This window comes from Pseudomonas sp. GZD-222 (genome assembly GCF_049310525.1).
In the GTDB taxonomy this organism is placed as follows: Bacteria; Pseudomonadota; Gammaproteobacteria; order Pseudomonadales; family Pseudomonadaceae; genus Aquipseudomonas.
This window is the reverse complement of the sequence record NZ_JBMOWO010000118.1, coordinates 1-56,995: the sequence shown is the minus strand read 5'-3', so window position 1 is coordinate 56,995 and position 56,995 is coordinate 1. Positions and strand designations below refer to the sequence as shown.

The 56,995-nt window shown below is 54.2% G+C and carries 50 protein-coding genes and 3 pseudogenes (1 of these 53 cut by a window edge); 34 read left to right on the top strand and 19 right to left on the bottom strand.

What is annotated here, in order from left to right:
* A protein-coding gene (locus ACO6VD_RS22865) for a Leu/Phe/Val dehydrogenase (protein WP_400170952.1) crosses the window boundary here: on the top strand, positions 1-715 show its 3' portion. 305 nt of this gene lie to the left of the window's left edge; only the last 715 of its 1,020 coding nucleotides appear in the window; its start codon lies off the left edge, out of view; it ends in the stop codon at positions 713-715.
* A gap of 6 nt (positions 716-721) precedes the next feature.
* On the opposite strand, the gene ACO6VD_RS22860 is transcribed toward ACO6VD_RS22865, so the two are convergent.
* The gene (locus ACO6VD_RS22860) at positions 722-901 is read right to left on the bottom strand and encodes a YebG family protein (RefSeq protein WP_038614623.1); all 180 of its coding nucleotides are present in this window, start codon (positions 899-901) and stop codon (positions 722-724) included.
* Between the two features lie 1,444 nt (positions 902-2,345).
* Between ACO6VD_RS22860 and ACO6VD_RS22855 the strand changes: the two genes are divergently transcribed.
* The 7 genes and pseudogenes from ACO6VD_RS22855 to ACO6VD_RS22825 form a co-directional block, all read left to right on the top strand.
* The gene (locus ACO6VD_RS22855) at positions 2,346-2,975 is read left to right on the top strand and encodes a DUF1120 domain-containing protein (protein ID WP_422422273.1); all 630 of its coding nucleotides are present in this window, start codon (positions 2,346-2,348) and stop codon (positions 2,973-2,975) included.
* A 56-nt stretch (positions 2,976-3,031) separates the two neighbouring features.
* A complete protein-coding gene (locus tag ACO6VD_RS22850; protein ID WP_422422272.1) occupies positions 3,032-3,664 on the top strand; it encodes a DUF1120 domain-containing protein in 633 nt (210 codons plus the stop codon).
* Positions 3,665-4,085: 421 nt separating this feature from the next.
* On the top strand, positions 4,086-4,814 hold the full coding sequence (locus ACO6VD_RS22845; RefSeq protein ID WP_422422271.1) for a fimbria/pilus chaperone family protein: 729 nt from the start codon (positions 4,086-4,088) through the stop codon (positions 4,812-4,814).
* 103 nt (positions 4,815-4,917) lie between these two features.
* The gene (locus tag ACO6VD_RS22840) at positions 4,918-7,350 is read left to right on the top strand and encodes a fimbria/pilus outer membrane usher protein (RefSeq protein ID WP_422422303.1); all 2,433 of its coding nucleotides are present in this window, start codon (positions 4,918-4,920) and stop codon (positions 7,348-7,350) included.
* Positions 7,347-7,892, top strand: coding sequence for a hypothetical protein (locus tag ACO6VD_RS22835; protein ID WP_422422270.1), 546 nt, complete (start codon positions 7,347-7,349; stop codon positions 7,890-7,892). Before ACO6VD_RS22840 ends, ACO6VD_RS22835 begins: the two co-directional genes overlap by 4 nt.
* A 106-nt stretch (positions 7,893-7,998) precedes the next feature.
* Positions 7,999-8,142, top strand: coding sequence for a hypothetical protein (locus ACO6VD_RS22830; RefSeq protein WP_422422269.1), 144 nt, complete (start codon positions 7,999-8,001; stop codon positions 8,140-8,142).
* A 36-nt stretch (positions 8,143-8,178) separates the two neighbouring features.
* A pseudogene (locus tag ACO6VD_RS22825) lies at positions 8,179-8,617 on the top strand (IS30 family transposase); the annotation flags it as partial.
* Positions 8,618-8,715: 98 nt separating this feature from the next.
* Here the strand turns inward: ACO6VD_RS22825 and ACO6VD_RS22820 are convergent.
* Both ACO6VD_RS22820 and ACO6VD_RS22815 read right to left on the bottom strand, forming a co-directional pair.
* On the bottom strand, positions 8,716-8,841 hold the full coding sequence (locus ACO6VD_RS22820) for a hypothetical protein (protein WP_422422268.1): 126 nt from the start codon (positions 8,839-8,841) through the stop codon (positions 8,716-8,718).
* A gap of 737 nt (positions 8,842-9,578) precedes the next feature.
* Positions 9,579-10,205, bottom strand: coding sequence for a DUF1120 domain-containing protein (locus ACO6VD_RS22815; RefSeq protein WP_422422267.1), 627 nt, complete (start codon positions 10,203-10,205; stop codon positions 9,579-9,581).
* Between the two features lie 1,023 nt (positions 10,206-11,228).
* On the opposite strand from ACO6VD_RS22815, the gene ACO6VD_RS22810 reads away from it, so the two are divergent.
* The 7 genes from ACO6VD_RS22810 (at position 11,229) to ACO6VD_RS22780 (ending at position 22,116) form a co-directional block, all read left to right on the top strand.
* Complete coding sequence (locus ACO6VD_RS22810) at positions 11,229-11,804, top strand: response regulator (protein WP_422422266.1); 576 nt, start codon at positions 11,229-11,231, stop codon at positions 11,802-11,804.
* The gene (locus ACO6VD_RS22805; RefSeq protein WP_422422265.1) at positions 11,783-12,958 is read left to right on the top strand and encodes an EAL domain-containing response regulator; all 1,176 of its coding nucleotides are present in this window, start codon (positions 11,783-11,785) and stop codon (positions 12,956-12,958) included. Before ACO6VD_RS22810 ends, ACO6VD_RS22805 begins: the two co-directional genes overlap by 22 nt.
* 8 nt (positions 12,959-12,966) lie before the next feature.
* The gene (locus ACO6VD_RS22800; protein ID WP_422422264.1) at positions 12,967-13,995 is read left to right on the top strand and encodes a glycerophosphodiester phosphodiesterase family protein; all 1,029 of its coding nucleotides are present in this window, start codon (positions 12,967-12,969) and stop codon (positions 13,993-13,995) included.
* Positions 13,996-16,105: 2,110 nt separating this feature from the next.
* The gene (locus ACO6VD_RS22795) at positions 16,106-16,843 is read left to right on the top strand and encodes an Hpt domain-containing response regulator (RefSeq protein ID WP_422422263.1); all 738 of its coding nucleotides are present in this window, start codon (positions 16,106-16,108) and stop codon (positions 16,841-16,843) included.
* A gap of 16 nt (positions 16,844-16,859) precedes the next feature.
* The gene (locus ACO6VD_RS22790; RefSeq protein ID WP_422422262.1) at positions 16,860-17,486 is read left to right on the top strand and encodes a response regulator; all 627 of its coding nucleotides are present in this window, start codon (positions 16,860-16,862) and stop codon (positions 17,484-17,486) included.
* Between the two features lie 582 nt (positions 17,487-18,068).
* Positions 18,069-21,521, top strand: coding sequence for a PAS domain S-box protein (locus tag ACO6VD_RS22785; RefSeq protein ID WP_422422261.1), 3,453 nt, complete (start codon positions 18,069-18,071; stop codon positions 21,519-21,521).
* 199 nt (positions 21,522-21,720) lie between these two features.
* Positions 21,721-22,116: a hypothetical protein gene (locus ACO6VD_RS22780; RefSeq protein ID WP_422422260.1), complete on the top strand. Its 396-nt coding sequence runs from the start codon at positions 21,721-21,723 to the stop codon at positions 22,114-22,116.
* A 250-nt stretch (positions 22,117-22,366) separates the two neighbouring features.
* Here ACO6VD_RS22780 and ACO6VD_RS22775 read toward each other — a convergent pair whose 3' ends face one another.
* The 6 genes and pseudogenes from ACO6VD_RS22775 to ACO6VD_RS22750 all read right to left on the bottom strand — a co-directional run bounded on the left by ACO6VD_RS22775 (position 22,367) and on the right by ACO6VD_RS22750 (position 29,365).
* A complete protein-coding gene (locus tag ACO6VD_RS22775; protein WP_422422259.1) occupies positions 22,367-23,524 on the bottom strand; it encodes a S8 family peptidase in 1,158 nt (385 codons plus the stop codon).
* 74 nt (positions 23,525-23,598) lie between these two features.
* Positions 23,599-25,809: a S8 family peptidase gene (locus tag ACO6VD_RS22770; protein ID WP_422422258.1), complete on the bottom strand. Its 2,211-nt coding sequence runs from the start codon at positions 25,807-25,809 to the stop codon at positions 23,599-23,601.
* Positions 25,806-26,978: an AAA family ATPase gene (locus ACO6VD_RS22765; RefSeq protein WP_422422257.1), complete on the bottom strand. Its 1,173-nt coding sequence runs from the start codon at positions 26,976-26,978 to the stop codon at positions 25,806-25,808. Before ACO6VD_RS22765 ends, ACO6VD_RS22770 begins: the two co-directional genes overlap by 4 nt.
* Before the next feature lie 168 nt (positions 26,979-27,146).
* Positions 27,147-27,324, bottom strand: a pseudogene (locus ACO6VD_RS22760) (IS5/IS1182 family transposase); the annotation flags it as partial.
* 86 nt (positions 27,325-27,410) lie between these two features.
* Positions 27,411-28,796 (bottom strand): DEAD/DEAH box helicase, encoded by a 1,386-nt coding sequence (locus ACO6VD_RS22755; RefSeq protein WP_422422256.1) that lies wholly within the window; start codon positions 28,794-28,796, stop codon positions 27,411-27,413.
* Positions 28,793-29,365, bottom strand: coding sequence for a hypothetical protein (locus tag ACO6VD_RS22750; protein ID WP_422422255.1), 573 nt, complete (start codon positions 29,363-29,365; stop codon positions 28,793-28,795). Before ACO6VD_RS22750 ends, ACO6VD_RS22755 begins: the two co-directional genes overlap by 4 nt.
* Positions 29,366-29,467: 102 nt before the next feature.
* Here ACO6VD_RS22750 and ACO6VD_RS22745 point away from each other — a divergent pair, with 102 nt between their 5' ends.
* The gene (locus ACO6VD_RS22745) at positions 29,468-29,686 is read left to right on the top strand and encodes a helix-turn-helix domain-containing protein (protein WP_422422254.1); all 219 of its coding nucleotides are present in this window, start codon (positions 29,468-29,470) and stop codon (positions 29,684-29,686) included.
* Positions 29,687-30,160: 474 nt separating this feature from the next.
* Here ACO6VD_RS22745 and ACO6VD_RS22740 read toward each other — a convergent pair whose 3' ends face one another.
* From ACO6VD_RS22740 to ACO6VD_RS22715, 6 genes and pseudogenes are all read right to left on the bottom strand, one after another.
* Positions 30,161-30,424, bottom strand: coding sequence for a YebG family protein (locus tag ACO6VD_RS22740; protein ID WP_422422253.1), 264 nt, complete (start codon positions 30,422-30,424; stop codon positions 30,161-30,163).
* A gap of 110 nt (positions 30,425-30,534) precedes the next feature.
* Positions 30,535-31,893, bottom strand: coding sequence for a tyrosine-type recombinase/integrase (locus ACO6VD_RS22735; protein WP_422422252.1), 1,359 nt, complete (start codon positions 31,891-31,893; stop codon positions 30,535-30,537).
* Complete coding sequence (locus ACO6VD_RS22730; RefSeq protein ID WP_422422251.1) at positions 31,890-32,408, bottom strand: hypothetical protein; 519 nt, start codon at positions 32,406-32,408, stop codon at positions 31,890-31,892. Before ACO6VD_RS22730 ends, ACO6VD_RS22735 begins: the two co-directional genes overlap by 4 nt.
* Positions 32,405-34,507, bottom strand: coding sequence for a hypothetical protein (locus tag ACO6VD_RS22725; RefSeq protein WP_422422250.1), 2,103 nt, complete (start codon positions 34,505-34,507; stop codon positions 32,405-32,407). Before ACO6VD_RS22725 ends, ACO6VD_RS22730 begins: the two co-directional genes overlap by 4 nt.
* A 1-nt stretch (position 34,508) precedes the next feature.
* Positions 34,509-36,767 (bottom strand): hypothetical protein, encoded by a 2,259-nt coding sequence (locus tag ACO6VD_RS22720; protein ID WP_422422249.1) that lies wholly within the window; start codon positions 36,765-36,767, stop codon positions 34,509-34,511.
* A gap of 80 nt (positions 36,768-36,847) precedes the next feature.
* Positions 36,848-36,943, bottom strand: a pseudogene (locus ACO6VD_RS22715) (YebG family protein); the annotation flags it as partial.
* A gap of 237 nt (positions 36,944-37,180) precedes the next feature.
* On the opposite strand from ACO6VD_RS22715, the gene ACO6VD_RS22710 reads away from it, so the two are divergent.
* From ACO6VD_RS22710 to ACO6VD_RS22660, 11 genes are all read left to right on the top strand, one after another.
* Positions 37,181-37,687 (top strand): disulfide bond formation protein B, encoded by a 507-nt coding sequence (locus ACO6VD_RS22710; RefSeq protein WP_400170950.1) that lies wholly within the window; start codon positions 37,181-37,183, stop codon positions 37,685-37,687.
* Between the two features lie 564 nt (positions 37,688-38,251).
* Complete coding sequence (cyoA, locus tag ACO6VD_RS22705; RefSeq protein WP_422422248.1) at positions 38,252-39,196, top strand: ubiquinol oxidase subunit II; 945 nt, start codon at positions 38,252-38,254, stop codon at positions 39,194-39,196.
* Between the two features lie 3 nt (positions 39,197-39,199).
* Positions 39,200-41,218, top strand: coding sequence for a cytochrome o ubiquinol oxidase subunit I (gene cyoB, locus ACO6VD_RS22700; RefSeq protein ID WP_422422247.1), 2,019 nt, complete (start codon positions 39,200-39,202; stop codon positions 41,216-41,218).
* Between the two features lie 3 nt (positions 41,219-41,221).
* Positions 41,222-41,851, top strand: a complete 630-nt coding sequence (locus ACO6VD_RS22695) for a cytochrome o ubiquinol oxidase subunit III (protein ID WP_422422246.1) — start codon at positions 41,222-41,224, stop codon at positions 41,849-41,851.
* On the top strand, positions 41,852-42,187 hold the full coding sequence (cyoD, locus tag ACO6VD_RS22690; protein WP_422422245.1) for a cytochrome o ubiquinol oxidase subunit IV: 336 nt from the start codon (positions 41,852-41,854) through the stop codon (positions 42,185-42,187).
* Between the two features lie 11 nt (positions 42,188-42,198).
* Positions 42,199-43,086, top strand: a complete 888-nt coding sequence (cyoE, locus tag ACO6VD_RS22685; protein ID WP_107023660.1) for a heme o synthase — start codon at positions 42,199-42,201, stop codon at positions 43,084-43,086.
* A 156-nt stretch (positions 43,087-43,242) separates the two neighbouring features.
* Entirely contained in the window at positions 43,243-44,376 is a 1,134-nt protein-coding gene (locus tag ACO6VD_RS22680; RefSeq protein WP_422422244.1) for a hypothetical protein, read from the top strand.
* A gap of 145 nt (positions 44,377-44,521) precedes the next feature.
* Positions 44,522-45,736: an alanine transaminase gene (gene alaC, locus ACO6VD_RS22675; protein WP_400170982.1), complete on the top strand. Its 1,215-nt coding sequence runs from the start codon at positions 44,522-44,524 to the stop codon at positions 45,734-45,736.
* A 207-nt stretch (positions 45,737-45,943) separates the two neighbouring features.
* Positions 45,944-46,318, top strand: a complete 375-nt coding sequence (locus tag ACO6VD_RS22670) for a YkgJ family cysteine cluster protein (RefSeq protein ID WP_422422243.1) — start codon at positions 45,944-45,946, stop codon at positions 46,316-46,318.
* A gap of 93 nt (positions 46,319-46,411) precedes the next feature.
* Positions 46,412-46,972, top strand: coding sequence for a GNAT family N-acetyltransferase (locus ACO6VD_RS22665; RefSeq protein WP_422422242.1), 561 nt, complete (start codon positions 46,412-46,414; stop codon positions 46,970-46,972).
* Between the two features lie 2 nt (positions 46,973-46,974).
* Complete coding sequence (locus tag ACO6VD_RS22660; RefSeq protein ID WP_422422302.1) at positions 46,975-47,529, top strand: hypothetical protein; 555 nt, start codon at positions 46,975-46,977, stop codon at positions 47,527-47,529.
* Here the strand turns inward: ACO6VD_RS22660 and ACO6VD_RS22655 are convergent.
* Positions 47,526-48,005 carry a DMT family transporter gene (locus ACO6VD_RS22655; protein WP_422422241.1) on the bottom strand — a complete coding sequence of 160 codons (480 nt, stop codon included), beginning with the start codon at positions 48,003-48,005 and terminating at the stop codon, positions 47,526-47,528. The two genes, ACO6VD_RS22660 and ACO6VD_RS22655, sit on opposite strands and share 4 nt — an antisense overlap.
* Before the next feature lie 89 nt (positions 48,006-48,094).
* Here ACO6VD_RS22655 and ACO6VD_RS22650 point away from each other — a divergent pair, with 89 nt between their 5' ends.
* Positions 48,095-48,997, top strand: a complete 903-nt coding sequence (locus ACO6VD_RS22650; protein ID WP_422422240.1) for a LysR family transcriptional regulator — start codon at positions 48,095-48,097, stop codon at positions 48,995-48,997.
* Positions 48,998-49,162: 165 nt separating this feature from the next.
* Positions 49,163-49,546, top strand: a complete 384-nt coding sequence (locus tag ACO6VD_RS22645) for a lysozyme inhibitor LprI family protein (protein ID WP_422422239.1) — start codon at positions 49,163-49,165, stop codon at positions 49,544-49,546.
* A 6-nt stretch (positions 49,547-49,552) separates the two neighbouring features.
* Here ACO6VD_RS22645 and mnmH read toward each other — a convergent pair whose 3' ends face one another.
* Positions 49,553-50,659, bottom strand: a complete 1,107-nt coding sequence (gene mnmH, locus ACO6VD_RS22640; RefSeq protein WP_422422238.1) for a tRNA 2-selenouridine(34) synthase MnmH — start codon at positions 50,657-50,659, stop codon at positions 49,553-49,555.
* Positions 50,659-51,693, bottom strand: coding sequence for a selenide, water dikinase SelD (selD, locus tag ACO6VD_RS22635; RefSeq protein WP_422422237.1), 1,035 nt, complete (start codon positions 51,691-51,693; stop codon positions 50,659-50,661). The genes mnmH and selD overlap by 1 nt, the downstream gene beginning before the upstream one ends.
* Before the next feature lie 123 nt (positions 51,694-51,816).
* Here selD and ACO6VD_RS22630 point away from each other — a divergent pair, with 123 nt between their 5' ends.
* Genes ACO6VD_RS22630 through phnE form a run of 4 tightly spaced genes read left to right on the top strand, consistent with a single transcriptional unit; the run spans position 51,817 to position 55,047 of the window.
* Positions 51,817-52,671, top strand: coding sequence for a putative selenate ABC transporter substrate-binding protein (locus ACO6VD_RS22630; RefSeq protein ID WP_422422236.1), 855 nt, complete (start codon positions 51,817-51,819; stop codon positions 52,669-52,671).
* Entirely contained in the window at positions 52,668-53,462 is a 795-nt protein-coding gene (locus tag ACO6VD_RS22625; protein WP_422422235.1) for a phosphonate ABC transporter ATP-binding protein, read from the top strand. Before ACO6VD_RS22630 ends, ACO6VD_RS22625 begins: the two co-directional genes overlap by 4 nt.
* Positions 53,456-54,283: a PhnE/PtxC family ABC transporter permease gene (locus ACO6VD_RS22620; protein WP_422422234.1), complete on the top strand. Its 828-nt coding sequence runs from the start codon at positions 53,456-53,458 to the stop codon at positions 54,281-54,283. The genes ACO6VD_RS22625 and ACO6VD_RS22620 overlap by 7 nt, the downstream gene beginning before the upstream one ends.
* A complete protein-coding gene (phnE, locus tag ACO6VD_RS22615) occupies positions 54,280-55,047 on the top strand; it encodes a phosphonate ABC transporter, permease protein PhnE (protein WP_422422233.1) in 768 nt (255 codons plus the stop codon). Before ACO6VD_RS22620 ends, phnE begins: the two co-directional genes overlap by 4 nt.
* Here the strand turns inward: phnE and ACO6VD_RS22610 are convergent.
* A complete protein-coding gene (locus tag ACO6VD_RS22610) occupies positions 55,022-55,519 on the bottom strand; it encodes a GNAT family N-acetyltransferase (protein ID WP_422422232.1) in 498 nt (165 codons plus the stop codon). The two genes, phnE and ACO6VD_RS22610, sit on opposite strands and share 26 nt — an antisense overlap.
* Positions 55,520-55,620: 101 nt before the next feature.
* Between ACO6VD_RS22610 and ACO6VD_RS22605 the strand changes: the two genes are divergently transcribed.
* Entirely contained in the window at positions 55,621-56,826 is a 1,206-nt protein-coding gene (locus ACO6VD_RS22605) for a YeeE/YedE family protein (RefSeq protein WP_422422231.1), read from the top strand.
* The last annotated feature ends 169 nt before the right edge of the window (positions 56,827-56,995 follow it).

Sequence of the window (56,995 nt, the reverse complement as noted above, 5' to 3'; positions counted from 1 at the left end):
TACCCTGCAAGGCCGCTTCATCACCGCGGTAGACAGCGGCACCTCGACGCTCGACATGGACTGCATTGCCCAGACCACCCAGCATGTCACCAGTACCACCGCAGCCGGTGATCCCTCGCCGCATGCCGCCATGGGCGTATTTGCCGGAATTCGCGCCACGTCCATGGCGCGTCTTGGCAGCGACAACCTGGAGGGCTTGCGCGTGGCGGTGCAGGGCTTGGGTAATGTCGGCTATGCGCTGGCCGAGCAACTGCATGCTGCTGGCGCTGAACTGCTGGTCAGCGATCATGACCCGGGGAGGGTGCAACTGGCCATCGAGCAGTTCAATGCGCGTCCGGTGGCCAACGAGATGCTGATCAGCACCCCCTGCGACATCTTCGCGCCGTGCGGCGTCGGGCCGGTGCTCAATGGCCAGAGTGTGATGCAACTGCGCTGCGCCGCAGTGGCGGGAGCGGCGAACAATCAGCTGACCACCTTGCAGGTGGCCGATCAACTGGAGAACCGCGGGATACTCTACGCGCCTGACTACGTCATCAATGCCGGCGGCTTGATCTACGTGGCGCTCAAGCACAGTGGCGAGGACCTGCATACCATCACCGCGCACCTGGCGCGCATTCCCTCGCGGCTGACCGAAGTGTTTGCCCACGCCCAGGCAGAAAAGCGCTCACCTGCGCGGGTAGCGCAGATGCTTGCCGAAAAGTTGATCTACAGCTGACGGGGGTTACTCGGCGGCCGTGTCGGCGAGCAACTCGGACAGCGCGTCTGGCTGGCTCTTGAACGCTTTGGCGAACACGTCGCGGTTCTTGGCCATATAGATGCCAGCATCCTCGACTTGTTGTTCGCTGAGCGACGGTACGGCTTTTTTCAGGACCTCGGCGAGTAGCTCGGCCAGTTCGAGCATTTTGCTTTTTGCGTGATTTCCGACAATTGGTTGTCAATACCTGCCGCCTATAAATTGAGCAGTACAGCTATCTAGCTGATGACGGGATACGGTGGCCTTGTTGCGACGCAAGCCACGGTAGCAAACGATGATTCACCCAGACCAAGGTCGTCGATTCGGTAGCTCTTATAGGCAAAAGCTTCAAGGCTAGCGATGTCATCAGTGGCTTGAGCTGGTGGGGATATGCCTTGTGATCGAGACTGACGTTTTGACTCGCTATTGGCTTAACCCAGGGCACCACTGTCTTAGGCTGCTATCTGTTGACGTATCGACTGCCTGCTCACTGGTTTGGTGCTCAAATTGGTTCATAATCCGGGAGCGTAATCGTCAGCTTCATTTGAACTATGAGTACATTTGTACTCTTGGCAGAATCTTATGATGCAAATGGACCTTTCGCCGGCAAACAGGCGGGGATCCAATTGCTGAGCGGTGCGGGGAGAGCCGCTCGTGGCGTTTGATAAGGGATGGCCACAGGAACCATATCCTGGTGATTTCTGAGCAAGACTGCAAATTTTACCGCACAGATTTCTAGCCACGCTACTTAAACATCTGCGGGCCTTTCATCGCTTTTCCAAAGGTAAAGCGCAACTGTTTTCTACACATTTTTTGCAGATGTTCTTGGATATATGTACGGGCATTCTCCCGACAGCCGAATCCCGGCCAGAGGACCTGCTGGCCCGTAACTGTTGCGAGCCATGCGCCCGGTTCCTCCCCGCACGTCACCGGCCGGGGCACACCTGGCGTTGGCAGGTAGGCCAGGTAACGAGTTGGATCTCCTCAAGCTGTGGATTACCGTCTGGTGGACAACTTCACCGAGTCCGGGATGCCACAGTGCTAAACGGCTTTTGCTCCAGCCAGGATTGTTTTTTAACTTTCACGAACGCCGAACACAACGGATTTAGTTGCTCAACCGCATGTATCGTGAGTGCGACACCTGCTCAATAGCCTCATAGGAATTTAGAGATTCCGTCCGGTAATCAGCGGCCACTTACCACCCAAGTTCACGATTTGATCAGCAAACCCACAATTTCGCCCGTGAGCGCAGGACCAAGAGGCGAGAGCAGAGTCCAAGCATAGGCCGGGGATGTCTACCTTTCCGGGGGCAGTCTAGACGTTCGGCAGCTTGCGCATTGATCACTGAGCGCCATTGGGGTGTGCACTTTCAAGAGGCGCTGAAACAAGCGATCCGACCGGGCGTGAGTCGTACAAAGCTCGAAAATGAAGGGAATGCCTACAGGGAGAGCAGGCATCGCCTGTGTGCACTCAATCAGCTTTAGGCGAACCTTAACCAAGCTCATCAAATTGCTCGCATTGCAACAAGTGGAGTTTGCTGGCTGCTAGTTATAGGTAACTCGCAGCGTGAGGGCCCTTCTCTAATGTCAGAGTTGCCTGAGGTGGATGAACTATGAAATTTCCGCGTGTAACTCTTGTTGGTTGTCTGGTTCTTGGTGCTGCCGCGGCCCAGGCTGCTGACAGTGTTGAACTGACCATTACTGGTGAAATTGTACCGGCTGCCTGCGTTCCTACGCTCAGTACAGCTAACCTCGACTTTGGTAAAATTCCTGTCGAGAGCCTGAAAAAGACCACCACCACCAACTTGTCCGGCAAACTAGTGACGCTCATCCTGAGCTGCGATGGGCCCGCCAAAGTTGCCTTTCAAACCATCGACAACCGTTCGGGTACGGCTATCACTGGCGGAACTGGGGTCTATGGCTTGGACGAAGCATCAGGCAAGATTAAAATCGGTGAATACGCCATTCTGTGGACGTCGGTCACCGGCGATGGTGCTGACAGGTATCTACACGGCAGCGTCGATAAAGGCTCCAATTGGACAAGTCTATCCGGCGGTGCAGAAATTACCACCAGCAGCATCTATGGCATTGCCGACACCGAGAGCGCCACGGAGCCGGGCGCCTACTCCGCCCAAACATTCGAGTTCCAGGTGGTCGTCACCATTGCACCGGCCGACTCACTACCCATCACTTCCGATATTACTCTGGATGGCAGTGTGACATTCGAGGTTGTCTACCTCTAAGGGGGCTTGGTTTTTCCTCTCGCACGAAGCAGAGCCTCGTTCTGTTGAGGTGATTAATGAACATGTATACTTTATTGCTCGCAGCCTTAGGGGTAGCGAGTGCGAATGCCCTGGCAGCGGATAGCGCAGTTTTGTCTATTTCCGGTACGATCATGCCGGCTGCCTGTGTGCCTTCGCTCAGCAGTCCAACTGTTGACTTCGGTACCCTTCGCGCCTCAGACGTGCTGGCCGCCGCCGCAGGGGGAAACTATTCCCTTCCGGATAAGTCGCTGACGTTGACGCTGACCTGCGGCGCGCCGACCAGCGTAGCTTTGTTCCCCATCGACAACCGCACCCCCTCGAAGCTACCTAACACTTCGTACACCAATGGTCTCGGCGAAGCGCCAGACGGTAAGGCGATTGGTTATTATAAGCTCAAGTTCACGCAAGTATGGGGGGATGGTGAGGTCCAACAATTGACCGTGCGTGGTCCAAGCGGTAGTTGGGGAGCAAGCCAAGATAATCTTCTCCGGACCCTTACCGATACCCTCTATGGTATAAGCAGTAAGGCTGGAGAATCCCCTGGTTCTTACCGCGTCCAGTCATATCATTTCGATTTGACCACTGTAATCGTTAGTCCCAGTAAACTACCACTAGATGCCGCCGTCAACCTAGACGGTAACATGACGTTTGAGCTCCGCTACCTCTGAACTTGTCGGCGTGCAACGGCCATCTCGAACACGGCGTGTACCAGGGCCTGCGACATCCGGCGGTGCACCGCACATTTGGTGGCGCTGGTACCAACAATTTTTAGGTCGTTGAAAACAACGACACGAGTCAAACTTGAATAGTTGCTAATACGGAGACTCAGCCGGTTACCGCGAGATCTCTATATGTATCGGGCGATGCCTGTGCGATAGCGGCTGTTCAATACATTTCATTCGGTGACACGCAGACGTTAACGTTATATTGATTCGACTGGTCCTCTCCACGGAACGCCAACGGAGATTGATGGCGCTGAGCCGTTTGGGTTGCTTGTATAGCATGTTGCGTGCGCCCCATGGAGTCATGCAACTAATCCATCAGTATCTATTTTCGATTATTCCGCAAACTTGATTTTAAGGGGTGAAAATGCAGGTAAAACATTCGACCCATTACTCCCTGGGCGTATTTATCGCCCTGTCGGTTGCGTGGTTGCCTCACGCTGCCAGTGCTACTGGAATGGTTCCGGAAACTTCAGTGGTTATTATTGAAGAAGGGAAGGGTGAGGGCAGCATCAACATAAAGAACACTGACAATCAGCCGGCACTGCTCTACACCAGCCTAGAGAATGTTCCCGAGGACAAAGAGGCGCTCCTGGTCGTGACCCCTCCAGTCGCACGTGTCGATTCGGGCGGTAGCCAATTGGTGCGCTTTGTATTGCAAAGTCCGCAGCCATTGAAAACAGAGCGTTTGAAACGTGTGATTTTCGAGGGGATTGGCAGGCGGGAAAAGACTGGAGGGGCGCGAGTTGCTATTAGCCTTCGCCAAAACTTACCCGTTATTATTCGTCCTACTGACCTTCCTCTTGAGCGTGCTCCGTGGACACGTCTAAAGTGGTCGCTTAAGAATGGGGCCCTGCAGGTAGTCAATGACTCACCGTATGTGGTTCGCTTGGCCGCTGAGGTTAAAGTTCAGCCCGCCGACCTGCTTGTAGATCTGGGGAAGACGTATGTTCTACCTGGTGAAAGACTTTCCCGCCCGCTAGGTAAGACGCCAGGTGCTCCGCAAGACACTGTTCGTATTTCCCCGGCAACCACGTATGGATTCAGCGTTGAGAGCTACGACGCACAGCTCTATCCGAATGAGGTTGAACAATGAACTTCAGGGTGCTTGCGCGGATAATACGAATATGGGGATAAAATTTCCGAGGGTATATCCTAAGTTTAACTGCCTTAGCGAATGGGGGTTTTTTTTCTTGGCGATGCCGAGCATTTTTTGTAGTCCATTGGTTGTTGCGGACAGTCTCGACAGGCAAGCTGAATTTGATATTGAAACACTAAGGCATCGTAATATTGATCCCAAAGTCGCTGAGTACTTTCGCGATGCTCCTCGATTTGCCGAGGGGGGGCATATTGTTGAATTGCTGATCAACGGTAGGTCTAAGGGACAAATTAAGGCAAAATTCGATGCTAAGGGACAGCTATGCGTAACTTCCGATTTACTAAGGCACGGTGGACTAATCACTGAGCAGTCTACGCAAAATACAGATGAAGTGTGCCCGCCGTTTGGTCAATTGTTCCCCCGGGGCGAGGTGCAGTTGCGTCCAGACAAAGCTCAGGCCAGTCTAATTGTTCCGCTTGAGTCAGTTAAGCCGGATGAGTCGGAAACGCGACACGCTGTGGGTGGGGGAGCGGCTGGCTTATTCAATTATGACGTGCTGGTCAATAAGCAAGAATTTAACGAGACTTCTTCGGACTATCGCAGCCTCGGCACTGAGCTGGGGTTAAATGTCGAAGGATGGGCGTTGCGCAGTCGTCAAGTCTATACCGATATTGACGGTCAAACTAACCAGGAGCACCTCTATGCCTATGCCGCTACGACGCTAGAGCGGTATAACGCCGAGCTTCAGATGGGCGAGCTGAATATGGGCTCCCCGCTTTTCGCCGGTACGGCCTTTACTGGTGTTCAAATGCAGCCGGAACGGTCTTTGGGCATTCAAAATGGAAGCGGAGCCAGAGTTGAAGGAATTGCTCACTCATCGGCCCGCGTAGAGGTTCGGCAGAATGGCGCGCTGATCTACTCAACGCTAGTGCCTCCCGGTCCGTTTACCCTGACTGACTTGCCGCTGTTAAGCAGCAACCTCGATTTGGATGTGCAGGTTCATGAGGACACCGGCGATGAGCGTCGCTTCACCGTGCCAGCTGCGACGCTGAAAGGCGCAAGCCTTGATGCATCTGCCGGTTATTCTGTCTCCGTGGGGAAGGTGCGCGAGCTTGGCGACAGCGAGAGCAAAACGCCGTCCTTCGCAGCAGTTACCTTTGACCCATGGGCAAATCCTGTTAGCCGCTTGACGGTGGGTGGCATTGCTGGAGAAGAGTACTTCTCCGCCGGGTGGGCGTTTGACCACGTCCTCACCCAAGACACAACTGTCGCGCTCCAGCAAATCGTCAGTGATGCTCAAGATGAAGGCGTAAGTGGTATGCAAATGGAAGTGCGGCTGAATAGCAGGCTTTCAGAAATGCTGTCGGTGAACCTGACCGCGACGGAGCGGACAGAGAATTTCCGCACACTGTCTGATACCACGTTCATCAACGAAGACTCGGATGAGGATGCTTTTCGCGATAAAGGTAGTTACACCGCGTCGTTAAATTATGCCCACGGAAACTTGGGAGTATTTAGTGCTTTCTACACGCGTTCAACTTCTTATGGCGGTGATCCGAATTCTCGGGCTGGTGTGGCGTGGTCGCGCATGTTCGAGCGCACCAGCGTTTCTTTGTCGATGGAACACGAAACCGAGAGCACCGGTGATGACGCCATTGGCAACGCAATATATCTATCTGTAAGTATTCCGATAGGGCAGAGTGCACGCTTGCGCACTTACGCGCGTAACGACGACCGAAGCGGGACGCGTGCTGGTGGGCAATACAGCGATACGCTGAGTGATACCGCATATTACAGTGTTACTGCAGAGCGCGATGAGGAGCAGAAGTATGATGTCGGTGGACGATTGAATCTTCTACCCAGGTATACCCAAGTAGGTTTTGGCTATTCGCAGCGGGACTCTGGAGATGGCTCAAGCTACGACGCAACACTTAGTGGTGGGGTGGCCGTGCATTCGAGCGGCATCACTTTCTCGCCATACCCCATCGAGGATACGTTCGGCATCGTGACTGTTGGTGATGTGGCGGGAGTCAAATTGGATACGCCGCAAGGCCCCGTATGGACTGATGCGCTAGGTCAAGCGGTAGTTCCTGATCTACCGGCTTATCGCGTTAGTCGCCTGGAGGTCGATACCTCAACACTGCCACGTAATGTTGATATTGCTAACGGCTTTCAGCAGGTTGAGGCGGCGCGAGCATCCGTTCAACATATAGGCTTCGAAGTAGTGACCGTTCGCCGAGTCTTACTCATCGCGAGGGCGCTAGACGGCTCACCGCTAAGTAAAGGGCTGACGGTGCTCGATCAAAATGGGCAATATGCCACGTCGGTCCTTGCTGACGGAGCAATCTTCCTTAGTCAGAATGGCGTCTCGCTCGGGCGCTACACCGTAGTATTGTCTGATGAGCAGCAATGCGCGCTCGACTTCACACTACCTGAAGCCGCAGATGTTGAAGCCTTCTACGAACAAGCGACTGCAACTTGTGCAATACCAGAAAAACGCAGTGAGCCTCGCACTGGAGTACCGTCACCATGAGTGTACATAATCGCCTAGTTTTTATGGCAGGTATTGCCGTTGCGTTGATGGCCTCAACGTTGCGCGCAGAGATTGCGTGTGAGTCGCGCATGCTACCAGGCGAAATTAATTTTGGATCGCAGAATCGCGGCCAAATGCTAGATCAGCCAGTTGGCAGTGAGCTTACTTTGGGAAGTCGACGCACACGTTTGGTAATCCAGTGCGCGGCGCCGACTCATTTGTCGCTCGCATATATCGCCCCAGCAGCGGGCGCAGACAGCTATCGGTTCGGGGACGGAAGGGTCTTGTTGACCTTGCACAACGCTCAGGCCGACGGGCAGGAGGTGCTGTTGGCACAAAAAGGAGCGCAGACTCAGGCTAGTCAAGAGCTGTTGCTTAAGCCCGAGCAGCAGCTGCTATTTCTGCAGGACGGACAGCCGGTCGTCGCAACATCCTTCTCACTGAATGTGTCGATCGAAACTCGAATCTCTCCCAACGCGACTCGCGTACGTGCTCCAACTGTCCTTGAAACCAGGGGCTACTTTCAGCCCTTTGCATGGTGACCTGCTGGCCACGACCACTCTCCGAGGATGGTCGTAAGTCAACTCGCATATTCAACGCCCAGGCGTACCATCTAGACCGATCCGGGCGCCCACCTGGATAGCGCGGTTGGACTCCCCCCTTTGGCGCAAGGTGCTCTACGCCAATGAGCCCTACCGCGTGTTTGGAGATGCCTTTGCCTGCGGTGACGGCTTTGCCGAGAGCGGCATGCTCTACGCACGCCTGGCTTGCACGCTTTACCTCAACGGCTAATCCCGTTTGGCTGGCGTCTGCAACAGCGCCCGCCTGGACGTGATCATCGGTCTGCGCCGATCCTCGATCGGAACATGGGTCGAACGCACAACTTGATTCAGAAACGCTCGTCCATTTGTTCGCGATAACGCGGAAGTACCTGGGCTCACTTCTCGGACGAACAACGGCCTGGCACTCGCTGGTTACAAGCTGTCACTTTGGCCAATGCATTGAACAGGACAGTGACTGGCCTCCCAATCGAATTGTGGCGATCTTCAGCTTGGGGTCGTGGCAAGGAAATTCTCAATGGCCGCGCGGCACGAACGAGACTACGAACGGTCTTTTGCAGCTGTACTTTCCGAAAGGTACTGACCTGTCTTGTTGGCGTGATCACGAGATCCAAGTCGTAGCCCATGCGCTGAAAACAAGACCGCCAAAAATTCTCCACTGTAAAACCCTTGCCGAAGCGTTGAAGTATCTACAATCGACTCAGTAATTCAGTGTTACGACAGCCGATTGTAAATGAACCGCATACTTACAGGTACGGGCGCGCGTGTGCGGTATGGGGGACTGAAACACGAGGCGGTAAACCTGTTACTTATTGATACGCCGCGCCGTTATATAGCCGAGACGCTGGGCATCGCTGAACACCTGCTGGACCAATGGAAGCGCCAGAATGATCAATAGGATGGCGCTGCCTTCGGGCAATGGCAGCAGCACGAGGAGAGCTCGAAGTTGCGTCGGTTACGCTAGCAACTTGCCCCGTGACCAAAGAGCGCGGTGGTTAAAAAATGACGCTCGTTATCTTCTTGCAGTCTACGAAATGAGATTTCGCGCCATTGAGGTGCAGGCAGGTAGTTACCCCGTAGCACCGTTACGCTGGGCGCTTATCGATTTCGATGCATGGTGGCGGCCCCTGCGGCGAGAGCGATGGCAAATCGGCGCTTGAGCAAGGTACTCCGCGCCTTCCCCCATGAGGTAAATGCATCTATGGCCATCGCGCCATCAAGGCCGAGTTGAATGCTGTGGGAGCTAGACTAATGCGAGAAGCCGACCGGCAAGTGGTAACCAATCTTCGATCCGTCTGTCGCAGAGCCGAGACAGATTAGTGTTCGATCCGGTGAATGGGCTCGTATTGTTTTGGTTTTCGATGGGTTTAAACACCACGCGAGTCGCTGCCTCGCAGGCCAGCGTTAGCGTCAGCGCCCTACTAGGAAGAATAGTTTCGCGCCCCGGCCACCAGCACGCCTGCGGCGCGAAGAGTGCCGAAGTCAATAATTGGGCTGCTGAGTGAAGGGCGGAGGCAGCCGGCCCGACCGTCCCGGTCATTATCCCCGGCTAGGACCTTCGCAATGGTAACCCAACACAACACTGCTCAGCAGCAGCCCAATTAGCCTAAACGTAACATCCATTCTGGATCGGACCTTTCGTTCGAAAGGGTAAAGCTCAGTCCCGCCTTAGAGGTAGACAACCTCGAATGTCACACTGCCATCCAGTTTAATTGAGGAAGTGAGAGGCAGTGTGCTGGCCTGCTCGATGGTGGGGGTCACATTGAAGTTGAATGTCTGGGTGGTGTAGGAACCCGGCGCATCGAGACCGGTTGCCGGGGCAAGGGCATAGAATTTGCTAGTGTCAAGGGAATCATTACCAGCGGTTACGCTTACCCATGGGCCTGTCGTAGCGGAGCTGACGATTACATCCCTATCCGTGCCATCGCCATTGCCCGATACCGCTTTAATGCTGTATTCACCGATTTTTTTGTTGCCTGTTGCAAGCTCGAAGCCGTAGACCGCAGTTGTACCGGTGACAGTATTACCCGCACGATTGTCGGCGGTTTTAATCGCCACTGAGGCAGACGCATCGCAGGTCAGGGTGAGCGTCACCGGCTTGGGGTCCAGGGGGTTTTTGGAAAGCGTCAGGTCGGAGGCGGGAATGGTGCCAAAGTCGAGGCTAGCTTTACTGAGCGTTGGATTGCAGGCAGCCGGTACAATTACACCAGTAATGGTCAGTTCAATACTCTCAGCGGCCTGGGCAGCAGCACTAAAAGCCAGACAACCAACAAGAGTTACGCGCGAGAATTTCATAGTGTATCCACCTCAGACAGTTCTAATATTAGAGAAGAGCCCGCACGCAGCGAGTTGCCAAGTGACTAGCAACCAGCAAACTCCAATTGTTGCAATGCAAGCAATTTGGCGAGCTTGTTTAAGGTTGGCCTAAAGCAGATTGAGTGCACACCGGTGATGCCTGCTCTCCGCGTAGGCATTCCCTTCATTTCCGAACGTTCCTCCCAATACAAAAATCGCTTTTTCACCTTCACCGAATCATTGCCTGTAAGGACGCGGTTGACGCCAGGCCTTTCTAGTCCGGGCCCAAGCCATACACAACAGGGGATGCTGCACACGTTCGCCGCCGTGCCAGGCTCGCCGGTTCCAGAGGCTGCGCCGGGTTTCGGCTCCAGCCCCACACTGGCGGTAGCTGGCGCGCCACGCCAGCTACCAGGTGGAGCGACCTGTTCGACTGCAACCGCTTTTACATTCAAATATTTTCCCCGCCGCGAGTAGCTCGGCCCGAGCTACTGCCTGCAGCAGGGCTTAATAGACCGAGGAGCAGTACTGCTCAAATTGGGCCGATTGTCGCAACACTGAATTGTTGAATCGATTAGATTAATCTGCAAGACCCTCCATCCCTTCCACGATGCACGCCGCAATCACATTGAGGGACACCTTCGGTGTTCTCTTGCGGCGGGACCGGATTTGCCGCCATTCGTTGGTGCGTCGCGTATTGATATTGATTTCGAAATCTATCAAGAGCATCTACTCAGCCGGTGAGCGATATGCAGGGAGTTGATGGGCGTTGTTCTATGCAACGGGCAATCTCACGAATGCCATACGTAGAGCCCGCAGCAGCCCAATCTGCTGAAACTGCAAACAATAAGTAGCTACCAGATATATGGTAATGAAGGGAATTCCTACACCTAAAGCAGGCATCACCGGTGTGCATTCAGCCTGCTTTAGGCGAGCCTTAACTAATCTCGCCGCACCGTTTGCATTGCAGCGAGTGGAATTTACTGGTTGGTCCCGCACATTTGCGTTTTTCAAAGGTAACAAATGCGAACTCACCTTATGCTCAATCCGCTGCGTATTTTGGTGGTGGAACGCCATCCCTTCCAATTGCTTGCGATACAAATGCTACTGAATCGGCTGGGTTACTACCTTCTAGCCGAGGCAATGGACGCCGAGGATGCCAAGCGAGTAATGACGAGCTCGTCCGCTACGTTCGATTTGCTTCTGTGTGATCACCACCTTGCAGACATGTCCGGAGCGCGTCTGATCGAATGGGCCTGCAACCACGATAAGATAAGATCTGCGATACTAGTCAGTCGCGTTAGTGAAGTTGAACGCACCAACCTCACGCGCGAGACCCGTATCAAGGCGCCCAGATTACTGGCATGCCTGGAGAAACCTGTTGACCGGGAAAAACTACAACAACTGATAGCTCTACACCTTCTTCCTCAAGAGCAAAACTTGACCAGACTTCGGCAAGAAGACTCCATCGGACACCAATACAATCCCCAGACGTTTACCCCACTTGTGCCTCTGCACGCAAAAAATCTCCTTCTTACACATCGCGCACGTCCCATGTGTCTCAACTGGAGAACGCCATGTACTCTCTTAGCGCTTTGATACTCGAGGATCATCCCGTTCAGCGACTGATAGCGGTACAGCTTTTAGAAACCTTGACAGTAGGTCCAATATTACAGGCCCCCGAAGGCACACAGGCCCTAAAGCAACTTAATGAGCATGGCGCAGTAGACGTTCTGCTGTGCGATATCCAGATGCCAGGGATGGACGGGTTGGGCTTTCTACAGGCAGCCAGTAAGCGCGGTCTGGTCAGATCAGTAATCATTTGCAGCAACATTACCCCGGACCTACGCCGCGCGGCGGCAAAGATGGTTGATTTAATTGGTTTGCAACTGCTCGGCGATTCGGATAAGCCATTGAGGCCCTCCAAGCTGGAGACCATGCTAGCTAGGTTCGACAGCAACCGTTACCCTTCAGACAAAATGTTGACGCAGCAGCATCCACAACCCACACCTATGGAAATACAACAAGCCTTGGCGCAAGGACAATTCGAGGCGCACTACCAACCCAAGCTAGATCTGAACAGCGGACGTCCAATAGGCGCTGAGGTATTGGCGCGTTGGCGCCATCCCGAGCGTGGTTTGCTCGGGCCGCAAAACTTCCTGCCCGCAATGGAAAAGTACGGAGAACTTGACCGTTTATTTGAGAGCCTATTGGAACAAGGACTGCCTTTGGCCGCGTACTTGCGAGCCAATGGAACCCCTTTACCTCTTGCCTTTAACTTGGATGCCGCGCAACTAAGTAATCCTGAATTTTGTTTAACTGTGGCTAAGAAGCTTAAATTCCACCATCTGCCAGGTTCGGACGTGACTATTGAGGTTACCGAGAGCAGCATTCTGCACTCTCCGGCCACTAGCCTTGAAAATATGATACGGCTGCGTCTGATGGGCTGCGGAGTGTCGGTAGATGATTTCGGTACCGGCTACTCTTCCCTGAAGCGTCTTTGTGAAATGCCCTGTAACGAACTTAAGATCGATGCCAGCTTTGTTCAGGCAATGACCAAGAGCCCGCAATGCCGCGCAGCAATTACTAGCACCCTGTCTTTCGCTTCTACCCTAAACTTAAATGTAGTGGCTGAAGGTATTGAAACGGTTGAACAACTGGAATTACTAAAAAGTTTTGGCTGCACTCGTGGGCAAGGCTTCCTGCTGGCCAGGCCGCTAGAAAGAAAACAACTGCTCAGTTGGTTAAATTAGGAAGCGCTATGGCTATTGGTTGTCGCATCGCGATGCTCTCCATCAAAATCACATCGGTATCACGACCACTGGGCTGGTTCATTGCCTTTCCCAAAGAGCAGAGCATGTCAAAAATGCTCACCATCCTGAGTCTTGTGCTGAGCGCTATTTTCCCGCTGGTGGCGGATGCCCGAACGCCATGGATCATCGCGCATCGTGCCGGCACCGCCGATTATCCGGAAAACACGTTGCTGGCCATCAGGCAGGCATTAATAAATCGAGCAGATGGGATCTGGCTGACTGTCCAACTCAGTTCAGACCAAGTGCCGGTGCTGTATCGTCCGCAAGATCTGTCGACTCTCACGCAGGGTCGTGGTCCCGTGTCCTCCCTCACTGTCGAGCAACTCTCGCAGCTCAATGCTGCTTGGTCATTCACGTCTAACAGTGACCAGGGGAGGGAGCATCCGTACCGTCAATATAGCCGTGATGTTGCTGTCCCGACTTTGGAGCAGGCATTGAATGCAATTCCACCCAACATACCAATCATTCTTGACCTAAAGGCACTGCCTGCGGAGTCGTTGGTGCACGCTGTGGCAAGCGTTATAGAGCGAAAAAAGGAGTGGGGCCGTGTTCTGTTTTACTCGACAGAGGCGTCTTTTCAATCGGCTTGGGAGTCTTACCCAAATGCCAGGCTATTTGAGGTGCGGGATGTGACGCGTACACGGCTGTTGACGGTCGCCTTGGAGCAGCGTTGTGAAAGCCCTCCACAGGATCGAGTGTGGACTGCATTTGAGTTGCGGCGAAAATTGGATGTGGTCGAAGCTTTCACGCTGGGTGAGGGGCGCTCTCAGGTTGTGAGTGCTTCACTTTGGACGCCGCAAGCCATCAGTTGCTTCAGGTCATCCAATCAAAAGGTGCCGATACTGTGGATCGGTGTCAATTCTGAAGCCGATTACCGTAGAGCTATCAACGCTGGCGTCAATGCCGTTTTGGTGGATTCCCCGGCACTGGCACGGCTGTGGAGCAATTATTCTGCTTGCGCCGGATTATGTCAGTAATTAGGGGGGGCAAAGGGGTAAGCCACAAACCTCTGAAGTCTGAAGTATGCTCTATGGTAATCTGAGCCCTTCTACTTGAACGAACTTACATTGAACACAGATCAAGCTTCTAAAAGAAAAGATATCGCCTGGAAAGCCGTTCAGCCTTAACCTTCAGGTCGACGATCTCGTGCATGCGATGAATAACAAGCTGACCAGCAGTCATGCATGAGCAACCGATAGATTAGCGTCGAATCCGATGCAATTGATGGTCAGGTCGAATTCAAACGGTTAGTCAAGTGAAGTGCAATTTCGCACCTCTCGACGTTACTGGAGTGCTTGTTTGATGGCACCCCAGCCATACACTTAGCGATCGAGTAGGCAAAGTGCAACACATGTTCAGCAGAGATACGATCGAAACGTTAATCGGACTAGACGTGGTAAGGGCGCGGCGCGAGGCAATCCATCCATCCATCGGACTAACCTGACCAAGAGCTCCCGCTGATCACGCTTCGGCGTCACCTTGAAGCCTGGGTGGGGAACCAGGACGAGCTGTTGCATTGGTGAGTGACTCACAATAAGCGGTACGAGCTGTGCCCCATAACGACTGCCCGGCTCTGTGGCGTCGCACGCTCCACAGCTCGTTCCTAAACCGGACTACTACTAATTCACTGGCGTGATCTGGATTCCCACATCGCCAGCAAAAACATAGCAATTGAAGCGGCCAGATGTGTAACCAGCTCGGCGTGCCGAGGCGCAGCTCTGGCACCGCGTTTGCCCTTCCCATGAACATTGCTAGCCGGTGTCTCAAAGCACCCAATCCCTCTACGGCCGCAGCGCAGTGGTGCGCTTGGAGGAGTAAGGCGAACCAAAGGTAATGAACCACTCAAATCAAGGCTGCCCAATTCAGTATGTCCGACTGGTACAGTTTTGAAGGCGAGCAACTTGATTGTCAGTAAGAGCAGCTGAGAAAACTGCCATGACCACGCGGTGACATAGGGCTTTCCAAACTACTAAGGCGGGAACGAATTTGGCAGACAATCTACGCCACGCTGCTGGATGCTTGCAGCAATGTGTTCGAATACATCGAAATGACCTATAACCCAAAGCTTCGTTACGGAACAGCCAGCTGTCACCGGTAGTGTTTGAAAGGCGTTGTGCAATGAGCTTGGGGGGGGGGCAAAGTAAGGGAACCCCTACAGAGAGAAAAGGGTTTGCCGGTATCTTGGGGGCTTCAAAACAAGTAAAGTTGAAATAGTAGCGTTTTTTTTGAGTGGAATGAATTCTATAGACCTCATCAGACATAGTAACCAGTTAAAGCTCTAGCAGGATAGTCGACATCGAAGTAAGGAAAGCTTTCAGGGGGGGGCTCGCCCGCAAGGGGATGGCGAGCACAATTCTGTATGGCTTTGCTGAGGTCGTTGAGAACTGTTGGAGAATCAGCATTGAGGTCGCGGAGTTAGTCGCTGTGCCGACCGTCGATGACACTGACATCACCAGCAATTTGGAAGTGGGTCAGCCCCTAGTCGGCGTCCACAGCTTTGAGGTGAGATCGCTGACATTTGTACCACGGCAAACGGTAACGGGGCGAGGTCATGAGCTACCCGGCGCGCGTAGAACGGTGGCAACACACCGATCAGGTGTTCGCCGCGGATGGCGCACCGGAGAGGTGACCGATCCGAGAAACCCACTTCCGATTTCGATCTGCGATGAAGTCAATGAATACGAACTAATTGGGTTAAGTGGATTTCGCCTCATCATTAATGCTTGCCGTAAAGGCTGCGACTGCAGTTGCCAAGTAAAAGCTGCATCTTATCTATCATGCTGCGCTAACAAGTGGATAGAGCATCTGCAATAGCTGCAAGCGAGGGGGGGTTTTAGGCCGTTATGCCGTGGCCAAATGTAAAAATGCCGCTTGACGGTTACTGCAGAATTTGAAGTGTAGTGCCGTCGAAGATAGTGCGCATTTCATTCAAGAGTACGGAGTCAATACAGTAGTGTACTGCAGTTGGCTAGAACCAAAATCCGGAATCGGTTGGCAACCTATTGTTTTACTAAGGCCTGACTGGACGTTGTGTCAAACCTATGTTAAATGTCCTGCTATGGATTTCTTTGCAAAGGAGCATGAGTTGTGAATGCGGTGCGTAAAAAGTACGTTTTGCTGGTTGACGACGATCCCGTCCATAGATCTCTTTTGGAACAGTACTTTGTGTCTGCAAGCTGTGAGGTGAGTTGTGCTGGAAGTGGAGTGCAAGCACTTCAACTTATTAACACGGCCCCTGTTGACTTGGTGATCACCGATCTAAATATGCCAGGTATGAGTGGGAACGAATTGGCACGATTTATCAGGAAGCTTGAGGCCAACGTGAAGGGTAAGAAGTGTACGATAATTGGCATAACTGCCAATGAGGAAAAGGATTTGAAAGATAGATGCATCGCGGATGGGATGGATAGTTTACTTATTAAGCCAATAGATTTTACCCAGATCAATGGACTTGAAATTCATTCCCTCCCGGCTAGTGACCCCATGGTCGATTTTGGTGCGATCAGTGTTTATACTAAGGACGCTGAACAAGTACGAATCATCCTTAATACGCTAAAAGCCAGTCTTGAAGAGGATATTGAGACACTTAAAGAGATTGACCCGGGTCTACTGCTTAGGCTGGCCCATCGAGTTCAGGGCGCTGCTCGGGTAGTGGGCGCGAAGACGTTGGAGACATCGGCAAAAGAATATGAAGAAGCGGCATTGCGAAATTTTGGAATGCAGAATGACTCGTATCGTCGAGAGGAACTGGTAAGGCAGATATCCAAAACTATTCTACGTATAGACCATTATCTTTACGAAGAACAGATAGAACTATTTCAGTGATCCATTAGAGGCTAGCATGGCAAAAGTTATTGTTGTCGATGATCATGCCGTGGTACGTATGGCAGTGAAAATGTTATTGGAAAAGAACGGGCATGAGGTCGTTGGTGAGTATTCGGGAGGGATTGAGGCGCTTGATACATTAAAGGCCGGTATGGCAGAGCTCCTTGTATTGGATATAGATATGCCACAGATAGACGGATTTGGGGTGTTACAACGGCTGAAAGCAAGTAAGTCAAGATGCAAGGTGATTGTGTTCACAAGCTTACATCCCAATCAATATGCCAATAGATGCGCGCGCGCCGGTGCGTCTGCGTTTGTGAGTAAGCAGGACGACCTCTCTGAGCTTACGATTGTCGCGAAGATGGTTTTATCTGGCTATAAGGTCTTTCCAACCACAATGTCCTCCTCGGTAGCGAAAACCTCTCAAGAGCATGATGAGGCCAGCATGCTAGCACGCCTGTCCGCCAGGGAAGTTGGAATACTCAGGCTGCTGATACGTGGGGAACGTTTGGTGGATATTGCAAGGCAAGTCAACTTAAGCGACAAAACAGTTAGTGCTTATAAGTCCAGGGTAATGAACAAGCTAGAGGTAAATAATATCTTTGAACTGATAGACCTTGCAACCAGGAACAACATTAAGTAGATTTATTAATAATCGTATTCAACATTTTCATCGCAAACAAAGTTGCTCGGTTTTTAGGGCTTGCCAATGCGACTCATTAGCGACTTGATGGTTTGCCCACCCCGTCCTGATTAATGCTTTCGCGGCGGAGAGACTGATTTTAATACTTTCTTGACGCACTCACTGCGATTCGGACTTCGCGGGGCACGTTTTAACTCACAGAATGTGCAAATTCATAGGGTAGCACTGAAAGATAGCTTTACAGGTTGTGAATCAGTCCGCATTTTTAGTCGCTCTTCAGGCCTTGGAAATAGTACTATGCTGAAGTCATAGCTACTGCATGTCACTGTGGTATCGACATTTGGAGCTATAAAGTATCACGATGTAATCGAACATTTAGCAAATGGAGCCATTCGCTGCCATTTTCATTAATCTATCTGCATTGGTTTACAGAGATTTAAACTATATTCCAATAGATTTGCCTACTGTTATCGGTGATAGCTGCTTGGGGTATAGCGATTTTCATGGCTTCTGCTTATCGCACTCCAGCAATGTATGTAAAAGTTGGCATCTTCGAAAGCTACATCAAATGGAGTTGGCCCGATGAGTCTGAAAAGGCTTAGTTCAATGGTTGCTGTTTGTATGTTGATGGTGGGCGCGCTGTGTATTAGTAGCATCTGGTGGGCTGACCAACTATATCGAACCAGCTTGGTTGTATCTCGTCAACTCAACAACTCATGTCAGGCTGCGGAACGCTTGCGTACTGCGATCCGAGAGCGTGCGTATTTTGCTCGCATGTATGCAAGCAGTGGTAGCTCTCAGGCGCGTGAAAAATATTTTGAATTGCAGCGTAGCAGTGAAGTAGAAAAGCAAGCTTTGCGCATCCAAGAAAGCGACCTCCAGGGCGAGGAGGCAAAACTCTTGATTGCGCTAGAAAAATTGCAATTGCAACAATCAGCTGAAGAGCTTCTTGCAATTCGCGAAACTGATGAGCGGGGTAGAAGCGAACGACTCAATGGCGCCACATATACTAAGGGTGAATTCGATTATTTGAATACGCTAGGTGCATTTAGATACTTAAAATATCTCAAAAAAAATCAAAAACTCACAAAGATGGAATCAAAAGCAAAAACAATGCAGTTTGTAGCAGCATTTATGCTCGGTATATCCATTCTGTATGCGGTGAGTGTCGCTATATTTTATTTCGGACGCTATCTGCTTTCTCCTATACAGCAGCTAATAAACCAAACTAAACGTCTTCAGGCTGGTGGCAATGGAGGTGAGCCTATAACTTGCCTAGGAGGGGGGGAGGTTAGAGATCTAGCGATCGCCCTAGAGGGGTTTCGTCAAACAAATTCAGAACTTAATAGTGCTCACAGTATTAAAAATAAAGAATCGGAAATAACTATTGCCTTACAGGGTTGTGCGACCGAGCGTCAGTTCATAAAAAGACTGCGAGAGTTACTTGATAAGTGGCTTGATGTTGTAGTTGTTGAGTTGAGGGATGAGGGCTCTATCAAGCATCAAGGGCTGTTGAATTATCACTATCCCCTTGAGCATGGGCGGTGGATTAATAAGTTTCTATCCATATCAATTGATCATCCTCTCAGTCTTTCGCAGTTGCAGCTTCTCGATGCTCTTCCCGGCGCGATAGAGCCCCTCTGGCAACTCGTGGCTCAACGCTCCAGTACATCGAATCTTCTTCGTCATAGCCAGGCACAGGCGGAAAAACTGACCAGGCAATCAATTGAGTTGAAGGCCCGTCATCAAGCTCTTAAGGAAAGAGAGAGCTGGTTCCGCAGCATCGTTGAGCTGGCACCGGATGGAATTATTGTTTTCGGACAGCACGGGCAGGTCATTCTTGCTAACTCGGGATGCGAACAGATGTTTGGCTATCAACACGGAGGGTTAATAGGTTGCGAGTTCAAAGATTTAATACCGAAACACTTAAATACTAAAGTATTCGCCCTTGATACGGAATACTTTTACGGCACTACGGCAAAGCATATGGAGGGCATGGCGCGAAAGTCTAATGGCAGCGAGTTTCCCGTGGAAATAAGCTTTACATTGCTACCATCTCGCTTGGAGGAGGCGCATTTTCTGTGCGTCTCGATTCGCGACATGACCCAGCGCAAGCTTTATGAGCAGAACCTAGCTTTTACCCATGACCAACAAAAGGCCATATTTGACGCCTCACCCTATGGCTTGGCCTTCATTCGAGAAGACTGTGTTATCCAGGCTAATCAGTTCTTGGAGCGACTCCTCGGCTGCAACGAGCAGGATTTGCTAAATCAATCCCCTATCGATTGGTTAGGGCAAGACGTCTGGAACCAGCATGAAAAGACTATCCGAGCACTATTGTCGCAAGGAGAGGTGTTTTGCAAAGATATTCAACTCTTCCGAAAGGATGGCAGTCAGTTCTGGGCCTCTCTCTCGATTTGCTCGGTTCAACCCGACAGTTTTAACTACGGAACAATTTGGGTAATTCAGGATATTACATTGCAACGCACTGCGGCTATGGAAATAAAGGCTACCCGTGAGCTGACTGAGGAAGATATGCGAGTGAAGGCCACGTTCGTTGCCAATACATGCCACGAAATTCGAACTCCCATGAACGCAATTATTGGCTATACGCATCTATTACTGGACACACAGGCCAGTGATCAACAAAAGGATTACCTGCGTAAAATTAAAAAATGCAGTCATCACTTGTTGGACATACTCAATGATATTCTGGACTTTTCAAAAATCGAATCCGGAAAGCTGATTCTCGATTGTCATAGCTTCAATCTGAGGCAGCTTGTAGAAGAGGTTGCCGATTTGCAGAGGCTTGCCATTCAACAGAAAGGTATCTCTTTGGCGATCACTATCTCCGAAAGCATACCTGATTTTCTTTATGGAGACTCACTCCGTATAAAACAGGTACTGCTCAACTATTTAAGCAATGCCCAGAAGTTTACTGATAGCGGATGTATTAGCGTTAAGGTGGATCTTGTTGAGCAGCCGGTAGACGGCTTCCTCATTCGTTTTGAGGTGACCGACACAGGAATAGGATTAAGTGAGAGTCAAGCGCTTCGAGTGTTTGAAGGCTTTGAGCAGGCGGACGCTTCAACCACGAGGAACTATGGCGGAACAGGGCTCGGATTGGCTATTGCAAAACAATTGACTATATTAATGGGCGGAGAGGTTGGGGTAATCTGCGCGGCAGGTAAAGGGAGTACCTTCTGGTTTACGATCCGGTTACCCATAGCACAAACACACCCTTTGGACCATCCGCGCCCGGTTCTGAATAGAATTCCCAATTTCGACCAAGACAGAGTTCTTCTCGTTGAGGACAATGAGATGAATCAAGAAGTCGCGGTGGCCATTCTACGCTCCGTAGGTTGCCATGTAGATGTTGCGAATAATGGGCAAGACGCGTTAGACACGCTCAAAGCAGGTAGCTTTGATTTGGTTCTTATGGATATGCATATGCCTGTGATGGACGGATTGACGGCAACTAGAAAGATTCGTAACGACTCAGGAATCAGAAATATTCCAATCATTGCGATGACTGCCAATGCTAGGCAAGATGATAGGGAGGCGTGCCTGTCGTCTGGCATGAATGATTTCATCAGTAAACCGTTCACACCTGATAAGCTCTACGCATATTTGGAAAAATGGTTAAAAAAGTCCAAGTACGAATTGTCGGAAATTAATATTTCGAGCCTGGAATCACTTGACGGTCTTAATGTAGATGTTGGGGTGCGGCGAGCGATGGGGCAACGTGCACTATACATTACATTGCTAAAACTTTTTTCGGAAAGTCAGTCTAAAATAGCAGAGCAACTCAGTCAGGCGTTGGAGGATCGTAATCTTACCGGCGTTTTTGAGTTGGCACATAACTGTAAAGGAAGTGCCGCAACAATCGGGGCGGGTGGGATTGAGGAGGCGGCAGCTCTGGTTGAAAAATCACTCCAGCAAGGAGTGAAAGAAAGTGAGGCTTTGGCGAACGCCCACACACTGCTTCAGCGCATCAATAGTTTGATCTGTCAGTTAAAGTTTATTTTGGACTAATAAGTAGACTTGGTGAGGTGTGAGGATGTTGAGCAAGACAACCGGCGCAAACATAGATATTCTCTGCCAAGCAATGGGGGTTAAGTAGTCGCCAGTTGCAGAATGCGGGCTTCCCTAGCAGGTACACTACCATTGTACTGTCCTTTCGCTATTGGTGGTGTTCTGGCATCTATAACGACTCGTCAGTCCAGGAGTTATAATGGATATTGATATTTTCTTGATTAATGACGTTTTTTTATTTGACTCTGGAAATAATTTTATTTGTTTAAGGTGCGGTAGGTCCCCTAGGGTCAAGCGCCTTAGCCTCCTCGAAAGTAGCTGCTTAAAGTTATTGCTCATCCGGCAAGAAGAGTCGCTGTTAGTAAATGTTTTTATTGAGGGTGTCTTTAAAATGCACCAGCTAACCTTCTCATGCATAGACGTTTATCAAGCCATGTCAGAGCTTCAGAAGGTGCTTGAGGAGTATGCGTCAGAGTGTACTCTTAATATTGAAACATATCTTGGTGGATATAAACTAAGCGACAACATTTACTGGAAAAAAATCAATGAGAGCTCAGGCGAGCAAACGACAGGTTTCAAGCTTTCTAGCGGGTAGTGCCTATAGCTGGTTTGTTAGTGGAGACTTGGCTGACATCGGGGCTGACTCGCGGCACCTTTCTACTTAAACCTGCGGATGAGATCTGTGGACCCGTGTTGCGGCATTGCCCTTGAGGTTGATCGACTTGGCAGGGGGGGGGCACGTTTTATGCTGATTGTGACTGTGGGACGTGAGGGTGGCACCCCATGGATAGGCCTTTTGCGTTTCTCGAATCAACTGTATTCATTGGGAGGGCGGTGACTTCGCCCTACGCCAGGGGCGCGGTTACCAAGCCGTGACCAAAATCGCTCGAGTCGAAACCTAAGGTGAAGCAATCTCGACGCGCTTGTGCCGTCAGATGAGCAGAGACAGTTTGAGCGAGCTGGGGGGCTCGAGCCTCGCGAAGCCGTTCCCACCAGAGAGCAGCAACTCCGGCGACGTGAGGGCAAGCCATGCTCGTACCTCCAATCGAATGAAGCGTCCCTCCGGGCCAGGCAGAAAGCACATCGACGCCTGGAGCGGTGACATGCGGAAAGCTGTTCGAGAAATCCGCGATTTCATACAGCGGGCCAGAAATTCCAGCAGCTCCTACGGAAATCACTCCGTCGGCCGCAGCTGGCAGCGACGCTGCAATTTTGTAATCACGATTTACAGAGCGGCGGCTTTCGTTGCCTGCTGCTGCGATGACTAAGGGGGCAGCATTGAAGGCCGCTTGAGCCTTGAACATGGCCATGAGTGAGTCGAGCAGGCGGAGGTTTCCGCGGTAGATTTCCAGAGCTTGTGATGTCGCCAGGTCTACTGGCCAGCCGGCTTGAACCTTCCGTTCAACCTCGCCAGGAAAGTCGAAGCCCAGGGACATGGAAATGATGTTCGCGCGCTCTTGTGCGGCCCACTGCAGACCGCGGAAAAGGATGTCGGAGTTCGCATTGTGCTGGCCTATCACTTTACCGATCAAAGCCTGGCTGACGCCTCTAGCTACGCCGATTCGTCGACCATTTACGTCCTGGCCGAAAATGGTTCCAGCGCAATGAGTACCATGACCGTCCAAGTCACCGTTACCTTCCTCGGTGAAATCACTTTCTATGATATTCATCCCTGCAAACGCCGGATGCGATCGATCAATGCCTGTATCCAGCACTGCCACTGTAACGCCCGCACCAGTGTACGGTGATTGATCAGCCTGAACCGTTCCAATTCCCCAAGCGTCACCAGTTGCCGGGACTGGTGCTGAGCTTGGTACTGGACGGACCAAGGCGGTAGCCATCGGTTGGGTAACCGCTAAAACTTCGGGGTCCCGCGCCAGATCAGCCACTGCTTGGATAGGCAGGCGTTCCACGGTAAGCATGTTGCTGCTCAAAGGGTTTGCTGCCCGCTTTAGAGAGTTTGTCGAGGTCTTGGGACGTCTCAGGACAATGTAGTTTTCCATTCGCATATCCTTAGGGTAAAAATCGAAAGCCGCCAGTCGACGCCCGGGCCTTTTGGCCCGGACGAGAACAGCTGTCAGAGACGTACAGGCAGGGTGACTTGCGGCTGGATCTCTACCAGAGCGGAATACGCCTCAAGAATGTCGGTGAAAAGATCTGGATGCTTCGGTGCGTGAACAGTCACAATCAGCGCATACCGAATTTTCTCAGCTTTGTCGGCTGTACCACCCTTGGCCCTAGCGTTGTAGTGGATGTCGAAAGCTGCATCCTTCAAGCTGGACCCGTACATATTTTTTGAGTCATGAAGGACGGTTTCCCACTTCCCGGCGTCGGAGCGAAGCTCATCTTCGGTGGCGAATTTCTTTTTCTCGAAAAATGACTTCGTCTTGGCGTTCGCTTTACCTTCTTTCACCTTGTCCTTGTTCGGTCTGAAGGTAACCTCGAGCCCAGCACGAGTGTAGGAGGCTGAGTCCTGAGGGTCTGTAGTCGAAGCGAAAGAAAAGGTAGCCGTCACCTTCACCTTCCCTGTCAACTGAGCCTCAGGTAGTGGGATGGGGGCACGGATGTATTTGCCGGGCTTGAGTTCACCTTGGTAAACGATGCGGGCAACACCCGATGGGCACGTGATTACCTCAATTAGGTCTTCAGGGATCTTTCCCCATCCCACGTCTACCGATTCATGGCCATTCTGATCTGCTGAGTGGATCAGTAAAGCTTTGATCGCCAAAGGAGATAGCTCCTGACCAAGGACGGCGCGTATACCCACTGCAGAGCGCAACATGTTTGGAGCCGCGAAGCTGGTCCCCAGCAGTGGAACTAGAGTCGGCTTTTTGCCTGGAGTCAATGCATGGAAGTACTGCTTGCCGCCTCCAAATGCCATGAGGTCAGGTTTGATGACGCCAGGGCTCCGGCCAGGTCCGCGAGCGCTATAGGAGGCGCGCGCCCAGGCCTCGCTTGTGCAGTTAGCTGCGCCAACGGTCACAGCGTTGACACAGTCCGATGGAACCTGCACGCGGTCCAGTTGAACGATCGAGTCCCTTGTGCCGTTGTTGCCGGCGGCTATGGTCATGAAGGTGTTGCCATCACTGAGCAGATTGTCGATCACCGACGTCCATGCATGCACGTCATCATCCTCGATGGCCACATCCGGACCCACGCTGAGGTTGATGAATTCATACTGGCGGGACAGCAGTACCTCTTCGATATGACCGAGCGTTCGGTAGAGCTCCAGAGGGTTTTCCAGACTAGCGCCTTCATCTAAAACCCGAAGGTGATCGACGAAGGAGTAAGGTCGAGCCGCTTGTCCCTCAGGCTCAATCGGGCCGAACAGAAAAGCCGAAGTAGCGGCCAGGCCGTGCTCTGGTCCTTCGGGGTCATCGCTAGCGTTCTCATCAAGCACCCGATAGCTACGCAGCCATTTTCCTATTGCGTGGTCTTCTGGGAGGCCGGCGTCGAGAATCGCCACCCGCGGATCTGAGGAGAGTGGAGGTTGCGTTGGCAATGTACATCCGACGGACGGACCACTCCGCTTGGTAGTCGGCAAGAGACCACGCATTTTGGGAACGGGCCGGATGACGCGAACGAAAACAAACTCCGAAAGCTCGAGCGCGGCTTGTTGCGCCCCTTCTACGGGTACGAACCACAGATTACCGACCTCAAAGCCAAGCTCGGTATGGACGGTAAGCTCTCGTGCTTTCGCAAAATCGACGAAAGCATTCTGGATGAAGCTGCTGTCCTGATCGGGGAGCATGTGGATACCGCATTCGAAGTACCTGTCGTGCTCTGTGCCAGGGTTGACCACTCGCTCACTTGGCTCGAATGCAGAGATATTCTCAATGCGCGTCAGTTCAGTCGCTTCGTCCGAGTCAACCTCAACGCTATTCATCCAATCGCTGAATGCCCTAAACGCTTTTCGTTTGCCTGCGACGAAAATTTCTGTGGTCGGAGTCTCTCTAGGAGCTACCTTGCGAGTCCAGCTTTCCGGAGTAACGCGTACCTTACGGCTCCCAATCGACTCCAACCCAACCGAACGCAGCATATTGGCAGGGAAGAAAGATTTCGCGATATAGCTGGGATTCAGTACGAGACGAGCCACTCCGAAATCCTGCGGACAAGCGGAGGAAGAGAGGCTATCCAGCGCAAGAGCTGCGCTATCTGCCTGCTCTGTTAGGCGCTCGCGCGCTTGCTCGAAGGTGTAGGCGTCAGCCTTTTCTATCTTCCTACCAACGCCTTTAATGCTCTGTGTTAAAAGCTCGCCCCGACCGATCAGAAAATTCGTTTGGCTCATGCAGTAGTACTCGTCCGTGTTGATCGCTTAACAGCGTTTGGTGCTGCATTTCTGTGCTTGCGAATCGTGTCCCGGCTCACGCCGGTAATATCGTGAATAGCTCGCTGAGAAAGCGAAGTATCGCTGTCTAGCATTACCGCAAACTCGATCTGCTCAGCTCGCTCCAGGTGAGGAGTCCTTTGGCGTACGAGCTCCTCGATCAGTTTCTCCGAGCCGGCGGTGCCCAGAGCGAGCGCTCGGCGGAAGCGTTGCATTTCTCTCTCAATATCGCTGAAAGACTGATTCTGCAGTGCGTACGAAAGGACTCCAGTCCACTTCTCGAACGTAGGGAAATCTGGGCCGAGGAACCGCTTTATGGCTATGCCTACTGCTTCTGCGTCAGGTGCCTTGAACTCAACTATGAGGTCAAAGCGTCTCCATAGCGCAGGGTCGATGAGCTCTGGATGGTTGGTCGCAGCCAACAGCAGTCCAGTTGCAGGCCAATCATCTACCTCCTGGAGAATGACGGTGACCAAGCGCTTCAGTTCGCCAACGTCACTGTCGTCACTGCGACGCTTAGCGATGGCATCGATCTCATCGAGAAACAGCACCGACGGCACGCGCTTGGCATAGTCGAGTGCAGCCCTCAGGTTGGCGCCACTCTTGCCTAACAGGCTACTCATCACGGCCGTCAGATCCAGCACGAAGAGAGGTACCCCCAACTGCGCAGCGATCCAGCGAGCTGTGATTGTTTTACCTACACCAGGAGCGCCTACGAACACTGAGGATTTGGTTGGCTGTAACCCAAGCGCCGTCAGCTTCTTGGTCTGCTTTCTCTCTTTGATCAGTTGAGCGAGAGAGTGCTTGACCATGTCATCCAGCAACGGCGCGGGATAGTCAGGTCCGTCATCGAAAACCTTCAGAAGAGATAGCCGAGACTCGTTGTCGATCGGTAGGGTGGCCTCTTCAATTTTGGTTGGAGCTTCTCTGCGCATGTAGGGAGCATTTCCGCCAGGAGCGATGGTCCGCAGATACTTATCGAGCTGCTCCGCCAGCTCGGGTTGCGCGCCTCGATATTGCCTAACGAGGCGCGCAACAAAGAGCCGGACGTCCTCTGTTTTCTCACTGAGAGCCAGTCTGGCGACCTGGACTAAATCTGATTTTACTTTGGTGAATTCGTCCATTGTCATGTAAACGCTATGATTCTAAAGGGCTATAGCACTTAGTGCTGTGGACTAGATCATAGCATGAGGTTTTCTATTCGTCCCCTGGTGAAGGAACTGTGGATGATGGTTCAGGGCTTAGCTGACCAGCGGAAGGCGATGGCACCGCATACTGGGGATAGCTGATGTCACTGGCTGACCGCCAGAGAGGAGGAAGCACAACGGCGTTCCGTTGACATCGCAGAGCATGCGGATTTTGGTTGTCGAGCTGCCGCGACCGCGGCCTAGAGCTTAATCGGCAGTCTCGTCAGGCCTCTTTTTTCCGAGCGCCAGATGAGGCTCGGGTTGCGCGTACTGCGGTTGAGTCGATCAATGGCAGCTCCTCAGGAACACTCAACGCCTGGGTTTTGACAGGCCTCTGTTAGTGACACTTTGGTAAATGAGATCGCTACCTTCCGTTCAGTAAACAGAAAGAATTTCTGTCCTGAATCCCGAAGAAAGCTCCATTCGGAATAGGCTTTCCATCTCTAGATCGCCTTCAATGAGCTCGTCCGCCCGCGCCGGCGTGCGGTCCATTTGAAGCTCAAGTGAGCCGGCGAGCTCCTCATAATCGGTTTCACAAGTAGGCGCTGGGCAATCACCGTCTATGCGTATAAATTGAGCGTAATCCAGCACAGCTAGATCATTGGGCAAATCCTCTGCGACCCGTTGCGAGAACTGCAGCAAGGAAGCTTCGGCGAGCACATAGAGCCATGCCTGGCCATCTTCGCTCCCGGTGCGTCTGAGCACTCGTCCCAAGACCTGGCGGAAATGCAATTCGGTTCGTATACGGCTCAGATAACAGCACACCTGTAGCCGAGGAATGTCGGTTCCTTCGCTGATCATTCCTACAGCGACGATCCACTTTCCTAGCCCTGCTCGGAAATCATTGATGATCTGCTGAGCACCAGGTGTTCGTGTAGTAACCACTACGCACTCTTCACCTCGCGTCCTGAGCACTGCCGCGATTTGGTTGGCGTGACGAATGTGCGTCGCAACCACTAACCCCCCAGCATCAGGAATTTCGCGGCGGATCTCGTCTAGCCGGCAGCGGCCCAAGTCCAAGACCTTATCCACAACTTCATGGTGAGTAAGTAGGTCCTCGAAGGTCACCGGCGACTCGTTCAATAGCTGAGCGACGCTTGAGTAGACGGTAGCAATGGGCGAGTCGCCAGCTAGCTCAGTGAGTCTGACCGCGCTATTGTCGATCACTACGATGCGTGGAGAGCGGCAAACTCCGTCTGCGATCGCGTCTTTAAGCCCGTAACGGAAGTCACAGACCAGTCGCCCTTCGGGATCTGAATACCGAGCCAAGGCGATTGCTTTGTCATCGGACCTCCACGGTGTGCCCGAGAGTGCTAGGGTGAACGCCGCCTGATCCTGTAGACGTTGGAGAATGATTTGTCCCCAAGTATTGCTCAAAAGCGGATCGTGCCCGGCGCAATGGTGAATCTCATCGAAAACCGCGAGAACCCTGTAATCCTCAACCAATTGCCAAAATGAGGCTTCGTGGTGATCCATTGCCTGGTAGGTCGAAGCGATACCGAGCGACCCTAGCCGCCCGTCAAAAGGACGGCCTAGTACCGCGGAGAATGTCCTCTGCAGTCCGTCGACGACCTGACAGGATGGTGCAAAGCAAAGTACAAGATCGATCAGGCCAGCTTGCAGCAAGCGGCTTGCGATCTCAGCCGCCATCCTGCTTTTACCGGAGCCAGGTGTAGCTTGGCAGAAAAAATGGGAGGAAACCTGGTAGTGATCCAGCGCTGCAGACACACAAGAATCCTGCCACACCCGCAATGTCGTCATGCAGCCACCAGCATCTTCAAGGTGTTCTCTATTGCTCGTAGATGGCCGAGCAAGCGCGAGCTGCGATCTCTCGCCTCAATGTAGTCATCCTCTACTCGTGCACGTAGGGCAGGCATCTCAGTGAACAATTGCTTGTATCGCTCGGCTTCGCCCAGGGCGGTGAGCATGTCTAAGCGAATCTCTTTTGCAAGCGACTCTAGCCGTTGTGTTGAACTCCGTTCTGAAAGCACCTTCGGAGGGACACTCTTCTCATTTTCCTCTCTCTGCGGCTCATTGAGGGGGGTGTAGAGACGATGCTGGACTAGAGAAACAATGAGGCCATTGGGTTTCTCCAGAACGTGGAAAACCTGATCACGCCTCCGGCGCTCGGGGTCTTGCTGCACCCAGCCCACGCGCTTGAGCCGGTGGACTTGATCGTAAATAAAGCGCCAAAGCTCTACATCACTAATCATCCCGTGAAGCTGGCGGGCATAGGCGTCCCGCAGGCTACGAATCGTGAATCGCTGGAAATCTCCATCCTTGAGCAGCTCGAAGACACGCCTGTCTAGTTTGAATGTAGCGGGGTTCATACAGGCACCAGTGAAGCAGAAACGGACAAAATGCGGATTATAATCCGTCGCCTAGCGCGTGGTAAACGACGGATAGTTCCGCCTTGATCGATTGAGGCGGTTATGCAGGCGCTGGCAAAGGATCTCGGGCAGAAAATCCGCGAGAGGAGAATCACCATTGGGCTATCCCAAGACGCTCTAGCTCACGCTTGTGGGATTGATCGTAGCTACATGGGCCGGGTCGAAAGAGGTGAGGTGAATCTCACCGTCGAGAAGCTGTACCGGATTGCAGTCCAGCTCAAGTGCCAGCCTTACACGCTTTTACCACGGCTGTCTCGATAGTAGGGACGTTAAGGGCAGGCTCTTTGCTGCTCCTCTCTGCAAACCACTTTCTATACCTGCTAACCACGGTAGTTAACGGTTGAAAACTGGTTTGCACGTAAAGTCTGTGAGGGTTCTACAGCCGCAAAGCACCGTCTAGCAGCCCAGCGTGGGTGCCAATTAAGCTTGGAGCGGTAGTGCTGGATGAGAGAGGCTGCATCTAATGCTGCCTACATCAGAGTGGTTCCTCGGAGAGAGCTCAAGGATGCATGAATATCTAGTTTGCTATCGTACAAAACAAAAGCCAGGATATTCGCGTGTAATCAACTTGATGATTGCTTCCCCACAGATTTGATCTCGCTCAGACTTACCGCTGTCCATCGCCCAACCTTTGTGCCTATCACACCGAAGACAATACCAAGTTAGCTTCAGTGATGAGGGCATGTCGTTCCTTCACTCTGCGAAATGTTGGAACCGGTTATACTATTTTCCTTACTATATGCCTTGATTCGTATTAGCCAATTCGTCGAGTGCTGCAATGTTGCTTTTGAAAGCAGCAGCAAAAATAGTGCGATTTTTTGCCATGAAGATACTGGCTTCCTCGGCTATATTCTCCGAAATGCCAGGAACATTTTTCATGAGGAGTTGGGTCAAAACCTCGCTGAGCTCAAGCATTTGGTCATGCGCATCGGCGAGTTTTTTATCCAAAAAGGTAGTCTCCAGGTCTCGTGTGCTACGGTACAGAACTTCTACAGCCATGTTTGGCCCTCATGTGTCGTGAGATCACGCATTTTTTGTAAGCGCGCATAGTCGATTATACATGGGAGATATGATCCTCGCTGCATCCACGGCGCTTTTAAGAAGCTATTTTATAAAAGTGCTTCGAAAGAGGTCAGTAGGTCTAAAAGAGCTTTGGTCTCTCGAGAGGGAGACCCTTCATTCGCAAGTGTCGCTAAGAGACTCACCGCCTGCTCACGTATTGAATCAATCTCAATATGTGTTTGTATTTTTGGTAATGCATTGGTTAATCCCATCGCTTCATCCCAAGCGATATGAATGTAGCGATCCAGGGACTCAGGTGATCGATGTCCCGTCAATTCTTGGACCTTCCGCTTGAGGAATTCAGTGTCTAGGATGGCTCTGTTGAAGTCCCCTAAGCTGTCTGCTTTTACTTTTAGAATTTCAGCTACAAAGATTTTTGTGATGAATCGATGACGGAAAAGATGAGGGCTGACTGTCTCTAACACTCCAGCCAGTTTTGCGATTTTTCTCACTTCAGAGGTGAAAGTATTAGGAGTTAATCGCTCGCCAGTGTTCTCGTTCAAAAACAAGTAGTCATGTGTGACGTTCAGTTTTTTGGCGAGCGGCGCCCTTGAATAAGTGACGAAATCAGCGAGCAGTTTCGCATCTGTTCTCGATATAGGGATTTCTCTTTTGGAGATTTTTTCAAAAGAAGAATCAAGGGTGCCGGTTTTGTCCCTTCTCTTTAATGTCGCAACACGCAAATACCCATTTTTCAATGCCGAATAGATATCGTTAACTTTCAGTAGGCTTATCTCCGTGCGTCTCGCCCCTAACATCTCCATGCAGCGTAACATCACTCGCCTACGTGCTTTAACGTATGATGAAGATTTGATATCGGCTGCAGCTGCTAAGCGCAACCGTTTTATGGTCTCCAAGTTAACAGGAAAGCGTTCTTCAATTCTGCTTGGCATCGGGATGGCTGAATGTGTCTTTCCTCTACGCATAGTTTTCTTGCCGTTGGGGCCGATGCTGATTTTTTCAATGGTGCGAATTGACAGCCGCGGATCTAAATGAAACTCTTCTGCTAGAAACGCTATAAAGTCAATACAGTTTCGAGAGATGTTGACAACTGTATTCTGAGTTCTAGGCTTCATGCCGTCTTGTCTGCGTTCTCCAAACAGGGTTCTCACAAAAAAATTAAACTGTAAATCCGTTATATCTAAGAACTTAGTGTTTTGAGCTTCGCAGTATCTAATTAGATGGCTGATATTTGTAGCGTACGAGAGCAGTGTCCCACCTCTGTCGCTTCTTGATAGTCCACGATCATACAATTCAAGAATCCACATGTTTGCTTCAACGCACCAGGCACCATTTGACCAGCGCAGTGTTGGTATATTGTCGGCTTCGGTGACGATGATTGAATGATCTGGCCTAACTGCGAATGGGAGCTTTTGTTCAGCAGCAGTTTGCTTATATAGTTTCATGGCGCCGCCCGACCCTGCAACGAACCCACAACGGAGAGCATGTCCAGTAGTTCGCGAGACTCTTTTACGTAGAGTTTCGACGCAACCTCATCACTACAAAGGTCGACAAATGATCGGGTCTGGTTCATCGAAATGCGTAGCAATTTTGTCAATGCCAGCAGATCCAAGTTTAATTGCGTATTCTCTTGTCTTAGCTGAGCAATCAACTCTTGTTGGGTTTTTCGTTTCTTCAATCCGTGTGCTGAGGTTTTTTTAAGCGAGATATTTGCCTTGGTTCTGAGTTCATCAAAATATCCAAAACCCCCGGGTATAAATTCTGCGCAATGCCGCTTGAAAGTATTGAGTGAGACTTTATGGATGCCGAGTTCTAATGACTCGAATCTGCATATGGCACCTTGGCTTATTAGTGATAACCTGAGTCCATGGTTGTTAAGGTGATTGCTAGGGTTTTCGACTATTGACTCAAGAAGAGCAGCTAGTGCGCGAACTGATTTTCCGGCAGAATTAGACTTCATTGGTGCTTGCCTTTGTCTAGAACTGTTACCGTGATCCTATAGGAATCGCCATCATGCGTGGTAAGGAATTCAGGTTCCACTTCGATTGAGTGATTTGAAAGGCAGTAATACAGATATTCCTCAAGTTGATCTTCAGGCAGAATAGCGAAATCTGAAATATTGTATTTTTTGAGAACGTACTCTGCGAGATCGCTTACTTTTTCAGGGGCTGAGCGAAGCATCTGCGCTCCCCATTCTGCCTTAACCTCTCGAAGCACTTGACCAGGAGTACTTTCTGTAATGTAGTGATAGACCATCTCGCTATCTCCGTGGCCCAGAATCCAGCGGAGAACTTCTAGGCAATCTGGAGTATTAGAGTGCCAAAAAAAGACCTGGGCAAAAAATCGACGGAGCTGGTGGTTCCGGAAATAATATCTCCTGCCGCTGGGGTCTCTTTCTGTCTCGAAGTAATCACAGAACATATCAAGCTTAAAGTCGAATGAATTGTGTGTGAGACGTTCAAGCTTGGCATTAATATTTGGGCAGGCTAGGATGTTAGTGTGTTCTCTTAGGAGTTCTAGTTCGAACAAGCAATGCTGCATCCTTTCGAGACTAAGTAACATATCGGCTGCAATTTGAGGAATAGGTCGAGTAATTTTTACATTATGCCCATAAAGGCCGGTTTTTCTATTGATCGTTTCCAGTGATCTTTGGTCAAAGGACAAGCATTTTGTGGACGCCAGCGCTCTCAACTCAGAGGCTCTCCGCGCCTGGAGTGCACCGAGTGTGAGTTGAATCGCCCCGAAAAGGACCTGTATTAATTCATGAAGAGAAGGCGATGATCTAAGTGATCTAAATCGTTCAAAATGTTCAACAGTCTGGTTGTCTGAAGGCCCTTGAATTTTATTCCATACTTTAATATTGAAGCTTAAAAGCTTGCTATCAATATGGCTCGAGATATCAAGTTGTGATTTTGCTGTTGATTTGAACGTTTCTGATTTCTGGATGAATGCCGTCATCATGCTCAAATAGCTTGAAATTATCGCGTCGCCATAATCGATGTAAAATTCAATTGAGTCCTTCAGGCTTCTTAACACCAGTTCCACAGGCAACGAGGTGAATCGCCCCGCCTTACTAAAATCGAGATGCTGCTCTAACTGTTCAATTGTTGGGATGTCAATGCCGCGCGCGGGTAGCAAAGATGAACGGTCATTTATGCGATTCACTATTTCGAATGTTGCTAGAAGTTGAATTGTGAGTGGCGTTGATAGGCTTGAGTGCTTGCCGCTGACAGGTGCGCGGATATATTCGGGTGATTTTAAGTTTGGTCGCCTCACAGGTAAGGCCGATGGGACGGGATAAGTTTTGACACCCCTCAGTGTATTTTTATACAAAATACGTGAAATTTTCTGAGTGTCTACGCTAAAAAGTGATTGCCGGGTACGTCTATAAAGTCCCGCCTTCCAAAGCGCGGCTCGGGCAAGAAACATTTCCTGTTCGGACGCGAACTGCTCTTGTAGCGTGCGGTTTAATTCAGTGTCGCCATCGCCAGAGTCGATATGTGACTCAGTCAATGCCGGAAAGCTATCTAGGATGCTTTCTAATTCGGAGGTTGTTGTTGAGTCGCGTAGGTCGACTATAAATGAAGTTAGCTTGCTGGGCCAATCGTACGCTACTGTTGAAAGGTAAGGTGAGGAGCAACCGCGTGCAAATAATACTTTTAAATCATTGTTGCCAACTAGTTTTAATCCATGCTTGTGGATAAAAAACCTATCATTGTTTATAAGTAGCCAATCAATTGCAGTAGTCGCGTAAGTAACCTTTGCCAACATTGTTGAATTTGATAGTGTGCATGTAGGGTTTGAGTTTGTGCCGGCAGCGCAAATCCACATTTTGAAGAAATCACAGAGTTTGCCATTCAAGCAAGCAGGTAACTGAACGCCACCTATTGATATGTTGAAGTTGATATCAAACGTAGATGATTGTCCGAATTCGAGCTTCCATACATCGCTTTCAAAATCATCTTTCAAGAAAGGGGCGCTTCGATGATGCTGAAGACCTGTGAGATAAAATCTATCGAGAAAATCTTGACTTGCCTTGAGGGAGTTCAAGTTGTCCATGTCAGGTATTCGGCAGGGTGATTGGGTCCAGGCTTCGCGCTGCCCTGATAATGTCGAGGACTTCAAGATTGTTGTCTGGATCTCTCTCTAAGTACGCGAGCAAGTGATTGTAAAACTCTACCCAGTGTTCGAGTGATTCGCTGATTGTATTTTTCAGTTTTTGATCTTTGAGAGAATGCAAAGCTCTCGCAATCGGCAAGTTGATTGCTATAATCAGTTTCGAGTTATCGTTTTTCCTAATCTCTCTAGGAGACAATACTTCTTGATGGGGGAGGGCATGGTTTTCGAGAAACTGCGCAAGCTCCTGACTGCTGGAGAAATTTGCCGCCTTCAAAAGATGGTGGCTCGTTTTCATAGCTTGGACTATGACGCCAGTCTGAAATAAACGCACCCATCTGTCTCTAAAAAAATGCAAGATGCTTGTGGGGAGGTAGCTGCTCAATGTTCGTGGGTTAAAACTTGTATGTCCTAATGCCTTTGCCATGGCGTGTAAGCTACCGGTCTCGAGAAATTTAACCACTCCAGTTGTTGTACGCATTCTCGAAGGACAAAGAATCGCCCTCGCGAAGTTTTTTAATTCCTCCGTTGTCCAGGCGGCTAAGTCATGATTACTTTTTAGATGCTCAATAATTCTGTTAACACGTGAATCATCAGTCTTGGCTTTCAGGCCGAATTTAGAGGGTAGTGCGACGTGTCTTTGGCTGGTAATGAGTAACGTTCGCCAGAGCGGGTCCCAGCCATCTTTGAGGTGATCTCTAAGAGGTGCAGTTATATTAATTAATAGCTGCACAATTTTTTTCGACTCGTCGTTGAGTAAAATACGGATTTCGGACCTTGCTGGACCACGCCTGTCTTTATGACCATGAAGGTATTCCACGACGTCGCCACTGTCGACGCCACGAAAATTGCCATTTTTATCATATATTTCAACGCTTGTTAGAAAGCTAGGCGTTATGCGCGGATCAACCGAAATCAGTTTGATGCATATTGCGGTGAGAACCTCAGTCGTCGGTAGGCCCAAATTCTTTGCGACTGGGCCGTGTGCGATATTGGAGATCTTTAATACACGACCCAGTTCGCGATATCCGTGTTTCTGAAGTGTTGCAGCTAAGTTTTGCAGCTGTTCAGGGTTGCGACTTGATGCTAGCCAGGCGTTTGTCTCTTCGTGTAATCGAGTACCGGTCATAATCGGTTTGCCTAGAACGGCTAAACTTTTGTAATTGTCGTATGCTTCTTGCGTTTCATTTGTGATTTCAGTACACCACTGTATAGCGGCACTGTGGCAAAAAAGTATGCGAGCTTTCAGCTCTCTAAAGGCTTCATCATCAGATATGTGTAGCGGGATGTCGACGAACGTGTTCGCTTTAACAACCCCATTCGAACGTTCTATTAAATGTTTATTTCTTCCGCTGAATCCCACTGACGGTGGAGTTGCTATCGAACTTGGAAGGGCGAATAGACCGTTCGGTACAAGTTGGTTCTTTAAAAAAGGAACAACGTGGTATTTCCAAGCTGCAATGACACTGTCATGACGGCGCCCCTTTTCAATTGAAGCTTGGTAATGATATCTGAAAAGAGAGTCAAAGAAACAAGTTGTCCGGTCTGGATTTCTAAAGTCTATTGCGGTAAATTTTTCAGGTTCAATGTATAAGTATCTACGGAACAGCTCTACAAAATATAAATTGCAGGTTCGATGCCCGGCTAGAAATGTTTTGCAGATTTCATAAAGTAGTGTTGTGAAGTCTCTGCCGTAGCAAAGATAGATTTTTGCAAGTGGAAGGTTTATCGTCTTTTCGGCCGCGTTTGTGCACTCCCACCCAGACCAATACCAGACTTTATGCTCGTCTAAGATTAATTGTTCGAATGTATCACGGTAAATCGGTATTAGCGGGTTGCATTGCGGGTTAGAAAATTCGAGAAAAGCTGCGCTTCCTGACAACCTTCGTATTGCATTTACGGTATTCGAAAGTCTACTGATCGCGGAAGCTAAGCCGCTCTTTCCCAATGCTGCGAATTTAATACTTGATAGGGCCCCACAGAATGTAGCGAGTATTTCGTCACTAGATGACGATTCCAAGTCTTGGTAGCTAAGTTTTTGATTGGTGATTTGCAGGAAGCATTCCAAATAGCGCAACGTGCTGATGACGCTTCGGGCTTTAAATTTGGACAGGTTTGCATTCGCCGCGTCAAGAATGGGGGAGGCTTCGAGATTTTCGAATGGATGCTCAGCTCGGGCGATGATATTTTTGACAATTGTCACATCTACACCTCACCGAAACGCACGGCTGATCGACGGTCACACAGCGGTCTCTGTAGGTATAGGCAACATCAAGCAAAACGCAAAACGAGCATCTTGTCGTGACGGTCAGCTTCGGCTTTATCCATGAACAAGCGCTCCAGATCGCGGCTGCTGCGGTATACCACTTCGACGGCCATTCATCACCTCACATGCCTTTTGAATATCGATGTGCTCGATACTGTTTATTTGTACAGTGTTAATGATAGGGTAATCCACACGACTAAGATAGTGGCAATTCAGCATTCTGCTTTGCAGCGCCGTTCCTGCCAGCCTCAACCTGCCTGGCGCGGCACTTTTACCGTTCTTAAATGTCTTCTTGAGCGTGTAGAATTCTGACGAGGCAGTCGAGCCATTCAGTCAACCAAGGATATGCAATGAACGAGCAAACATCGCGCCTGAACCGGGAACGGCGCTTTCTGGTACTGCTGGGGGTGATCTGCCTGGCTTTGATCGGCGGCGCCTTGTATATGCAGATAGTGCTCGGCGAGGCGCCTTGCCCACTGTGTATCCTGCAACGCTATGCGCTGCTGCTGATTGCCGTGTTTGCCTTTATTGGTGCGGCCATGCCTGGCGTGCGCAGCCTGACCTTCCTTGAGGGCCTGGTGGTGCTCAGTGCCATCGGCGGTATTGCCGCAGCCAGCAACCATGTGTATATCCTCGCCAACCCGGCAGTCAGTTGTGGCATCGACACCTTGCAACCGATCGTCGACGGCTTGCCGTTGGCCTCGGTGCTGCCACTGGTGTTCCAGGTCGACGGATTCTGCTCCACGCCCTATCCGCCGGTGCTGGGTCTGTCGCTGGCGCAGTGGGCGCTACTGGCCTTTATTCTGACCGCCGTTCTGGTGCCTTTGGGCATCTACCGCAACCGTCGCAAGCCTTAGACAAAAGTCATGTGTTGATGCAAGTCTGTTGTGCAATGGATCTTTCCTGCGACGTCGCACTTGAGTTGATCCAGATCAAGCCTGAGGCCTTGTAATACAAAGGCTTCAGGGGTATTGAAGAGGGTGCGACAAACTGTCGCGAAACTGATTTTTCAGGCTTGATTATTGTCAATTCTGTAAAAGACTGTTGCTCAATTAGTCATAGTCATTGAATGACGACCTATCTACAATCGCCCCCAATTTCCGTTCGGCACCGCTTGCGAGTCGCAGGATTAAAGGAGCTTCAGGGCTCTTTTTGCTGACTCTGACGAGCATCGCCTGCGGCGATGCCGGGCTGACCCCCCTCCGTGATTTCCCGCACCAAATGGAATTGGTCTGAACACAGGCCTGTTGCCTACGAAGTCAAAACAATAAACACCGTAATACCCGGTTTATGCCGAGCCGCCGCAGCTGGCCTCAAGGTATGACCGTATTCGATCCCATAAATGCTGACGCTTGGCAGGACGAAGTGTTGGCGACCAAAACACAAATTGCATTGAAGCAAGCTGCTCTAGAGGTCGTGAGATGAGTAAAAAGCGTTACCCCAGACTGTTTGGCATTCTGCCCTTTTTAGGCATGCTTTTACTCAGTGGGTGCAACTGGACCCTGCTCGACCCGAAGGGCCAGGTCGGCATTGAGCAAAAGAACCTTATCCTCATCGCTACCGGCTTGATGTTGCTGGTGGTGATTCCTGTCATTTTCATGACCATCGCGTTCGCCTGGAAGTATCGCGCTTCCAACAAGGCAGCCACCTACACCCCTGACTGGTCGCACTCGACCAAGATCGAAGTGGCGGTATGGACCATCCCGGTTCTGATCATCATTGCCCTGGGCTATGTGACCTACAAGACCACCCACGAGCTGGACCCGTATCGTCCGCTGGTTTCCGACGTGAAGCCGGTGCGTATCGACGTGGTCGCCCTGGACTGGAAATGGCTGTTCATCTACCCGGAACAAGGCATTGCCACGGTCAACAAGATCGTCTTCCCGGCCAACACCCCGGTCAACTTCCGCGTGACCTCCGACTCGGTGATGAACTCGTTCTTCATTCCGGGCCTGGGTGGCCAGATCTACGCAATGGCTGGCATGACCACCAAGCTGCACCTGATCGCCAACGAAAATGGCGAGTTCGACGGTATCTCGGCGAACTACAGCGGTGCCGGCTTCACCGGTATGAAGTTCAAGGCAACTGCCACTTCCCAGGCCGATTTCGAGGCATGGGTGAACGAAGTCAAGCAATCGCCTAAACAGCTGGATGCGGCTGAATATGCGGCATTGGCCAAAACTAGCGAAAACAATCCAGTCGCGCTGTACAGCGTGGCCTCGCCTGAGCAGTTCCAGTCCATCGTCGACAAGTACGAAGGCATGAACCGCGGTCGGCCGGTCCACGAGAAAGAGCAGAGCAAAGAAGCGGCCGGTACCGAAGGGATGGACGTGAGTATGCATTCAGCTGCTGGGGCAGAGGAGTAAGAGATGTTCGGTAAACTAAGTCTGGATGCGATTCCGTATCACGAGCCGATAGTCATGGTGACACTCGCCATGATCGCGCTCGGCGGTCTCGCGTTGGTGGGTGCAATCACCTATTTCAAAAAGTGGACCTACCTGTGGTCCGAGTGGCTGACTTCGGTCGACCACAAGAAAATCGGGGTGATGTACATCATCGTCGCGATGATCATGCTGCTGCGCGGCTTTGCCGACGCCATCATGATGCGCACGCAGTTGGCCATGGCCACCGGCGGCTCCGAGGGCTACCTGCCTCCCGAACACTATGACCAGATCTTCACCGCTCACGGTGTGATCATGATCATCTTCATGGCAATGCCATTCTTCACCGGCCTGATGAACCTGGCCCTGCCTCTGCAGATCGGTGCGCGTGACGTTGCTTTCCCGTTCCTGAACTCCCTGAGCTTCTGGCTGCTGGTTTCCGGCGTCGTGCTGGTCAACGTCTCCCTGGGTGTCGGTGAATTCGCCAAGACCGGCTGGGTAGCTTATCCACCGCTGGCGGGTATCCAGTACAGTCCTGGCGTGGGTGTCGACTATTACATCTGGGCGCTACAGCTATCGGGTCTAGGTACGACGCTAACGGGTGTCAACTTCCTCGCCACCGTGCTGAAAATGCGCGCGCCTGGCATGAAGCTGATGGACATGCCGATCTTCACCTGGACCTGCACCTGGGCCAACGTCCTGATCGTTGCTTCGTTCCCGATCCTGACTGCTGCCCTGGCACTGCTGACACTTGACCGTTACATGGATTTCCACATTTTCACCAATGAACTTGGTGGTAATCCGATGATGTACGTCAACCTGTTCTGGGCGTGGGGTCACCCTGAGGTTTACATCCTGATCCTGCCGGCCTTCGGTGTGTTCTCGGAAGTCACCTCGACCTTCGCTGGCAAACGCCTGTTCGGCCACAAGTCGATGATCTACGCTTCCGGCGCGATCGCGGTACTGGGCTTTGCGGTTTGGCTGCACCACTTCTTCACCATGGGTTCGGGCGCCAGCGTCAACACCTTCTTCGGTCTGGCGACCATGCTGATCTCGATTCCGACCGGGGTTAAGCTGTTCAACTGGCTGTTCACGATCTACCAGGGCCGTCTGCGCTTCACCGCGCCAGTACTGTGGACCCTGGGCTTCATGATCACCTTCTCCATCGGTGGTATGACCGGCGTACTGCTGGCTGTTCCAGGTGCTGACTTCGTTCTGCACAACAGCCTGTTCGTAATCGCTCACTTCCACAACGTGATCATCGGTGGTGCGGTGTTCGGCTACATTGCCGGCTTCGCCTTCTGGTTCCCGAAAGCCTTCGGTTTCACCCTGAACGAGAAGTGGGGCAAAGCTGCCTTCTGGTTCTGGATCTCCGGTTTCTACGTGGCCTTCATGCCACTGTACGCACTGGGCTTCATGGGTATGACCCGTCGTCTGAACCACTCCGACAACCCACTGTGGGAACCCTACCTGTACGTAGCCGTGTTCGGCGCCGTGCTGATCCTGTTCGGTATCGCTTGCCAGCTGATCCAGCTGTACGTGTCGATTCGCGATCGCAAGGACAACATGGACGTGACCGGCGACCCATGGGGCGGCCGTACCCTGGAATGGTCGACTTCGTCGCCACCGCCGTTCTACAACTTCGCCACCATGCCTGAGAACGTCGATCTGGATGCATGGCACGAAACCAAGCAAGCCGGCAAGGCTTACAAGGTTCCAGCCAAGTACGAAGCGATCCACATGCCGAACAACACCTCCACCGGTGTGTTCATGGGTGCGTTGCTCACCGTCTTCGGTTTCGCCTTCATCTGGCACATCTGGTGGCTGGTAGCTGCCAGCCTGGTCGGCACCATCGCGGTCTTCGTTGCCCACGCTGCGCGTGACGACCAGGGCTACATGGTTCCTGCCGAGGAAGTGGCGCGCATCGAAGGTGAGCGCATGAAGTCCCTGGGCCTGGCTACCGGCGCGCCGGCTGGCGCACGTGTCGAATCGTTTGAACGGGTTTAATCAATGTCCAGTCATGTAATTAACGCTGATACTCATGCTCATGGTCACGACCATGGGCATGACGACCACCACCACGACTCGGGCCAGATGACCGTCTTCGGTTTCTGGCTGTACCTGATGACCGACTGCATCCTGTTTGCGTCGCTCTTCGCCACCTACGCGGTGCTGTCCGGCAGTTTTGCCGGCGGCCCGTCGGGTCACGACATTTTCCAGCTGGATTTTGTCGCGGTTGAAACCGCACTGCTGCTGTTCTCGAGTATCACCTTCGGCTTCGCCATGTTGCAGATGTTCAAAGGCAACAAGGGCGGCGTGCTGGGCTGGCTGGCTGTCACCTTCCTGTTCGGTGCCGGCTTCATCGCGATGGAAGTCTATGAGTTCCATCACCTGATCGCTGAGGGCTTCGGCCCGCAGCGCAGTGGTTTCCTGTCGGCGTTCTTCGCGCTGGTCGGCACCCACGGTCTGCACGTAACTGCAGGCCTGATCTGGATGGCGGTGATGATGTACCAGATCAACAAGCACGGTATCACTGGCACTGCCAAGACCCGCATGAGCTGCCTGAGCCTGTTCTGGCACTTCCTGGACGTGGTCTGGATCTGTGTGTTCACCGTCGTGTATCTGCTGGGGAGTCTGTAAATGGCTAGCGCACATAACAGCCACGCCGAGGGCAACCACGGTAGCGTCAAATCCTATTTGATCGGCTTCATCTTGTCGGTGATCCTCACCGCCATTCCGTTCGGCCTGGTGATGTTCCCAGGTGGCATGGAGCGGACCACCGTGATCATGATCGTGGTGGCTCTGGCAGTCATCCAGGTGGTTGTACACCTGGTGTACTTCCTGCACATGGATAGTTCTAAAGAACAGAGCTCCAATGTGTCGACCTTCCTGTTCACGGTGATGGTCATCGCACTGTTGGTCGGCCTGTCGCTGTGGATCATGTTCAGCATCCATACCAGCATGATGGCGAAGTGAGGTAAGACGACATGTCCGTTAAGCACTTTATCCAAATCACCAAACCGGGGATCATTTTCGGTAACGTGCTTTCTGTGGCAGGCGGTTTTTTCCTTGCCGCGCAAGGGCATGTCGACTTCATGCTGTTCCTGGCCACGGTGATTGGTACTTCATTGGTGGTGGCGTCCGGTTGCGTGTTCAACAACTGCATCGACCGTGACATCGACATCAAGATGGAGCGCACCAAGAACCGTGCAATGGTTCAGGGTCAGATCTCGCTGAAAGTCGCGTTGGCCTACGCCACCCTGCTCGGGGTGGCCGGTCTTGGTCTGCTGTATGTGCAGGCCAATGCCCTGGCAGCGTTGTTCGGCCTGATCGGCTTCATTATCTACGTGGGTTTCTACAGCCTGTACCTGAAGCGTAAATCGGTGCACGGCACCCTGGTTGGCAGCCTGTCCGGTGCCATGCCTCCGGTGATCGGTTACTGCGCCGTAAGCAACAGCTTCGACCTGGCTGCCTTGACCCTGCTGGTGATGTTCAGCCTCTGGCAGATGCCGCACTCGTATGCCATTGCGATCTTCCGCTTCAACGATTACCTGGCGGCCTCGATTCCGGTACTGCCGGTCAAGCGTGGCATCCTGGTGGCCAAGAAGCACATCCTCTGGTACATCGTGGCGTTCCTGGTTGCGACCTTGATGCTGACTCTGGGCGGCTACGCCGGTATGAGCTACATGGCGGTTGCCGCCGCCATGGGCATGTACTGGCTGTACATGGCCTGGACCGGCTACAAGGCTGTCGATGACCGCCTGTGGGCACGCAAGCTGTTCGTGTTTTCGATCTTCACCATCACTGCCCTGAGCGTGATGATGTCGCTCGACACCAAGGTGCCAACCGAGCTGCTGCTGACCTACGCACATTGAGTGTGATGGTTTGAACAAGAACGCCCCGGGCCGCAAGCTCCGGGGCGTTTTTGTTTGTGTCGTGGCAACGGTGCAGGACAGGGCAGGGTTGCCCTCTGCTGGCTGACAACCTTCGTGAATAGAGTGCGCCGCTACTCAACCACGGAGAAGAATCACATGAGTGTACTGACCGTTTATTTCTGCGGCACCGGCTCCCATCGATTCGATGACGCCAACCCGAATTTCTGGAATGGCGAGCTGGTCTCGACCCTGGCCGCCAATGATCAGGGCAAGGAGTTCGCCCACTGGATTGCTGTTGATGGACCGGGAAGTGGCAACCTGCAGGCCGATGAGCTGTTTGTTGAGCCGGGTAGCTACTACAACTGGAACCAGACCTTGTTTGGCAAGAGCTGGGAGGAAAATGTCCAGCATGCACTGCAGATCATCAAGGGCCAAAGCAACTGGCAGCGTAAAGAACTGAGCGAGGACGAGTACCAGCGCCTGAAGGCTGCCGGTGTACCGATTCCTGATTCGACGGCAACCGCCTCATGGTTCTGGCGCACCTACAGCTATGGGACTCGCAAGATTACCCCGCAGATGCTCCAGGAACAGATCATCAAGCAGTTTCGCAAGGATGGCATCATCCCCACCCATGTCAACCTGGTGGGCTGGAGCCGCGGCGGCGTCAGTTGCCATATGCTGGCCAATGCCATGCTCGCCGATGAAGCGTTGAAGGAGCTCCCGGTGAACATCTTTGCCATCGACCCGGTGCCAGGGGTTGGTAATTTCGATCGTCATCGGGTGCAACTGGGCGAAAATGTAAAGCAGTATGTTGGCTTCTTCTCCCGCGATGAGCGCTCCAAGGGGTTCTCCTGCGTGATCCCGAAAACCCATGCCAGTACCCGTTGCCATGTCTACCCGATGCCGGGTCGGCATGCGACCCTGGTGGGCAACGCTGCGGCTGACGGCGCGGCCGGCGGCAAGGAACTGGCCGAGCCCGGGCTGATCGTTCGGCATTTTGTCGAAGTATGCCTGACGCGTTGGGGGGTAAAGTTGAACAAGATGCTCAACCTCAGTGACGGTGACCTGCAGAACTACCATAAGGTGCTGGAGCAGGATGACGGCAAGTACCAGGCGATGCGCAAACACTCTTACACGCTGGTAACCGAATCCGAGAAGAATGAGCGCTACGTCAACCTGGGCGACAAGGGCACGGCATTCTCCAGTGTCCAGGGTGCAGCCTTCCAGCCCGACACTGCCCTTGCTTCCCCGCTCGAGTGGTCTGTAACAGCGTACCAGGAGATTCGCTGACTCCTCGCTGAGCATGGGCGGATCGTCCCTGTATTGCATCCAGTGACTGGACAGACGGGCCGCCCAGGCTCTATTGTTGGCACCGGCCACCGCAGTGGCCAACGTCGCTCGGACGGTTCCGGGCGCTTACGTCTTCGAGGAAGCCATGGCTGACCAAGGTTCGCCGCGCCGCTTTGCGCGCATTGATCGTCTCCCCCCTTACGTCTTCAACATCACCGCCGAACTCAAGATGGCTGCACGCCGTCGTGGCGAGGACATCATCGACCTGAGCATGGGCAACCCTGATGGGGCCACGCCGCCGCACATCGTCGAAAAACTGGTACAGGTCGCCCAGCGCGAAGACACCCACGGTTATTCCACCTCCCGCGGCATTCCGCGCCTGCGTCGGGCCATCTCGCGCTGGTACCAGGAACGCTACGAGGTCGACATCGACCCGGAAAGCGAAGCCATCGTCACCATCGGTTCCAAGGAAGGTCTGGCGCACCTGATGCTGGCCACCCTGGACCATGGCGACACCGTGCTGGTGCCCAATCCCAGCTATCCGATTCATATCTACGGTGCAGTGATTGCCGGTGCCCAGGTGCGTTCGGTGCCGCTGGTGCCGGGCGTGGACTTCTTCAATGAGCTGGAACGGGCTATCCGCGAGTCGATCCCGAAGCCGAAGATGATGATTCTCGGCTTCCCCTCCAACCCGACCGCGCAGTGCGTCGAGCTGGACTTCTTTGAGCGCGTGGTGGCGCTGGCCAAGCAGTACGATGTACTGGTGATCCACGACCTGGCCTACGCCGACATCGTCTACGACGGCTGGAAAGCCCCTTCGATCATGCAGGTGCCAGGGGCCAAGGACATCGCGGTGGAGTTCTTCACCCTGTCCAAGAGCTACAACATGGCTGGCTGGCGTATCGGCTTCATGGTCGGTAACCCGGAGCTGGTCAGCGCTCTGGCGCGAATCAAGAGCTATCACGACTACGGCACCTTCACACCGCTGCAAGTGGCCGCGATCGCTGCGCTGGAAGGCGATCAGCAGTGCGTGCGCGATATTGCCGAGCAGTATCGCCAGCGTCGCAATGTGCTGGTCAAAGGGCTGCACGAAATGGGCTGGATGGTCGAGAATCCCAAGGCGTCGATGTATGTCTGGGCGAAAATCCCCGAAGAGTACGCGCACCTGGGCTCGCTGGAATTCGCCAAGAAAATGCTGGCCGAAGCCAAGGTGTGTGTGTCGCCGGGTATCGGCTTTGGTGACTACGGCGACGATCACGTGCGCTTTGCCCTGATCGAGAACCAGGACCGCATCCGTCAGGCGGTGCGCGGCATTCGTCAGATGTTCCGCGCGGATGGTGTGGGCAAGTCGCAAAAGTAGAGCCTTCATCGCTGGGCAAGCCCGCTCCCTCAGTGCCATTTCTGTGGGAGCGGGCTTGCCCCGCGATCGTTCCCAACAGGGCGTCTCCAGCCGTCCGTCAGACGCAATATATTTCTACATCTCCCCCCTTCCCAAAGCCTTGGCGAAGCATAGAATGGCGACGGGTTTTCTCCCAATAACGATAAACTTACCCCCCGTCTTCTCATCATGTCCGAACACAATCCTTGTTTGAACTGCGGCGCCTGCTGCGGGTTTTTCCGTGTGTCTTTTTTCTGGGGTGAGTGTCAATCGTCCGGAGGTTTGGTGCCCGACGATCTGGTGGTCCAGATCAACCCTACCCGGGTAGCGATGATCGGCACCGACAGCAAACCCTGCCGCTGTATCAGCCTTGAGGGCGAGATTGGCAAAGGCGTCAGCTGCGGCATTTATGAGCAGCGCTCCACCCCTTGCCGCGAATTCGAGGCGGCCTGGGTCGATGGTCAGCCCAACCCGAGTTGCGATGCCGCCCGGGCGGCCTATGGCCTGCCGCCACTGGAAGCCAACGAGCCGATCTGGCCAGATGAGGGGGCTGAAGTCGCCTGATGACGGTGACGCCAGGTGTCTGTAGCCACGACCAGTGCCTGGCAACCTTGAGGTAGACTGTGCGGCTCTTCGGACAGGACAGGAGTTCGCCCCGTGCCGCACCTTTACGCATTTCCCCACGACCTTTGCCTGCAAAGCCCACGTCTGCAGCTACGTCCCATGAGCGCCGGGGATGCCGCTGCATGGCTGGGGATCATGGCCGATCCCCAGGTCATGCGTTTCTGGAACCACGCGCCCTGGACTGACATCGACCAGGCGCAGGCAGCGCTTGCGGCTGATCACCAGGCTTATGCCCAGGGGCAGCTGCTCAAGCTCGGTATCTATCGGCGCGACAGTGGTGAGCTGATCGGCATGTGCCAGTGTTCCAACTTCGACAGCGACTCGCGCCGGGGTGAAATCGGCTACTGCCTGGCCAGTGCTGCCCAAGGGCAGGGCTTTATGGGCGAGGCACTGGCGCTGTTTGTTCAGTATCTGTCCCGGGGCCTGAACATGCGCCGCCTCGAGGCGGAAATCGATCCACGTAACAGCGCTTCGGCACGTACCCTTGAACGGCTGGGATTTGTCCTTGAAGGGGTGCTGCGTGAACGCTGGTGTGTGGCTGGGGAGTTGTCCGATTCGGGGCTCTACGGTCTGCTGTTCGAGCGTGCTGCGTGATCATGCTCAACCGCTATGTTTCGCTGACCTTGCTGCTGTTTTTGGCGAGTCTGGGTTTCAACGCCATGTACATGACCGGGGACGGGCGCCTGCACGCCTTGCAGGCGTTGTTGTATGGTCCCTGGGGGCTGGTGTTCGGCATGTATGGCTGGTTCGCCAATCCCTTGCTGGGCTTGGCGATGCTGTTGCACCGGCGTTGGCGCTGGGTATCGCTGGTGCTGGGAGTGGGCGCCCTGGGCCTGGCATTGAGCAGTTTCGGCAACGACCGAATGCCCGACAATCGCAGCTACAACTTCGTCAACCTTACCCACTTCGCACCTGGGTTTTACCTGTGGTTGCTGGCGATCCTCGGCTTTTGCCTGGGCCAGGCCTGGTGGTGTCGCCATGCACGTCAGGGCGTGCCGATACCCGGCTGGCACTGGTTGGACGGCGCACTGATGGTGGTACTGGGGTTGGTGATCCATTTTGCTCTTGAAGCGCCTAGCCTGAGGTTTGAAATGAATCGCGCCCTGGAGCCGCAGCCCTATATCCAGCCCATTGATCCCGACACCATCTAGCGCGACGTCGAAGTCCCCCATTGCACCACCAGCATGCCGAGCACAATCAGACCGACGCCGGCCAGGCGCAGGCCGTTCACCGGCCGTTGCGCCAGGCCCATCAAGCCCCACTGATCGATCACCAGCGATGACAACACCTGGCCGGCAATCACGCAGACGATGAACCCCGCAGCCCCCAGACGCGGGGTGAGCATCAGTGCGGCGGTGATATAGGCCACCCCGGCCACGCCGCCCAGCCATGCCCACCAGGGGGCCTGGGCCAGGGCGCCGAGCTGCGGCAGTGGCGCACGTAGCACCAGCAGCGCCGGAATGACCATCAGCACACTGACCCCCAGCGACACCAGGGTTGCCCACAGAGGATGGCCGAGCAGGCGGCCGAGGGCAGCATTGGCGCCAGCCTGGAAGGGCACCGCCGCACCCGCCAGCAGGGCGATGAGCAGCGGCAGCAGGGCGGCGGGGGAGAAAGACAGGCTCATGGCAAGACTCCTTGAAATTGACTTGGTAAAGTCTTGGCTATCCATGCTGTTAATGGAAATTCGAATGCTGCACGGGAGCTATTCGCCTGATGGATGATCTGCGCCGTATTGACCTGAATCTGTTGCTGACCCTGCATGCCTTGCTCGCCGAACAGCACGTGTCCCGCGCAGCGCTGCGCCTGCATCGCAGCCAGCCAGCGGTGAGTCATGCCCTGGCGCAATTGCGCGAACTGTTCGCCGATCCATTGTTGGTGCGCCGTGGAGGGCGCCTGCAGGTTACCGCCCGTGGCCAGGCCTTGATCGAGCCATTGCAGCAAGCCCTGGAACAGCTCGATGGCCTGCTTGCCCAGCCCGGCTTCGATCCACGCAAGGCGCGCCGCAGCTTTCGCCTGGCCATGTCCGATTACGGCGCCCGTGTGGTGTTGCCGGGGTTGATGCGAGTGCTGCGTGAGGAAGCGCCGGGGATCGACCTGGTGGTTATCCAGGGCAGCCGGGAGGCGATGCTGGGGCATTTGTTCGATGGTGAAGCTGACCTGGCCCTTGGAGTGTTTCCGGAACTGGCCGCCGAACTGCAGGTTGAAACCCTGTTCGAGGAACGCTTTACCTGCATTGCCGACCGCAGTGGTTTGCCTGCTCGCGGCGGGCTTGATTTGACCGAGTGGCTGGCGCGACCGCATGTGCTGGTGGCGGTGCGCCCCGGAATCGACAACGAGATCGACCTGGCGCTCACCACCATGGGGGCCCGTCGCCGGGTGGCGCTGGCGATGCCGCACTGGGCTGCGGCGCAGGAGGTGATCGCCGGCACCGACCTGATCCTCACCGTTGCCCGGCGCAGCCTCGACAACGGCAAGCTCGACCCGCGCCTACGCCGCTTCGAGCCGCCGCTGGCGATCAAGGCCTTTGGCTTTCAGCAGGCCTGGCATCAGCGCCGGGAAGGGGAGGCGGGGCATCGCTGGTTGCGCGAGCGCGTGGCCCAGGTGTGTGGCCGGTAACCTGTGGGAGCGGCGGTGCGGCGACCCGACTTGTCCCGCGATTGCGGTCTATCAGTCACATCGCATCGCGGGGCAAGCACGCTCTCATAGGTCTATGTTAGATGTCCTATTGTTGCAGAGGCTTTTACCCGGCAATCTGAGCCCTCCTTACATGGAGTTCTCCTGATGAAGCATCCTCTTTTAACCATCGCTCTGATGACCGCCATTGCCCCCTTCGCCGTCGCCCAGAACGATTCGCCTGTCTACAACCAATGCATGCAAACCGCCCAGACCACTCTGGACATGAACAACTGCAATGGCGCCGAGATCGAGCGCCAGGACGCTCGACTCAACAGTGCGTACAAGAAAGCCAGGGCCGCGCTGGAGCCGGCACAGCAGACTCAGTTGCTTGATGCCCAGCGCTTGTGGATCAAGTACCGCGACGCCAACTGCAAGCTGTATTACAGCCTCACTGGCGGCACCATCGATCAGCTAAACGGCGCGGGTTGTGTATTGGAGATGACCAAGGCGCGTGCAGACGAACTGCTCAAGCTGAGCGAGCCTACATAAACCGGGCTATTTATGCCGGGCAGCACGGGCACGCAAATATTCGCGCACCTCAACCTGATTGCCGGAAAACTCGATGCGCCCGGCCTTGCTGTCGCGGTGGAAGGCGTACATCGGGTCGTAGTACTCACTGAGCAGGCCACTGATCCAGGCACGGTGCAGATCCACTGCGCCACTGCGCTGTTGTTCGTCCAGGGCTTGCAGCAACAGCGCTGACAGACGTTGGTAACGCTCACCGCCCAGGCGCTTGAGGATGTTGCCCATGCTCTGCTTCAAGCGCTCGGCGAACAGCGTGAAGCCTTGTTCGTCACCGTGCAGGGCAACGAATTCGGCGCACAGGTTGATCACATAGTCGCCAAGGATGCGTTCGACACGGTTGTCGAAACTGTCTTCCAGCCACACCAGCGGGTAATGCTGCATGCCCTGGTACAGCTCCAGCGGCAGCGAGCAGCTGCCGACAATACGGCCTTCGTCTTCCAGGACGAATTGTTCGATACCCCGCGCGCGTTTCTTCAGCACGTCGATGGCCAGGGCGTTCTCGAAATCGATTTGAGCAGGCTGGCCAGTGGCGCGTTTGCCGAAGCTGGAACCACGATGGTTGGCGTGGCCTTCCAGGTCGAGCGCATTTTTCAGCACCTGCAGCACTTCAGTTTTACCGGTGCCGGTGAGGCCGCCGATCAGCACGAAGTCGCATTCGGCAACCGCTTGCTGAGTGGTTTCAAACAGGAAATTACGCATGGCTTTGTAGCCACCGATGACCTTGGGGTAGTGAATCCCAGCTTCATCCTTGAGCCACTGCTGGACGATCTGCGAGCGCAGGCCGCCGCGAAAGCAGTAGAGATAACCCTCTGGATTGGCCCGGGCGAAGGCGGCCCAGGCGGCAATCCGCTGATCTTTGCTCTGACCGCTGACCAGCTCGTGACCGAGGGCGATGGCGGCCTGTTGGCCGTGCTGCTTGTAGCAGGTGCCGACCTTCTGCCGCTCAAGGTCGTTCATCAGCGGCAGGTTGATCGCGTTGGGAAAGGCGCCCTTGGTAAATTCGACCGGGGCGCGCATGTCCATCATGGGTACATCGTTGAGAAACAGTTGGCGGTAGTCGGTGCTGTTGTCACGCATCACAGCACCTCAACCGCATGGCTCTGTCGCTCAACCAGCTCGCCGATCGGCGCCAGGTTCAGGCCCAGCTCGGCAGCAACAGCGAGAAACTCCGCTTCACCTTCAGGTGCCACTGCCACCAGCAGACCGCCGCTGGTTTGCGGGTCGCACAACAGGTGTTTCTGCTCGTCGCTCAGCGGAGCGAGCTTCTCGCCGTAACTGTCGAAGTTGCGCAGGGTACCGCCTGGCACACAGCCTTCTGCCAAGTAATGCTCGACACTCGACAGGCGTGGCACGGCGCTGTAGTTCAGGCGCGCGCTCAAGCCGCTACCATCAGCCAGCTCTACCAGATGGCCGAGCAGGCCGAAGCCGGTGACATCGGTCATGGCCTTGACGCCCGCGAGCTTGCCGAAGCGGCTGCCGGGGGTGTTGAGGGTGCACATCCAGTCGCGGGCCAGGCCTTTGTCCTGGTCGCGCAGCTTGGATTTTTTCTCGGCGGTGGTGAGGATGCCGATGCCCAGCGGCTTGGTCAGGTACAGGCGGCAGCCTTGAGTGGCAGTGTCGTTGCGTTTCATATGGCGTTTTTGCACAACGCCGGTTACCGCGAGGCCGAAGATAGGCTCAGGGGCATCGATGGAGTGACCGCCAGCCAGTGGAATACCGGCCTCGGCACACACGGCGCGGCCACCGCGGATCACTTCGCGGGCCACTTCCGGGGCCAGCACATTGATCGGCCAGCCGAGAATGGCGATGGCCATCAGCGGGTCACCGCCCATGGCGTAGATATCGCTGATGGCGTTGGTGGCGGCGATGCGGCCGAAGTCGTACGGGTCATCGACAATCGGCATGAAGAAGTCGGTGGTCGAGACCACACCGCGTTCGTCATCGAGGGCGTAGACTGCCGCGTCATCGCGCGAGGCATTGCCGACCCAGAGGTTCGGGTCCAGGGCCTGGGTGCCGCTTTCGGCGAGAATCACCTCGAGCATCTTCGGAGAGATCTTGCAGCCGCAACCGGCGCCGTGGCTGTACTGGGTCAGACGAATCGGCTCGCTCATACGCACCTCGAAAAATCGTGAGGCCCGATTGTAGCAAAGCTGGTCTTTGCGCCGATGCCTCTTATAATTCTGGAGCCAGCCTGATGTTGGCTCTTTCCCCGCTATTGAACCGGAGAATCCCTCATGCTCAAACGTCCTCTGGCGCTGTTCGCCGGCCTCGTGCTGTCTTGCTCATCCCTCTTGGCCCAGGCGGCCGATACCCTGAAAGTCAGCGCCATCCCTGACGAGGCGCCGACTGAACTGCTGCGCAAGTTCAAGCCGTTGGGCGAATACCTGGAGCAAAAGCTGGGCATGAAGGTCGAGTTCGTGCCGGTGGCCGACTACCCGGCAGTCGTCGAGGCGCTGGCCACCGACCGTCTGGATATGGCCTGGCTGGGCGGTTTCACCTTTGTTCAAGTGCACCTGAAGAGCCCGACTGCAACACCCTTGGTGCAGCGTGAGCAGGACGCCAAATTCACCAGCAAATTCATCACCGCCAATCCCGAGATCAAGAGCCTGGCGGACCTCAAGGGCAAGACCTTTGCCTTCGGTTCGATTTCGTCCACCTCCGGCAGCCTGATGCCGCGTTACTTCATGCTCAAGGACGACAACATCAAGCCTGAGACCTACTTCAGCCGGGTTGCCTATTCGGGTGCCCACGATGCTACAGCCGCCTGGGTGCAGGCCGGTAAGGTCGATGCCGGTGTGCTCAACGCCAGTGTCTGGGAAAAACTGGTGGCCTCGGGCAAGGTCGACACCAACAAGGTCAAGGTCTTCGCCACCACCCCGAGCTATTACGACTACAACTGGACCGTGCGCGGCAGCCTCGATCCTGCCTTGAAAGAGAAGATCAAACAGGCCTTCCTGAGCCTCGATCCGGCCAAGCCAGCGGATAAAGCGATCCTCGACCTGCAGGCTGCCAGCCGCTTTATCGAAACCAACCCGGACAACTACAAGGGCATCGAAGAGGCTGCGCGCGCTGCTGAGTTGCTCAAGTGACGATCCAGCTCCATGGTACGAGTCTGCGTCATGGTCAGGTTCAGGCATTGCAGGCGATAGACCTGTGTGTAGAGGTGGGCGAGCGGGTAGCGATCATCGGCCCGTCGGGGGCCGGCAAGTCCAGTTTGTTGCAACTGATCGCCAGCGCCATGGCACCTACCACCGGCAGTGTCGAACTGCTCGGTGAAGCGCCGTGGCGGCTGTCGGCGCGTGCGCGTCAGCGTCTGCGCGCGCGAATCGGCCTGATCCATCAGGCACCGCCGCTGCCACCGCGGCAGCGGGTGGTGACTGCGGTGCTGGCCGGGCGTTTGGGCCAGTGGAGCACCCTGCGCGGCTTGCTCAATTTGTTGCATCCCTCGGATATCCCGGGCGTGCGTGCGGTGTTGTCCGGGTTGGGGATGGCCGACAAGCTGTTCGCCCAGTGCGGGCAGCTGTCGGGTGGACAATTGCAGCGGGTCGGCATTGCCCGGGCCTTGTACCAGCAGCCGGACATTCTGCTCGCTGACGAGCCGGTCTCGGCCATGGACCCGGTGCTGGCCGAGCACAGCCTGAAAACCCTTAATCAGCATGCCAGCGAACGCGGTATTACCCTGGTCGCCAGCCTGCATGCGGTAGAGCTGGCGCTGGCGCATTTCCCGCGGGTGATCGGTATTCGCGAAGGGCAGGTGGCATTCGATCGCCCGGCCTCTGAGGTTTCCGCCGACATGCTCGATGCGCTGTACGCCAACGAGCATCTGGGTTCGCCACAAGTGCCGCTGCCGACGCTGAACCTGCAGATTCCGCGATGCTGACAGCTGACAAACGCGACCCGGCAGCGTTGCCCCGGCTGCTGCTGACGGTGCTGGCAATTGCCTTGCTATGGCCTGGCATCCAGGTGAGCGAGCTCAATCCCAGTGTGCTGCTGGAGGCTGAAAATCGCCGCCAGATGGCCAACTTCGTCAGTGGCTTCTGGCCGCCTGCGCATGATCCCGAGTTTCTTGCCCTGTTATGGGAAGCGATTCTACAAACCCTGGCTATGGCCACTGCGGGTATGGCCCTGGCCCTGTTGCTGGCGATACCGGCCAGCCTGCTCGCCAGCCGCGCGCTGTCGCTGGGCGCTGCCTCGCGTGGCGGGCGCCTGGGGTTCTGGTCGCGCACCGTGCGCTTGCCGGTACGCGGGTTGCTGATCTTCCTGCGCAGCGTGCCGGAAATCGTTTGGGCGCTGCTGTTTGTTCGCGCCGTAGGCCTGGGGCCGACTGCCGGGGTGCTGGCCATCGCCATCACCTACAGCGGCATGCTCGGCAAGGTTTACGCAGAGATTTTCGAATCGATCAATCAGCGTCCCGCGCATGCGCTGTTGCAGGCTGGCAGTAGCCGGCTGAGCGCCTTTTTCTACGGCATCCTGCCGGATGCGGCGGCGGAGCTGGTGTCCTATACGGTCTATCGCTGGGAATGTGCAATCCGCGCATCGGTGGTGATGGGGTTTGTCGGCGCGGGCGGGCTGGGGCAGCAGATCGATTTGTCGCTGCGCATGTTCGCCGGTGCCGAGGTGGCGAGCATGTTGCTGGCCTTCCTGGCGCTGGTATGGCTGGCCGATCAACTGAGCCGCTTGTTGCGCGGGAGGTTGGCATGAGACGGCTGATCAATGCCGCGTTGGTCCTCGCTTTGTTGGCGGCAGTGGCAGGGTCGTTCGCCTACTTGAGCTTGGATTTGCAGGCACTGTTTGGTAACGGTGGGCTTGGCCAGATGGGCGCTTATGCGGCGCGCTTCCTCAGCCCTGACCTGAGCCCGGAGCACTTGCGCGCGGTGGGCAAGGGCGCCCTGGAGACCCTGGCCATGTCCGGCCTGGGTACGCTGCTCGCGGTCATGCTCGGCCTGTTGATTGCCTTGCCGGCAGCGGGGCGTTTCGGTTGGCCGTTGCAAGGTGCTGCGCGTTTGTTGCTCAACGGCCTGCGCGCGATACCGGAGTTGGTCTGGGCGGCGCTGACCGTGCTGGCGGCGGGCCTGGGGCCGAATGCCGGTACCCTGGCGTTGGCCTTGCACACCACTGGCGTGCTTGGCCGGCTGTTTGCCGAAGCCCTGGAAAACACCCCGCCAGAGCCAGCCGCGGCCATCCGCCTGCAGGGCGGCAGCCAGGTGGCTGCGTTCTGTTTCGGTACCTTGCCCAACCTCTGGCCGCAGTTGCTGGCTTACAGCCTGTACCGCTGGGAGAACAACATCCGTATGGCCAGCGTGCTCGGCTTTGTCGGCGCCGGAGGCCTGGGGCAGATGCTCTACACCACCTTGAGCCTGTTCCAGGAAGCCCAGGCCAGCACGGTGATTATGGCCATGCTGGTGCTGGTGTTGCTGGTGGATGCCCTGAGCGACCTGCTCAGGCAGCGTTTTGTGAGGGTTTGAGTGTTTGCTTCATCTGCACCAGGGCTACCCTTGTATTGCCTGGCCCCTGGCGTTCCTCAATGGCGAAAGGGACAAAGCCAAGCTGTGGATAGAGCAACAACCCAGCGGTATTGTTGTTGAAGCAGGAGACCCAGACTTCACGGGCATCGAACTGCTGACGGGCCAGCTCGATCATGCGCTGCACCAGATACCGCGCCACACCATGGCCGCGGGCAGCCGGGGCGACCACCACGTTGCCGAGGGCGCAGACACCGCCGTGTTCGGCTTTGTAGAAATTGGCAAAGGCCAGCACCGTTCCGTCGCCCTCGACCACCGTCGATCCCTCGCGCTGGGCGATGGCATCGCTCAGTTGCGCCGGGGTCAGCGGGTAGTGGGCCTTGGGGAACATGTAGAAGAGTTCGTCCGGGCCTTGGGGGAAACAGCAGATGGAGGCGATGTCCGTGGCCTGGACGGGGCGATGAGTCAGCTGCATAAGGTGGCTCGCTCAAGCAGGAGGGTGGCAGGAATCCTACACTGCCTGGCGGTCAGCGCAGGTACAATCGCTGCCTGTAAAATCGCCACGCGGATATTGCCATGAGTCTTTCTGTTCCCACCGTGCCCGAACGCCGCCTCGGTGCGCCGTTGTTCGCCCTGGCACTGCTGCTGATCGGCGCGCTGTTCCTCAACGCCAACGTTGGCAGCAATCAAGTGCTGCTGTTGATCGTTGGTGCCGCCCTGGGCCTGACCCTGTACCACGCCGCCTTCGGTTTCACCTCGGCCTGGCGCGTGTTCATCAACGAACGCCGCGGCGCGGGTCTGCGGGCGCAGATGGTGATGCTGACGATTGCCGTGCTGCTGTTCTTCCCGGCGCTGGATGCCGGGACCTTGTTCGGCCAGCCGGTCAAGGGGTTGGTGGCGCCGGCCGGGGTTTCAGTGGTGTTCGGTGCGTTCATCTTCGGCATCGGCATGCAGATGGGCGGTGGCTGCGCTTCCGGCACGTTGTTCACGGTCGGCGGCGGCAACGCGCGGATGCTGGTAACCCTGCTGTTTTTCATCATCGGCTCGGTGACCGCCACCCACCACGTTGACTGGTGGTTCTCCCTGCCATCGTTCCCGGCGACTTCGATTGTTCAGGCGTTTGGTCTGATGCCGGCCTTGCTGGTGAGCCTGGTGGTGTTCGCGCTGATTGCCTGGGTGACGATGGTGCTGGAGCGCCGTCGGCATGGCCTGCTGGAAGCCGCGCCGCACAGTGAGCATCAAGGGCTGCGCCGTTTTCTGCGTGGGCCGTGGCCGTTGCTGTGGGGTGCGGTGGCCTTGGCGCTGCTCAACTACCTGACCCTGGCGTTGGCCGGGCGTCCGTGGGGGATCACCTCGGCGTTCGCCCTGTGGGGTGCGAAAACCCTCGGCGGCCTGGGTGTGGATGTCGGCAGCTGGGCGTTCTGGCAGGTGCCGGCCAACGCCAAGGCGCTGGCTTCGCCGCTGTGGGAGGATGTGACCACTGTGATGGATATCGGCATCGTGCTCGGCGCGCTCCTGGCTGCCGGTCTGGCCGGTCGCTTCGCCCCTAACCTGAACATCCCTACCCGTTCGCTGGTGGCGGCGGTGATTGGTGGCCTGCTGCTGGGCTACGGTTCGCGCCTGGCTTACGGTTGCAACATCGGCGCGTACTTCAGCGGCATCGCCTCGGGCAGCGTGCACGGCTGGTTGTGGCTGATCGCGGCGTATGCCGGCAACGTGATCGGTGTGCGTATTCGTCCGTTCTTCTTTGAAGGCAGTGGGAGCGGGCTTGCCCCGCGATAGCGAGATTCCCGTCACATGGCATTGCGGGGCAAGCTCCCCACTGTCAAATCATCGTTAATCGCCTTGACCATCTTTACAAGCTGGGGTGGGGGGGGGGGGGGGGGGGGGGGGGGGGGGGGGGGGGGGGGGGGGGGGGGGGGGGGGGGGGGGGGGGGGGAGTGGAGTGTGG

Bases quoted from the DNA above. Each gene is read 5' to 3' on its own strand.
- ACO6VD_RS22860 (WP_038614623.1), bottom strand. From the start codon at position 901: ATGCTCGAACTGGCCGAGCTACTCGCCGAGGTCCTGAAAAAAGCCGTA.
- ACO6VD_RS22855 (WP_422422273.1), top strand. From the start codon at position 2,346: ATGAAATTTCCGCGTGTAACTCTTGTTGGTTGTCTGGTTCTTGGTGCT.
- ACO6VD_RS22850 (WP_422422272.1), top strand. From the start codon at position 3,032: ATGAACATGTATACTTTATTGCTCGCAGCCTTAGGGGTAGCGAGTGCG.
- ACO6VD_RS22845 (WP_422422271.1), top strand. From the start codon at position 4,086: ATGCAGGTAAAACATTCGACCCATTACTCCCTGGGCGTATTTATCGCC.
- ACO6VD_RS22840 (WP_422422303.1), top strand. From the start codon at position 4,918: ATGCCGAGCATTTTTTGTAGTCCATTGGTTGTTGCGGACAGTCTCGAC.
- ACO6VD_RS22835 (WP_422422270.1), top strand. From the start codon at position 7,347: ATGAGTGTACATAATCGCCTAGTTTTTATGGCAGGTATTGCCGTTGCG.
- ACO6VD_RS22815 (WP_422422267.1), bottom strand. From the start codon at position 10,205: ATGAAATTCTCGCGCGTAACTCTTGTTGGTTGTCTGGCTTTTAGTGCT.
- ACO6VD_RS22810 (WP_422422266.1), top strand. From the start codon at position 11,229: ATGCGAACTCACCTTATGCTCAATCCGCTGCGTATTTTGGTGGTGGAA.
- ACO6VD_RS22805 (WP_422422265.1), top strand. From the start codon at position 11,783: ATGTACTCTCTTAGCGCTTTGATACTCGAGGATCATCCCGTTCAGCGA.
- ACO6VD_RS22800 (WP_422422264.1), top strand. From the start codon at position 12,967: ATGGCTATTGGTTGTCGCATCGCGATGCTCTCCATCAAAATCACATCG.
- ACO6VD_RS22790 (WP_422422262.1), top strand. From the start codon at position 16,860: ATGGCAAAAGTTATTGTTGTCGATGATCATGCCGTGGTACGTATGGCA.
- ACO6VD_RS22785 (WP_422422261.1), top strand. From the start codon at position 18,069: ATGAGTCTGAAAAGGCTTAGTTCAATGGTTGCTGTTTGTATGTTGATG.
- ACO6VD_RS22780 (WP_422422260.1), top strand. From the start codon at position 21,721: ATGGATATTGATATTTTCTTGATTAATGACGTTTTTTTATTTGACTCT.
- ACO6VD_RS22775 (WP_422422259.1), bottom strand. From the start codon at position 23,524: ATGGAAAACTACATTGTCCTGAGACGTCCCAAGACCTCGACAAACTCT.
- ACO6VD_RS22770 (WP_422422258.1), bottom strand. From the start codon at position 25,809: ATGAGCCAAACGAATTTTCTGATCGGTCGGGGCGAGCTTTTAACACAG.
- ACO6VD_RS22765 (WP_422422257.1), bottom strand. From the start codon at position 26,978: ATGACAATGGACGAATTCACCAAAGTAAAATCAGATTTAGTCCAGGTC.
- ACO6VD_RS22755 (WP_422422256.1), bottom strand. From the start codon at position 28,796: ATGACGACATTGCGGGTGTGGCAGGATTCTTGTGTGTCTGCAGCGCTG.
- ACO6VD_RS22750 (WP_422422255.1), bottom strand. From the start codon at position 29,365: ATGAACCCCGCTACATTCAAACTAGACAGGCGTGTCTTCGAGCTGCTC.
- ACO6VD_RS22745 (WP_422422254.1), top strand. From the start codon at position 29,468: ATGCAGGCGCTGGCAAAGGATCTCGGGCAGAAAATCCGCGAGAGGAGA.
- ACO6VD_RS22740 (WP_422422253.1), bottom strand. From the start codon at position 30,424: ATGGCTGTAGAAGTTCTGTACCGTAGCACACGAGACCTGGAGACTACC.
- ACO6VD_RS22735 (WP_422422252.1), bottom strand. From the start codon at position 31,893: ATGAAACTATATAAGCAAACTGCTGCTGAACAAAAGCTCCCATTCGCA.
- ACO6VD_RS22730 (WP_422422251.1), bottom strand. From the start codon at position 32,408: ATGAAGTCTAATTCTGCCGGAAAATCAGTTCGCGCACTAGCTGCTCTT.
- ACO6VD_RS22725 (WP_422422250.1), bottom strand. From the start codon at position 34,507: ATGGACAACTTGAACTCCCTCAAGGCAAGTCAAGATTTTCTCGATAGA.
- ACO6VD_RS22710 (WP_400170950.1), top strand. From the start codon at position 37,181: ATGAACGAGCAAACATCGCGCCTGAACCGGGAACGGCGCTTTCTGGTA.
- cyoA (WP_422422248.1), top strand. From the start codon at position 38,252: ATGAGTAAAAAGCGTTACCCCAGACTGTTTGGCATTCTGCCCTTTTTA.
- cyoB (WP_422422247.1), top strand. From the start codon at position 39,200: ATGTTCGGTAAACTAAGTCTGGATGCGATTCCGTATCACGAGCCGATA.
- ACO6VD_RS22695 (WP_422422246.1), top strand. From the start codon at position 41,222: ATGTCCAGTCATGTAATTAACGCTGATACTCATGCTCATGGTCACGAC.
- cyoD (WP_422422245.1), top strand. From the start codon at position 41,852: ATGGCTAGCGCACATAACAGCCACGCCGAGGGCAACCACGGTAGCGTC.
- cyoE (WP_107023660.1), top strand. From the start codon at position 42,199: ATGTCCGTTAAGCACTTTATCCAAATCACCAAACCGGGGATCATTTTC.
- ACO6VD_RS22680 (WP_422422244.1), top strand. From the start codon at position 43,243: ATGAGTGTACTGACCGTTTATTTCTGCGGCACCGGCTCCCATCGATTC.
- alaC (WP_400170982.1), top strand. From the start codon at position 44,522: ATGGCTGACCAAGGTTCGCCGCGCCGCTTTGCGCGCATTGATCGTCTC.
- ACO6VD_RS22670 (WP_422422243.1), top strand. From the start codon at position 45,944: ATGTCCGAACACAATCCTTGTTTGAACTGCGGCGCCTGCTGCGGGTTT.
- ACO6VD_RS22660 (WP_422422302.1), top strand. From the start codon at position 46,975: ATGCTCAACCGCTATGTTTCGCTGACCTTGCTGCTGTTTTTGGCGAGT.
- ACO6VD_RS22655 (WP_422422241.1), bottom strand. From the start codon at position 48,005: ATGAGCCTGTCTTTCTCCCCCGCCGCCCTGCTGCCGCTGCTCATCGCC.
- ACO6VD_RS22650 (WP_422422240.1), top strand. From the start codon at position 48,095: ATGGATGATCTGCGCCGTATTGACCTGAATCTGTTGCTGACCCTGCAT.
- ACO6VD_RS22645 (WP_422422239.1), top strand. From the start codon at position 49,163: ATGAAGCATCCTCTTTTAACCATCGCTCTGATGACCGCCATTGCCCCC.
- mnmH (WP_422422238.1), bottom strand. From the start codon at position 50,659: ATGCGTGACAACAGCACCGACTACCGCCAACTGTTTCTCAACGATGTA.
- selD (WP_422422237.1), bottom strand. From the start codon at position 51,693: ATGAGCGAGCCGATTCGTCTGACCCAGTACAGCCACGGCGCCGGTTGC.
- ACO6VD_RS22630 (WP_422422236.1), top strand. From the start codon at position 51,817: ATGCTCAAACGTCCTCTGGCGCTGTTCGCCGGCCTCGTGCTGTCTTGC.
- ACO6VD_RS22620 (WP_422422234.1), top strand. From the start codon at position 53,456: ATGCTGACAGCTGACAAACGCGACCCGGCAGCGTTGCCCCGGCTGCTG.
- phnE (WP_422422233.1), top strand. From the start codon at position 54,280: ATGAGACGGCTGATCAATGCCGCGTTGGTCCTCGCTTTGTTGGCGGCA.
- ACO6VD_RS22610 (WP_422422232.1), bottom strand. From the start codon at position 55,519: ATGCAGCTGACTCATCGCCCCGTCCAGGCCACGGACATCGCCTCCATC.
- ACO6VD_RS22605 (WP_422422231.1), top strand. From the start codon at position 55,621: ATGAGTCTTTCTGTTCCCACCGTGCCCGAACGCCGCCTCGGTGCGCCG.